The sequence below is a fragment of the Mycoavidus sp. HKI genome (assembly GCF_020023735.2).
Taxonomy (GTDB): Bacteria; Pseudomonadota; Gammaproteobacteria; order Burkholderiales; family Burkholderiaceae; genus Mycoavidus.
On record NZ_CP076444.2, the window covers coordinates 733,527 to 789,512 of the forward strand.

58 protein-coding genes and 4 pseudogenes (2 of these 62 running past the window's edge) are annotated in these 55,986 nt (G+C 49.7%); 49 read left to right on the plus strand and 13 right to left on the minus strand.

The window, feature by feature from the left end; genetic code table 11:
* A protein-coding gene (locus tag KMZ15_RS03005; protein WP_223694046.1) for a TMEM165/GDT1 family protein crosses the window boundary here: on the minus strand, positions 1–164 show its 5' portion. The gene continues 400 nt to the left of window position 1, outside the view; the window shows 164 of its 564 coding nt (coding positions 1–164); its start codon is at positions 162–164; its stop codon lies beyond the left edge, outside the window.
* Positions 165–329: 165 nt separating this feature from the next.
* On the opposite strand from KMZ15_RS03005, the gene KMZ15_RS03010 reads away from it, so the two are divergent.
* From KMZ15_RS03010 to KMZ15_RS03070, 13 genes are all read left to right on the plus strand, one after another.
* On the plus strand, positions 330–1,382 hold the full coding sequence (locus tag KMZ15_RS03010) for a methionine ABC transporter ATP-binding protein (RefSeq protein WP_223694048.1): 1,053 nt from the start codon (positions 330–332) through the stop codon (positions 1,380–1,382).
* 1 nt (position 1,383) lies between these two features.
* Positions 1,384–2,025 (plus strand): methionine ABC transporter permease, encoded by a 642-nt coding sequence (locus KMZ15_RS03015; RefSeq protein ID WP_223694050.1) that lies wholly within the window; start codon positions 1,384–1,386, stop codon positions 2,023–2,025.
* 13 nt (positions 2,026–2,038) lie between these two features.
* Complete coding sequence (locus tag KMZ15_RS03020) at positions 2,039–2,839, plus strand: MetQ/NlpA family ABC transporter substrate-binding protein (RefSeq protein ID WP_308710505.1); 801 nt, start codon at positions 2,039–2,041, stop codon at positions 2,837–2,839.
* Positions 2,840–2,901: 62 nt separating this feature from the next.
* On the plus strand, positions 2,902–3,651 hold the full coding sequence (locus KMZ15_RS03025; RefSeq protein WP_223694052.1) for an electron transfer flavoprotein subunit beta/FixA family protein: 750 nt from the start codon (positions 2,902–2,904) through the stop codon (positions 3,649–3,651).
* 45 nt (positions 3,652–3,696) lie between these two features.
* Complete coding sequence (locus KMZ15_RS03030; protein ID WP_223694054.1) at positions 3,697–4,644, plus strand: electron transfer flavoprotein subunit alpha/FixB family protein; 948 nt, start codon at positions 3,697–3,699, stop codon at positions 4,642–4,644.
* Between the two features lie 337 nt (positions 4,645–4,981).
* Positions 4,982–5,284 (plus strand): helix-turn-helix domain-containing protein, encoded by a 303-nt coding sequence (locus tag KMZ15_RS03035; protein ID WP_223694056.1) that lies wholly within the window; start codon positions 4,982–4,984, stop codon positions 5,282–5,284.
* A complete protein-coding gene (locus tag KMZ15_RS03040) occupies positions 5,281–6,585 on the plus strand; it encodes a type II toxin-antitoxin system HipA family toxin (RefSeq protein ID WP_223694058.1) in 1,305 nt (434 codons plus the stop codon). The genes KMZ15_RS03035 and KMZ15_RS03040 overlap by 4 nt, the downstream gene beginning before the upstream one ends.
* Positions 6,586–6,721: 136 nt before the next feature.
* Entirely contained in the window at positions 6,722–7,843 is a 1,122-nt protein-coding gene (locus KMZ15_RS03045) for a PA0069 family radical SAM protein (RefSeq protein WP_223694060.1), read from the plus strand.
* Between the two features lie 136 nt (positions 7,844–7,979).
* Entirely contained in the window at positions 7,980–8,231 is a 252-nt protein-coding gene (rpsP, locus tag KMZ15_RS03050; protein WP_223694062.1) for a 30S ribosomal protein S16, read from the plus strand.
* Positions 8,232–8,281: 50 nt separating this feature from the next.
* Entirely contained in the window at positions 8,282–8,896 is a 615-nt protein-coding gene (gene rimM, locus KMZ15_RS03055) for a ribosome maturation factor RimM (protein WP_223694065.1), read from the plus strand.
* Positions 8,897–8,951: 55 nt separating this feature from the next.
* Complete coding sequence (trmD, locus tag KMZ15_RS03060) at positions 8,952–9,728, plus strand: tRNA (guanosine(37)-N1)-methyltransferase TrmD (protein WP_223694067.1); 777 nt, start codon at positions 8,952–8,954, stop codon at positions 9,726–9,728.
* A gap of 156 nt (positions 9,729–9,884) precedes the next feature.
* Positions 9,885–10,274, plus strand: coding sequence for a 50S ribosomal protein L19 (gene rplS, locus KMZ15_RS03065; RefSeq protein ID WP_223694071.1), 390 nt, complete (start codon positions 9,885–9,887; stop codon positions 10,272–10,274).
* A 105-nt stretch (positions 10,275–10,379) separates the two neighbouring features.
* The gene (locus KMZ15_RS03070) at positions 10,380–11,324 is read left to right on the plus strand and encodes a CobD/CbiB family protein (protein ID WP_223694073.1); all 945 of its coding nucleotides are present in this window, start codon (positions 10,380–10,382) and stop codon (positions 11,322–11,324) included.
* Positions 11,325–11,329: 5 nt separating this feature from the next.
* Here KMZ15_RS03070 and rsgA read toward each other — a convergent pair whose 3' ends face one another.
* Together rsgA and KMZ15_RS03080 are read right to left on the minus strand one after the other, a co-directional pair.
* The gene (gene rsgA / locus KMZ15_RS03075) at positions 11,330–12,223 is read right to left on the minus strand and encodes a ribosome small subunit-dependent GTPase A (protein ID WP_223694075.1); all 894 of its coding nucleotides are present in this window, start codon (positions 12,221–12,223) and stop codon (positions 11,330–11,332) included.
* Complete coding sequence (locus tag KMZ15_RS03080) at positions 12,220–13,470, minus strand: M48 family metallopeptidase (protein ID WP_223694077.1); 1,251 nt, start codon at positions 13,468–13,470, stop codon at positions 12,220–12,222. The genes rsgA and KMZ15_RS03080 overlap by 4 nt, the downstream gene beginning before the upstream one ends.
* Before the next feature lie 102 nt (positions 13,471–13,572).
* Here KMZ15_RS03080 and orn point away from each other — a divergent pair, with 102 nt between their 5' ends.
* Together orn and pmbA are read left to right on the plus strand one after the other, a co-directional pair.
* Positions 13,573–14,178, plus strand: coding sequence for an oligoribonuclease (orn, locus tag KMZ15_RS03085; protein ID WP_223694079.1), 606 nt, complete (start codon positions 13,573–13,575; stop codon positions 14,176–14,178).
* Positions 14,179–14,242: 64 nt separating this feature from the next.
* The gene (gene pmbA, locus KMZ15_RS03090; protein ID WP_223694081.1) at positions 14,243–15,601 is read left to right on the plus strand and encodes a metalloprotease PmbA; all 1,359 of its coding nucleotides are present in this window, start codon (positions 14,243–14,245) and stop codon (positions 15,599–15,601) included.
* A gap of 59 nt (positions 15,602–15,660) precedes the next feature.
* Here pmbA and KMZ15_RS03095 read toward each other — a convergent pair whose 3' ends face one another.
* The 4 genes from KMZ15_RS03095 to lexA all read right to left on the minus strand — a co-directional run bounded on the left by KMZ15_RS03095 (position 15,661) and on the right by lexA (position 18,902).
* Positions 15,661–16,155: a dihydrofolate reductase gene (locus tag KMZ15_RS03095; protein ID WP_223694084.1), complete on the minus strand. Its 495-nt coding sequence runs from the start codon at positions 16,153–16,155 to the stop codon at positions 15,661–15,663.
* A 5-nt stretch (positions 16,156–16,160) separates the two neighbouring features.
* Complete coding sequence (locus KMZ15_RS03100; RefSeq protein WP_223694086.1) at positions 16,161–16,994, minus strand: thymidylate synthase; 834 nt, start codon at positions 16,992–16,994, stop codon at positions 16,161–16,163.
* A gap of 6 nt (positions 16,995–17,000) precedes the next feature.
* Positions 17,001–17,945 (minus strand): tRNA dihydrouridine(20/20a) synthase DusA, encoded by a 945-nt coding sequence (dusA, locus tag KMZ15_RS03105; RefSeq protein WP_258134772.1) that lies wholly within the window; start codon positions 17,943–17,945, stop codon positions 17,001–17,003.
* Between the two features lie 303 nt (positions 17,946–18,248).
* On the minus strand, positions 18,249–18,902 hold the full coding sequence (lexA, locus tag KMZ15_RS03110) for a transcriptional repressor LexA (RefSeq protein ID WP_223694090.1): 654 nt from the start codon (positions 18,900–18,902) through the stop codon (positions 18,249–18,251).
* Positions 18,903–19,343: 441 nt separating this feature from the next.
* Between lexA and rpsB the strand changes: the two genes are divergently transcribed.
* The 18 genes and pseudogenes from rpsB (at position 19,344) to KMZ15_RS03200 (ending at position 35,470) form a co-directional block, all read left to right on the plus strand.
* Complete coding sequence (rpsB, locus tag KMZ15_RS03115; RefSeq protein ID WP_223694092.1) at positions 19,344–20,102, plus strand: 30S ribosomal protein S2; 759 nt, start codon at positions 19,344–19,346, stop codon at positions 20,100–20,102.
* Positions 20,103–20,249: 147 nt separating this feature from the next.
* A complete protein-coding gene (gene tsf / locus KMZ15_RS03120) occupies positions 20,250–21,137 on the plus strand; it encodes a translation elongation factor Ts (RefSeq protein ID WP_223694095.1) in 888 nt (295 codons plus the stop codon).
* Positions 21,138–21,223: 86 nt separating this feature from the next.
* Complete coding sequence (gene pyrH, locus KMZ15_RS03125) at positions 21,224–21,949, plus strand: UMP kinase (protein ID WP_223694665.1); 726 nt, start codon at positions 21,224–21,226, stop codon at positions 21,947–21,949.
* Positions 21,950–22,019: 70 nt separating this feature from the next.
* Positions 22,020–22,580, plus strand: coding sequence for a ribosome recycling factor (gene frr, locus KMZ15_RS03130; protein ID WP_223694097.1), 561 nt, complete (start codon positions 22,020–22,022; stop codon positions 22,578–22,580).
* A 31-nt stretch (positions 22,581–22,611) separates the two neighbouring features.
* Positions 22,612–23,385 (plus strand): polyprenyl diphosphate synthase, encoded by a 774-nt coding sequence (gene uppS, locus KMZ15_RS03135; RefSeq protein WP_223694099.1) that lies wholly within the window; start codon positions 22,612–22,614, stop codon positions 23,383–23,385.
* Positions 23,379–24,281 (plus strand): phosphatidate cytidylyltransferase, encoded by a 903-nt coding sequence (locus tag KMZ15_RS03140; protein WP_223694101.1) that lies wholly within the window; start codon positions 23,379–23,381, stop codon positions 24,279–24,281. The genes uppS and KMZ15_RS03140 overlap by 7 nt, the downstream gene beginning before the upstream one ends.
* 21 nt (positions 24,282–24,302) lie before the next feature.
* Positions 24,303–25,466 (plus strand): 1-deoxy-D-xylulose-5-phosphate reductoisomerase, encoded by a 1,164-nt coding sequence (locus tag KMZ15_RS03145; RefSeq protein ID WP_223694103.1) that lies wholly within the window; start codon positions 24,303–24,305, stop codon positions 25,464–25,466.
* A 235-nt stretch (positions 25,467–25,701) separates the two neighbouring features.
* Positions 25,702–27,957, plus strand: a pseudogene (bamA, locus tag KMZ15_RS03150) (outer membrane protein assembly factor BamA); the annotation flags it as partial.
* Between the two features lie 76 nt (positions 27,958–28,033).
* On the plus strand, positions 28,034–28,552 hold the full coding sequence (locus tag KMZ15_RS03155) for an OmpH family outer membrane protein (RefSeq protein ID WP_223694668.1): 519 nt from the start codon (positions 28,034–28,036) through the stop codon (positions 28,550–28,552).
* Positions 28,539–29,654, plus strand: a complete 1,116-nt coding sequence (gene lpxD, locus KMZ15_RS03160; RefSeq protein WP_223694108.1) for a UDP-3-O-(3-hydroxymyristoyl)glucosamine N-acyltransferase — start codon at positions 28,539–28,541, stop codon at positions 29,652–29,654. Before KMZ15_RS03155 ends, lpxD begins: the two co-directional genes overlap by 14 nt.
* A gap of 30 nt (positions 29,655–29,684) precedes the next feature.
* On the plus strand, positions 29,685–30,167 hold the full coding sequence (fabZ, locus tag KMZ15_RS03165) for a 3-hydroxyacyl-ACP dehydratase FabZ (protein WP_223694111.1): 483 nt from the start codon (positions 29,685–29,687) through the stop codon (positions 30,165–30,167).
* A 19-nt stretch (positions 30,168–30,186) separates the two neighbouring features.
* A complete protein-coding gene (gene lpxA / locus KMZ15_RS03170) occupies positions 30,187–30,975 on the plus strand; it encodes an acyl-ACP--UDP-N-acetylglucosamine O-acyltransferase (RefSeq protein WP_223694114.1) in 789 nt (262 codons plus the stop codon).
* Positions 30,976–31,032: 57 nt separating this feature from the next.
* A complete protein-coding gene (gene lpxB / locus KMZ15_RS03175; protein WP_258134773.1) occupies positions 31,033–32,193 on the plus strand; it encodes a lipid-A-disaccharide synthase in 1,161 nt (386 codons plus the stop codon).
* Positions 32,194–32,286: 93 nt separating this feature from the next.
* Positions 32,287–32,934, plus strand: coding sequence for a ribonuclease HII (rnhB, locus tag KMZ15_RS03180; RefSeq protein WP_308710518.1), 648 nt, complete (start codon positions 32,287–32,289; stop codon positions 32,932–32,934).
* Positions 32,935–32,952: 18 nt separating this feature from the next.
* Entirely contained in the window at positions 32,953–33,753 is an 801-nt protein-coding gene (locus KMZ15_RS03185) for an RNA methyltransferase (RefSeq protein WP_223694119.1), read from the plus strand.
* A 319-nt stretch (positions 33,754–34,072) separates the two neighbouring features.
* Positions 34,073–34,993, plus strand: coding sequence for an Rpn family recombination-promoting nuclease/putative transposase (locus KMZ15_RS03190; protein ID WP_223694121.1), 921 nt, complete (start codon positions 34,073–34,075; stop codon positions 34,991–34,993).
* Positions 34,994–35,212: a hypothetical protein gene (locus tag KMZ15_RS03195; protein WP_223694123.1), complete on the plus strand. Its 219-nt coding sequence runs from the start codon at positions 34,994–34,996 to the stop codon at positions 35,210–35,212. It abuts the gene before it with no gap.
* A complete protein-coding gene (locus tag KMZ15_RS03200) occupies positions 35,213–35,470 on the plus strand; it encodes a hypothetical protein (protein WP_223694125.1) in 258 nt (85 codons plus the stop codon).
* A gap of 4 nt (positions 35,471–35,474) precedes the next feature.
* On the opposite strand, the gene KMZ15_RS03205 is transcribed toward KMZ15_RS03200, so the two are convergent.
* Positions 35,475–36,290, minus strand: a complete 816-nt coding sequence (locus KMZ15_RS03205) for a pyruvate, water dikinase regulatory protein (protein ID WP_223694128.1) — start codon at positions 36,288–36,290, stop codon at positions 35,475–35,477.
* A 134-nt stretch (positions 36,291–36,424) separates the two neighbouring features.
* On the opposite strand from KMZ15_RS03205, the gene ppsA reads away from it, so the two are divergent.
* From ppsA to KMZ15_RS03230, 5 genes are all read left to right on the plus strand, one after another.
* On the plus strand, positions 36,425–38,812 hold the full coding sequence (ppsA, locus tag KMZ15_RS03210; protein ID WP_223694130.1) for a phosphoenolpyruvate synthase: 2,388 nt from the start codon (positions 36,425–36,427) through the stop codon (positions 38,810–38,812).
* 59 nt (positions 38,813–38,871) lie between these two features.
* Positions 38,872–39,297 carry an NfeD family protein gene (locus KMZ15_RS03215; RefSeq protein WP_223694132.1) on the plus strand — a complete coding sequence of 142 codons (426 nt, stop codon included), beginning with the start codon at positions 38,872–38,874 and terminating at the stop codon, positions 39,295–39,297.
* A 40-nt stretch (positions 39,298–39,337) separates the two neighbouring features.
* On the plus strand, positions 39,338–40,258 hold the full coding sequence (locus tag KMZ15_RS03220; RefSeq protein WP_223694134.1) for an SPFH domain-containing protein: 921 nt from the start codon (positions 39,338–39,340) through the stop codon (positions 40,256–40,258).
* Positions 40,259–40,466: 208 nt separating this feature from the next.
* Positions 40,467–41,633, plus strand: a complete 1,167-nt coding sequence (locus KMZ15_RS03225) for a hypothetical protein (RefSeq protein WP_223694136.1) — start codon at positions 40,467–40,469, stop codon at positions 41,631–41,633.
* Between the two features lie 809 nt (positions 41,634–42,442).
* Complete coding sequence (locus KMZ15_RS03230) at positions 42,443–43,018, plus strand: hypothetical protein (RefSeq protein WP_223694138.1); 576 nt, start codon at positions 42,443–42,445, stop codon at positions 43,016–43,018.
* A gap of 151 nt (positions 43,019–43,169) precedes the next feature.
* On the opposite strand, the gene smpB is transcribed toward KMZ15_RS03230, so the two are convergent.
* A complete protein-coding gene (smpB, locus tag KMZ15_RS03235) occupies positions 43,170–43,616 on the minus strand; it encodes an SsrA-binding protein SmpB (protein ID WP_223694140.1) in 447 nt (148 codons plus the stop codon).
* A 105-nt stretch (positions 43,617–43,721) separates the two neighbouring features.
* Here smpB and KMZ15_RS03240 point away from each other — a divergent pair, with 105 nt between their 5' ends.
* From KMZ15_RS03240 to KMZ15_RS03260, 5 genes and pseudogenes are all read left to right on the plus strand, one after another.
* Positions 43,722–44,156: a type II toxin-antitoxin system RatA family toxin gene (locus tag KMZ15_RS03240; RefSeq protein WP_223694142.1), complete on the plus strand. Its 435-nt coding sequence runs from the start codon at positions 43,722–43,724 to the stop codon at positions 44,154–44,156.
* On the plus strand, positions 44,146–44,463 hold the full coding sequence (locus KMZ15_RS03245; RefSeq protein ID WP_223694144.1) for an RnfH family protein: 318 nt from the start codon (positions 44,146–44,148) through the stop codon (positions 44,461–44,463). The genes KMZ15_RS03240 and KMZ15_RS03245 overlap by 11 nt, the downstream gene beginning before the upstream one ends.
* Positions 44,464–44,553: 90 nt before the next feature.
* Complete coding sequence (guaB, locus tag KMZ15_RS03250; RefSeq protein WP_223694147.1) at positions 44,554–46,014, plus strand: IMP dehydrogenase; 1,461 nt, start codon at positions 44,554–44,556, stop codon at positions 46,012–46,014.
* A 6-nt stretch (positions 46,015–46,020) separates the two neighbouring features.
* Positions 46,021–47,604: a glutamine-hydrolyzing GMP synthase gene (gene guaA / locus KMZ15_RS03255; RefSeq protein WP_223694149.1), complete on the plus strand. Its 1,584-nt coding sequence runs from the start codon at positions 46,021–46,023 to the stop codon at positions 47,602–47,604.
* Between the two features lie 403 nt (positions 47,605–48,007).
* Positions 48,008–49,221 (plus strand): annotated as a pseudogene (locus tag KMZ15_RS03260) (tyrosine-type recombinase/integrase).
* On the opposite strand, the pseudogene KMZ15_RS03265 reads toward KMZ15_RS03260, so the two are convergent.
* Positions 49,177–49,371: pseudogene (locus KMZ15_RS03265) on the minus strand (helix-turn-helix transcriptional regulator). The pseudogenes KMZ15_RS03260 and KMZ15_RS03265 sit on opposite strands and share 45 nt — an antisense overlap.
* Before the next feature lie 280 nt (positions 49,372–49,651).
* On the opposite strand from KMZ15_RS03265, the gene KMZ15_RS03270 reads away from it, so the two are divergent.
* From KMZ15_RS03270 to KMZ15_RS03280, 3 genes are read left to right on the plus strand one after another with little or no spacing between them, the layout of a single operon-like run.
* The gene (locus tag KMZ15_RS03270) at positions 49,652–49,879 is read left to right on the plus strand and encodes a hypothetical protein (RefSeq protein ID WP_223694151.1); all 228 of its coding nucleotides are present in this window, start codon (positions 49,652–49,654) and stop codon (positions 49,877–49,879) included.
* The gene (gene tnpB, locus KMZ15_RS03275; protein ID WP_223691061.1) at positions 49,879–50,235 is read left to right on the plus strand and encodes an IS66 family insertion sequence element accessory protein TnpB; all 357 of its coding nucleotides are present in this window, start codon (positions 49,879–49,881) and stop codon (positions 50,233–50,235) included. The genes KMZ15_RS03270 and tnpB overlap by 1 nt, the downstream gene beginning before the upstream one ends.
* 21 nt (positions 50,236–50,256) lie before the next feature.
* On the plus strand, positions 50,257–51,948 hold the full coding sequence (locus KMZ15_RS03280; RefSeq protein WP_223694154.1) for an IS66 family transposase: 1,692 nt from the start codon (positions 50,257–50,259) through the stop codon (positions 51,946–51,948).
* 180 nt (positions 51,949–52,128) lie between these two features.
* Here KMZ15_RS03280 and KMZ15_RS03285 read toward each other — a convergent pair.
* Positions 52,129–53,064: pseudogene (locus KMZ15_RS03285) on the minus strand (IS481 family transposase); the annotation flags it as partial.
* Between KMZ15_RS03285 and KMZ15_RS03290 the strand changes: the two are divergent.
* From KMZ15_RS03290 to KMZ15_RS03300, 3 genes are read left to right on the plus strand one after another with little or no spacing between them, the layout of a single operon-like run.
* Complete coding sequence (locus tag KMZ15_RS03290) at positions 53,053–53,826, plus strand: hypothetical protein (protein ID WP_223694156.1); 774 nt, start codon at positions 53,053–53,055, stop codon at positions 53,824–53,826. The pseudogene KMZ15_RS03285 and the gene KMZ15_RS03290 sit on opposite strands and share 12 nt — an antisense overlap.
* Positions 53,816–54,562 (plus strand): IS21-like element helper ATPase IstB, encoded by a 747-nt coding sequence (gene istB, locus KMZ15_RS03295; RefSeq protein WP_223694159.1) that lies wholly within the window; start codon positions 53,816–53,818, stop codon positions 54,560–54,562. Before KMZ15_RS03290 ends, istB begins: the two co-directional genes overlap by 11 nt.
* 45 nt (positions 54,563–54,607) lie before the next feature.
* Complete coding sequence (locus KMZ15_RS03300) at positions 54,608–54,916, plus strand: hypothetical protein (protein WP_223694161.1); 309 nt, start codon at positions 54,608–54,610, stop codon at positions 54,914–54,916.
* Here KMZ15_RS03300 and KMZ15_RS03305 read toward each other — a convergent pair.
* Together KMZ15_RS03305 and KMZ15_RS03310 are read right to left on the minus strand one after the other, a co-directional pair.
* Entirely contained in the window at positions 54,890–55,423 is a 534-nt protein-coding gene (locus KMZ15_RS03305; protein WP_223694164.1) for a hypothetical protein, read from the minus strand. The two genes, KMZ15_RS03300 and KMZ15_RS03305, sit on opposite strands and share 27 nt — an antisense overlap.
* Positions 55,424–55,425: 2 nt before the next feature.
* Positions 55,426–55,986: the end of a hemagglutinin repeat-containing protein gene (locus KMZ15_RS03310; RefSeq protein WP_223694166.1), read on the minus strand. The gene runs 7,035 nt beyond the window's last position; the window shows 561 of its 7,596 coding nt (coding positions 7,036–7,596); its start codon lies beyond the right edge, outside the window — the gene reads right to left on this strand; its stop codon occupies positions 55,426–55,428.

Below are 55,986 nucleotides of genomic sequence, written 5' to 3' on the forward strand. Positions count from 1 at the left end.
GCGCCGGCTAGGGTATGATTGACCAGGGTCGCAGCCAGTACGCCGAGAATAATCGGCCACGGTTTACGGTAGCGGGCAGCAAGAACCAGGGAGAGTAATTGCGTCTTATCGCCTATTTCGGCTAGCGCCACGGTGCCAGTCGAAATTAAAAAAGCAGTTATCACAGTGGTTCCTAAGCCTTGTGTTGATTTCAAAAATGATGCGCGGCTTGCCAGCGCCTAGTTATAAAACTTAAACTAGTAGGGTTTTTCATCTTTAGCTTGCTTAAGCTTAAGCAGGCTGCCATTATCGTGTAGATCAAATATGTTAACACTTTCGCCGTTCTGGTTATGATTGAGCTTCACCACATTACACAGCGCTTTGCGGGTCCCAAGGGCCCAATTGAGGCCTTACATGACGTCAACCTAACGATTGCTGCCGGTGAGATATTCGGCATTATCGGGCGTAGCGGTGCGGGTAAGAGCACACTGATTCGGATTCTTAATCTACTCAGTCGCCCCGCAGAAGGGCGCGTTATCGTTGCCGGGCGCGATTTAACGGTGCTTACGCCAGATGCATTGCGCACGGCTCGCCGCGATATTGGGATGATCTTTCAGCATTTCAATTTATTATCCTCGCGCACCGTGTTTGACAATGTTGCGCTGCCGCTTGAACTTGCGGGTATGCGTCGTACCGCAATCGAGGCAACGGTACTGCCTTTGCTCGAATTAGTTGGCTTGAGTGCGCAAAAAGACCGTTACCCGACACAGATTAGCGGTGGACAAAAGCAAAGAGTAGGGATTGCACGCGCACTGGCAAACCGGCCGCGCGTGCTTTTATGCGACGAAGCAACTTCCGCCCTTGACCCTGAAACAACGCGTTCTATTTTAGATTTACTTAAGCAGATTAACGACGAGCTGAAACTGACGATTGTGTTAATTACGCATCAGATGGATGTCATCAAGGCAGTCTGTGACCGCGTAGCGGTGTTGGATGCTGGCCGCATCCTTGAGGTAGGGCCAGTGCGAGAGGTGTTTTTGCAACCACAACACGAAGTCACTCGCTTATTATTGGGTGAAACGATCGGGCATGAATTGCCGCCGGCACTGAAAGCGCGTTTGCGCGCGCAAATGAATGAGCGTAACCAGGGCGAGCAGCGCCATCATCTATTTAGACTGGCCTTTGCGAGCAGCGGTGTCGATCAACCCGTGCTCTCAGAAACGATGCGGCATTATGCGATGGTCGATTTTAATATCTTGCATGGCCGGATTGACGAGGTCCAGGGGCAGCCCTTTGGATCTTTAGCTGTGCTTGCGAGTGGCGCTCCAGTCAAAGTCGCTGAGGCCGTTGCATTTTTACGGCAGCGCGGGGTGCTTGTCGAGGAACTATTGGATCTAGAATAAAATGTTCAGCTTATTGGTTTTATCATTTGAAGAAACGCTACTGATGGTCGGTGTATCGGGTGTGCTGGGCGCGCTGTTGGGGGTCCCGCTCGGCGTTCTCCTTTACCTGAGCGCGCGTGATGGTGTGCTGCCAAACGTTCTGTTAAATCGTATAATTGGGCTGACGGTGAATGCCGTGCGTTCAACGCCGTTTATTATTTTGCTGGTGGCGGTCATCCCTGTCACCCGCTTGCTGGTCGGTTCTTCGATTGGCACCATGGCGGCCATCGTGCCATTAACAATTGCGGCCGCGCCATTTGTGGCGCGCTTGGTCGAAGTGGCGTTACGTGAAGTGGATGCCGGCTTGATTGAAGCTGCGCAGGCAATGGGCGCCAGTACCTGGCAGATTATCTGCAAAGTACTCCTACCCGAAGCATTGCCTGGGATTGTGGCGGGTTTGACGGTAACTTTTGTGAGTCTGGTTGGCTATTCAGCGATGGCTGGCGCAGTAGGCGGCGGCGGGCTGGGTGACGTTGGTATTCGCTACGGTTATCAGCGTTTTCTACCTGAAGTCATGTTGGCTGTCGTATTGATATTGGTGGTTTTTGTGCAGTTGGTGCAGTCGTTTGGAGATTGGCTTGTGCGCAGGTTGAGTCACAAATAAAAGGGAGCAATTAATGATAAAATTTCGTGCTTTATTCCGGTTTTCCGTGGTTCTGGGGGGCCTGTTTCTTTCGCCGCTGTTGGCGTGTGCTGCAGACAAAATTAAAGTAGGCGTAACGACCGGCCCACATGCGCAAATGCTGGCGGTGGTGCAACAAGTTGCGGCCAAAGAACCTAATGGACTGGCCATCCAGATCATCGAATTCTCTGATTTTGTGCAGCCTAATGCCGCACTTGCTGCGGGTGACCTAAATGCAAATAGTTTTCAGCATCTGCCTTATCTGATTGCGCAGAACAAAGATCGCAACTACTCGTTGATCAGTGTGGCAAATACCGTAACGTTCCCGCTGGGGATTTACTCGGCGCGGCTTAAATCCTTATCTGAACTGAAGCCCGGCGCCAAAATTGCGTTGCCGAACGATCCGAGCAATGGCAGCCGCGCGTTATTGCTTTTGCAAAAACAGGGGTTGATTAAACTGCGTGCTGGCGTGGAGTTAGTCACACCGCTTGATATCACGGATAATCCTAAAAAACTGAAATTCATTGAATTGGATGCAGCGCAGATTCCACGGGTATTAAAAGATGTGGATGCAGCGGCGATCAATACAGATTTTGCAATGCAAGCGAAGTTGACTCCGACCCGTGATGCAATTGCCATTGAAGACCCGAAAGGACCGTATGCAAACATCATTGCCGTGCGTGCGAGCGACCAAAACAAGCCTTGGGTCGCCAAGCTGATAAGTGCGTATCACTCGCCCGAAGTGAAGCAATATATTGAAAGCCACTTTAAAGGGGAAGCGCTGGTTGCCTGGTGACAGGTAGGCTCGTGACGCTCGCTATAATATCGCTCAATTAATAGTTAGAAGGGAGTAGGTGGATGAAGGTCCTGGTAGCAGTCAAGCGGGTGGTCGACTACAACGTAAAGGTGCGTATCAAGCCTGATCATACCGGTGTTGATACTGCGCACGTGAAAATGTCGATGAACCCGTTCGATGAAATCGCCGTTGAGGAAGCCGTGCGGTTGAAAGAAGCGGGGCTAGTGACGGAAATTATTGCCGTCTCATGCGGTGTGGCGCTGTGTCAAGAAACGTTGCGCAGCGCGTTAGCAATCGGCGCGGACCGTGCAATTTTGGTTGAAACGAATGCAGAGTTGCAACCGTTAGCAGTCGCTAAAATCTTACAAGCGCTGGTCACTAAAGAAGCGCCGCAATTAATTATCCTGGGTAAGCAAGCGATTGACGATGACGCGAATCAAACGGGTCAGATGCTGGCTGCCTTAGCCGATTTACCACAAGCCACCTTTGTTTCAAAAGTGAATATTGTCGATGGCCGCGCGCAGATTACGCGTGAAATCGACGGTGGGATAGAAATGCTTTCCTTAACGCTGCCAGCAGTGATTACAACTGACTTGCGTTTAAACGAGCCGCGTTATGTGACGCTGCCAAGCATCATGAAGGCGAAGAAAAAGCCGCTTGAGATTATTTCTCCAGATGCGCTTGGCGTGGATGTAACGCCACGGCTAAAAACACTCAAAGTGGCTGAACCAGCGCCGCGCTCGGCCGGCATTAAAGTACCGGATGTAAAAACTTTAGTCGACAAACTAAAAAACGAAGCAAAGGTTCTGTAGCCGTTTAGAGCCAGGCAGTTTTTTAGATCGCGAAAAAGAGGTGACATGACAATTTTATTCATTGCAGAACACGATAATCATAAATTGAAGGCAGGCATGCTCAATGCAGTGAGTGTGGCCTCCAAGCTAGCCAACCTCACAGGGCAAGAACTCCATCTGTTGGTCGCTGGCCACCAGGCGCAAAGTGTAGCAAACGAGGCGGCGCAGATTGCTGGCGTTGCAAAAGTGCTGCTAGCGGATGCTGTGCAACTTGCTGATGGCTTAGCTGAAAATGTAAGCACGACGGCACTTAAGATCGCCGCGTCTTATTCGCACATTGTGCTATTAGCGAGCGCGTATGGTAAAAATATTGCGCCACGTATCGCCGCCAAGCTGGATGTTGCCCAGATTTCCGAGGTGATTGCCGTACTGGACGCAGATACTTTCGAGCGACCTATTTATGCCGGCAATGCCATTGCCACGGTGCACTCTAATGACTCGATAAAGGTTCTCACTGTGCGTGGCACAGCCTTTGACGCCGTGGCAGTGCAGAGCCAAAACGCCCCGATTGAAACGCTCGAGGCGGCCCCTGATCAAGGCCTCTCTCAATTTATTGGCCGCGAACTCACTGAGCTTGAGCGCCCGGAACTGACGGCTGCAAAAGTCGTGGTCGCGGGCGGGCGTGGGCTGGGTTCTGCAGAAAATTACACCAAACTGCTAGAGCCGCTGGCCAATAAATTGGGCGCTGCCTTGGGCGCCTCGCGTGCAGCCGTTGATGCGGGCTTTGTTCCTAATGACTATCAAGTTGGGCAGACCGGTAAAATTGTTGCTCCGCAGCTGTATTTGGCGGTAGGCATTTCGGGGGCGATCCAGCATTTGGCTGGGATGAAAGACGCTAAGGTGATTGTTGCGATTAATCAAGACCCTGACGCGCCAATCTTTGATGTCGCAGATTATGGTCTAGTGGGCGATCTTTTTGAGCTTGTGCCGGAGTTGGTGGCTGAATTACCCTAATAGATGACTCGCGCTCTGCTCGTCGCACAAGAGTAGCATGCGCTAGTTGAATAAAAGTTGCGTTAAACTAATACCTAAATGGGTTGGGACTACCCCGGCCGGCGTTGGGCTCTTAGGACTTTCTAAGGGCCTTTCGCTTTTCTACACTCTGGAAATATCTTCCTGCCCCTGTTTAAAATGCCTTTATAGTACTTTTCTTTAATTATTTCGTACGCTCTGTTTGCTAGATAAACTAGATAAAACCCGTTAGTGGTGGGTACACCATAAAGATTTGTTGATATAGATCATTAAATGTATTTATAATTAAGTGTCAAATTATTAAATGACACAATATTATATGTCTTATAAAGAGCTTTTTCAGCATCTGCGAACCATGCGTAAGCAAGCGGGCATCAAGACAGCGCAGATCATCGCTAACACAGGATGGTCTCGCCAGCGCTTGTCACAGCTTGAGCGCGGTGAAGTGGACGCGCAATTGTCCACCTTGATTGCGTTAGCTAATGCAGTAGGGGCAGAAGTGATGCTGGTACCTAAAGCTTTGGCGCCGTTGACTCGGGATTTCATCGCTAGCGAGGGAGCGTTATCACCGCGTACAACCAAAACGGGCATTGAGTTCTTGCTTGAGAAACCTCGCTCATGAAATTCCTGGCCATCTACCTTAACGAAACTCGAGTTGGCTTTTTGTCGCAATTTGGGGATATTTATCAATTTTTGGCAGACGATAGCTATTTAGCGGAACCGAATCGGCCCACTTTATCGCTGGCTTACACGGTTCTTGGCAACGATCAACTTACGCGTCAATTACTCACCGAACCTGCAACGATTTTAACCCGCGGTTTTGGCCGTTTGCCCCCTTTTTTTGATAATTTATTGCCGGAAGGGGTATTGCGAGAGTGGCTGGCCGCCGAGCGTCATATCGCCCTCAATGACGGTCTAGAATTATTGGCTGCAGCTGGCAATAATTTACCTGGCGCGGTCATTGTACGCCCTGAATTGCCAGCGGAAAGTGTCAAACTAAAACACTATACAAATAAAAAAAATGCCTTGCAATCTCAGGGCGTCGAAGCGCCGCTTGTAGATGCTTTTTCGCTCGCTGGCGTGCAATTCAAGCTCGCCTTATCCGCGCTTGACGGGAATCAGCGTTATACGATGCATTTCGAAGAGGGGATTGACGGTGAGCCGATTATCGGTAAATTTCCCGCGGCACAACGTAGCGATATGGTCTATACTGAGTTTTCTGGAATGGAGCTGACTCGTGTGGCTGGGATCGAAACGGCGGATTGCTGGCTAGCTCCGATCACCGCGCTAGATAAAAGGTCGCAAGTTAAAACACAGTCATCACTAGGAAAAGAGTTTTTGGCTGTCAGGCGCTTTGACCGAAAAGCGGGCGGAGGCCGTGTTCATATCGAAGATTTCTGTCAGGTGTTGAGTATGGCGCCTGAACGTAAATACGGTAAACCGGCTGATTATGAAACACTGGCCGCTATACTGCTACGTGCCGCCGCAGATGGAGAGCAACAAGTTGAAGCTTATATACGTCGGCAGGTCGTCAATACACTGCTAGGCAATACGGATGCACATTTAAAAAATTTTTCACTCATCTACCGTAATGGCTGCAGTCCGGAATTGGCGCCAGCCTATGATCAAGTTCCTGTGTTTCTGTATTTTGATGAGACTCCAACTCTCGCCATCAACAAAAAAATCGATGCAATACTCACCGCACAGACTCTGAAGACTTACCGTGAACTCTTCAAGCAACTGGGTTTAAGTCCGGCTTTAGCGGCGCAGATTGTCAAAGATACGGTTGAGCGGTGCCTAGCATTATGGCCAGAGGCAATGCGCCATTTGCCGCTGACTGTTAAGCAACGCCATAAAATTGAACATCGGATAAACCATTTGCCGTTAGTGCTAGAGATTCTCAGGCGTCGCTCATTTAAATAACGCAGAATTGAAAGATCTTCTGCCCAAATGCGGCACCCATCCTGCCACCTCCCAGAATGGCAATGTGCATAGATAGCCTTCTAGAAAAATATACTGTATATTTATACAGTATGTAATGACTAGGAACAGAGCTGCCATGAATTCTGTTAAACCGCTTATCTCGCCGCTTGCTTGGTATAAGGGGCGTGGCGCAATCACCCATCTGCCCGGGCGCTTTGAAGTAGATCAGCGCGAACCATTTGACGATGGTTGGCCATCTAATGATGCGCCAGCCCCGCTCTTACATACCAAAGTGTTCAGCGAGCAAGCAAAAAGTATCTTAACGCATAATACTTCGCCCGATCTCCCATTCAATGTCTCGCTCAATCCTTATCGCGGCTGTGAGCACGGTTGTATTTATTGTTTTGCTCGGCCTACGCATAGTTATCTAGGATTATCGCCTGGGCTTGACTTCGAGAGCCGCCTATACGCAAAAGTTAATGCACCGCAATTGCTTGAGCGCGAGCTTGCCCGGCCAGCGTATCTACCGCAACCGATTGCCCTTGGGGTCAATACGGATGCCTATCAACCCATCGAGCGTGAGCTACGCATTACGCGCCGCATACTTGAAGTGCTGCACGCTTGCGCCCACCCAGTTGGGCTGATTACTAAATCATCATTAATCGAGCGCGATATTGACTTGCTGGCGCCTATGGCGGAACGCCAGCAAGCCATGGTGGCGATCACCATTACCACACTTGATGCGGCGCTGGCGCGCATCTTAGAGCCGCGTGCCGCGGCGCCAGAGCGGCGGCTGCGCACGGTGCGTACGCTGGCGGCAGCCGGCATCCCGGTTGCGGTATCGATTGCGCCAGTGATTCCATTTGTGACCGAGCCGGAGCTTGAGCGTGTCTTAGAAGCGTGTGCAAGCGCAGGTGCTACAAGTGCGCACTATATTGCGCTGCGTTTGCCATGGGAGGTGGCTCCGTTGTTTCGGCAGTGGCTTGAAGCTCATTTTCCAGACCGTAGCCAGCGCGTCATGAACCGGGTGCAAGAGATGCATGGGGGTAAAGAATATAACGCGGAGTTTGGGCAGCGCATGAAAGGTCAGGGGCTGTGGGCAAATCTGCTGCGACAGCGTTTTGCAAAAGCAACCCGCCGGCTTGGACTGAATGGCCGCCAATATGAACAGTTAGACAGTTCGCGTTTCATCCGGCCGGTCATCAAACCTATCGCGCACGGTGATAGTTCGCAGCTATCTTTATTCGATCATGAATAGCAGATGATTTGCGATTATGGGATCCACATGGACCTAGCTCATATAAAGCTGGGTGCAAATAACCAATCTTTTTGAAACTTCGGCTATAATTACGCCCTTTGCCATTCGCGCACATCTGGTTTTTAAGGATTCTAATATGGTTATTATTCGCTTGGCACGCGGTGGCGCAAAGAAGCGCCCATTTTATAACATCGTTGTTACCGATTCGCGTAACCGCCGCGATGGCCGTTTCATTGAGCGTATTGGTTTCTACAATCCGCTCCAAACTAAAGGCGAAAGCCTGCGCTTGTCGCAAGAGCGTCTAGCGTACTGGCAGGGGACTGGCGCCCAGTTGTCGGCAGCCGTGGCACGCCTTGCAGTGCAGGCCGCTAAGCAAGTTGTTGCTTAAAAATTGTTTAGCTTGAACTGCGGCTTATACGCTCGCTGTAAAGTTTCATAATGGCGGATGCACCTGTACCGGTAAGCGCTATACCTGATGACTGTGTTGAAGTAGGCATAGTCGGAGGGGCTTATGGCGTGGGCGGCTGGATCAAAATTTATCCGCATGCACAGCGTAATCAAGGCGGCGAAGCACTTTGCAGCGCACAGCGCTGGTGGTTGGCTGAGCCTCCCGCCGGTGCCAATGGTAGCAAACCCAATCGTCAAGCAGATCGCCAGCAGGGTGTCACGGTGCTGGCGGCCAAGGTGCACAGCGGCGCAGTCGTTGCACAGCTTGCCGGCTGTAATGAGCGTGAGGCGGCGCAAGCCCTAAAAGGGCTGCGGGTATGGATTAGTCGCGCCGATTTTCCAGCGCTGACTAACGATGAATATTATTGGGTAGATTTAATTGGGCTTGAGGTTGTTAATCAGGCGGGGGTGATGCTGGGTACGGTTAGCGATCTGATCGATAACAGTGCTCATGCGATCCTGCGTATCGCTGACTTAACTTCGGACCAAGCGGGTGAGCCGGTTAACCATGAACTACTTATCCCGTTCGTTGGAGCCTATATTCATCAGGTCGATCTGGCTGGTGGCAAGATTTTTGTCAATTGGGACTTGGATTACTTAAACTAGAAATTCTAGGTTGCAGTAGCTGGTGGCACAAAGGCTGTGTGGATTAGAGGGTGCAATGCAATTTGATGCGATTACGCTTTTTCCTGAGATGTTTCGCGCCCTTACTGATTGGGGCATTACAGGGCGGGCGGCAAAGCAACAGCGTTATGTGTTGCGTACCTGGAATCCGCGTGATTTCACCACCGATCGTCATCGGACCGTTGATGATCGTCCATACGGTGGCGGCCCTGGCATGGTGATGTTGGCGCGGCCACTGTCGGCGGCGATTGCCGCGGCAAAAGCGCAGCAGGCTAAAATAGGCGTGACCCCTCGCGTGATCCTGCTGTCGCCGCAAGGAACACCGTTAACGCATGTCGGCGTAATGCGGCTGGCGGCTGAAGCGGGTTTGGTGTTTTTATGCGGGCGCTACGAAGGCATTGACCAAAGATTAATCGACACTGAAGTCGATGAAGAAATTAGCGTCGGTGATTTTGTACTGTCTGGTGGCGAATTGCCTGCGATGGCGCTGATGGATGCTGTGATCCGTCAGTTGCCCGGTGTTTTGAGCGATGCGCAGTCTGCGATCCAAGATAGTTTTGTGGATGGTTTGCTCGATTGTCCGCATTACACGCGTCCAGAAGAATATAATGGCATGCATGTACCTGAGGTATTATTAGGGGGCGATCATGCGGCCATTGAAAAGTGGCGGCATAAGCAAGCCTTAGCGAGCACGCTCACAAAACGGCCTGATTTAATTGAGGCTGCGCGTTTGCAACAAACGCTCACTGAAACGGATCAAACCTGGCTGGCCGATGCGCATTTTCATCTGCGTGTGCCTGAGTCTTTAGGGTAACAAATAACGTATCTCTAATGCTTGATTCAGCATTAGAGAAGCGATAGGCGGTGTCACATTTGATGTGGCGCCATTTTTTAGCGTCATCCTCTGCCAAGGCCATACTTAATTTTAAGGTGTGCATACAACGTTGGTACGATGATTTTGGAGTGAGTAATGCATTTAATTGAACAGCTCGAGAAAGAAGAAATCGAGCGTGTGATGGTCGGTAAGACGATCCCGGATTTTGCCCCGGGTGACACTATTATTGTCAATGTCAATGTGGTTGAAGGTAGCCGCAAGCGTGTCCAAGCTTACGAGGGCGTGGTGATTGCCAAGCGTAATCGTGGCCTGAATTCATCGTTTATTGTCCGCAAAGTTTCATCGGGCGAAGGCGTTGAGCGGACTTTTCAGACTTACTCGCCTTTGTTGGCAAGCATCGTTGTTAAGCGCCGTGGTGCGGTGCGTCGCGCGAAGCTATACTATCTGCGCGAGCGTTCTGGCAAATCTGCTCGGATTAAAGAAAAGCTCACCTTCAGAAATCGTTCGGCGGCACCTGCAGCCTAGAGCGAAGTTTCGGCTTATCGGAAAAAGCACCCATAGCTCAACACTCTGGGTGCTTTTTCTATTTCATGGCATTTGTAGAATTTAACTCGAGGCGTGGTTTTTGGCATGACTTTTTTCTCCATATTGCTCGCTCTTATGCTTGAACAGGCACGCGCATTGTCGCTGCAAAACCCTGTTTCTAGGTTGCTGCGTTACCATGCAACTACCATTAAACACAGCTTTGATGCAGAAGGTGCAACCAAGCGGAGTGCGCTCGCCTGGCTCGCGGTTGTGTTACCGTGGACGCTCGCTGTTGGCTTGGTGTATTACGTGTTGTATAACATCCACTTTGTGTTTGCCTTTGCCTGGAATATCGCGGTTGTCTATTTCACCCTCGGCTTTAGGCAATTTAGCCATTACTTTACAGACATCCAGCTGGCCTTAAATAACCATGACATCGTGCGGGCCCGTGAGATCCTCAATCAATGGACAGGTATTGACACGACCGCTATGCCGGCGAGTGAAATTGCTCGCCATACGTTGAGTCATGCAGTGATTGCGTCTCATCGACATGTATTTGGCGTTTTCTTTTGGTTTTTGATCCCGTTTGGACCTGCCGGCGCCGTTTTATATCGAGTGAGTGAATACCTAGCACGGCTATGGGCCGAATCCTCTACGGTAGATCAGCACCATGCGCCACTTGCCCGCTTTGCGCAGCAAGCTTTCTTTATTATTGATTGGATTCCAGCTAGGCTGACTGCACTTGGTTTTGCGATTGTCGGTAATTTTGAGGATGCGCTTTATGCCTGGCGCAACGAGGTGCGGCGGCCTGCTGAGACCAACGATGCTGTTTTGTTAGCGGCCGGTAGTGGTGCACTAGGCGCTTGCCTAAGAGGACCCAGTGCTGAACCGTCGAGCATAGATGTACTCTCTACCGATGAGCCGCCAATCTCCGTGGGTGAGGAGTGTACGCCGGCGATGTTGCAATCGGCGATTGGGCTTGGCTGGCGGGCAATGGTACTGTGGATGTTACTGCTGCTGATGCTCACGATTGCGGTTTGGTTGGGGTGATTTCCTCACCGCTCTTTTTCAGCCAGCAATTGCATATAAAGCGAATGCCGTGCAGGCGCAATTTCCCCTCTTTTTAGCGCAGCCAACACTGCACAACCCGGTTCATGCAAGTGGCGGCAGTTATAAAAACGGCAGCCCGCAAGAAACGGTTGGAACTCTCCAAATGCGCGCTCAAGCATCCCTTCGGATAAATGATGCAAGCCAAATTCTTGAAAACCTGGCGAATCAATCAAAGCGCCGCCGTCAGGCAATCGATAGAGCCGGGTAAGCGTTGTCGTGTGCTTGCCAGTCTTTAACGCAGTCGAAATCTCACGCGTTGCGGCTTGGGCTTCAGGCACCAATAAATTCACCAATGATGATTTACCCATGCCTGATTGGCCTAACAAGAGTGTTGCTCGGCCTGCAAGCCGGCCCGCAAGGTGTTCATGGGTGGCTTGTGGTTGCGCATGAACGGAAACTTCAAGCACCTCGAACCCCAACTTTTGATACAAGTGTAGTCGCGCGCGTGCGCTGGCTAGCATAGTGGTTAAGTCGGTTTTATTTAATACAATAAGCGTAGTCAGTTCGTGCGTTTGTGCGGCCAGCAATGCGCGACCGAGCATTTCTTCACTAAAGTACGGCTCGGTGGCTAGCACAATCAGCAACTGATCAAGATTAGCCGCTAAATATTTTGATTTAAATGCATCCGAGCGATACAGTAAATTACGACGCGGCAGGATTTCAAGAATCACGCCTTGATTATTTGAGCGGCGTTCGCAGATGACCTTATCGCCGACTGCCGCGTCATTTTTTTTGCCGCGCGGAAACCCTTGTAATAGGCCACCATTATTTTCTAACTCAATTAAATAATGGCGGCCATAGGCCGCAGTAATTACGCCACTTTCGAGGGGAGCGCTCATGTCGTTGCCAAGAGCCGTTCGATACGCTGTGCTGCTGGCGGGTGTGAGTAATAGAAAGTGCTATAGATCGGGTCTGGAGTTAACGTCGATGCATTATCCTCATAGAGCTTAACCAGTGCGCTCACCAGTTCATGAGGATTGGTTTGTTGGGCTGCAAACGCATCTGCCTCAAATTCATGCCGGCGAGAAAGCAGGCTGTTCAGTGGACCTAAGAAAAAAAGAAAAACTGGCATCATCAAAAAGAACAAAATAAGCGCTGCGCCATGATTGTTGCCAGTAGTGAGCACGGGCGTCACGCCCAGGCTGCTATAAAACCAGCTGTGCTGCACCAGCCAGCCAAATAATGCCAGTAATCCAAAGCTGATGGCAAAGGTGATGACAAGTCGTTGTGTCACATGGCGCCGTTTAAAATGCCCTAATTCATGCGCTAGCACTGCCTCCACTTCATTGCCCGATAAGCGGGCCAGCAGAGTATCGAAAAAAACAATCCGTTTAGCTCTACCAAAGCCGGTGAAATACGCATTGCCGTGAGCTGAACGGCGGCTGCCATCCATCACAAATAAGCCTCGTGCGGCAAAGCCACAGCGTTTGAGCAGCGCCTCAATCCGGCGGCGCATGGTTTCGTCGCGCAAGGGCTCGAATTTATTAAACAGGGGCGCGATCAGCGTCGGGTAAATAATCAGCGCTAGCAGGCTAAATGTAGCCCAAACTCCCCAGGCCCACAGCCACCAAAAACGACCTGCTTGCTCCATCAGCCACAGCACAATAAAAAGCAGCGGCAAGCCAAAAACAGCGCTCAGTACGAAGCCTTTGAGCGAATCGACAACAAACAGTGTTTTTGTCATCCGATTAAAACCAAAGCGTTGCTCAATCGAAAAATGACGAATATAGTCAAAAGGCAAGTCAATTAAGCTAAGGAGTACGATCACGCTGGCTACCAGGGCAATTTGTCCGGCGTAACCATGGCCAAGCAAGCCGGCAAGGGTTGTGCTTAATGCTTGCAGCCCGCCGAGTAGGGTGAGCGCAATGAGAACGATTGCACCGGTCACGGCTTCAGCGCTGGCAAGATGGGTGCGTGCCACGGTATAGTCAGCCGCGCGCTGATGGGCAGTCAGTGAAATAGTCGGCTCGAACTGCCTAGGAACTGCGCTGCGATGGAATGCGACATAACGAATTTGGCGCGCAGCAAGCCATAATTTCGTACTGACCATCGCAATTAACGCTAGCATAAAAAATATAGTCAGCATATAGGGGCTATCCGTTAGATTGAGTGTGCGAAAATGGTAAGTTGAGATTTTCGCCGATTTGGCGCTGCTCTGCCTAAAAACTTTAAGAGAACGATACCGATCATGCTTAACCCCAATGTCTCTAAGAATACTCAGGCTGATACGACAGGCCTTGCGCGTAGTGAGTTTAACCTTATCTGGCTTGATATGGAAATGACGGGTTTGCAACCTTCAACCGATCATATTCTTGAGATCGCGGTGGTGGTTACCGATTCAAATCTAACGACGGCGATAGATGGACCGGTGCTGGCGATTCATCAAACGGATCTGATCTTAAGCGCGATGAATCAATGGAATCAAAAGACTCATGGCGGTTCAGGTCTAATCGAGCGTGTGCGTGCTTCCACCATCGACGAGTCTGAAGCGGCTAGACAGATCAGTGAGTTTATAAATAATTATGTGCCGCCAGGCAAATCGCCGATGTGTGGTAATTCGATCTGCCAAGATCGTCGCTTTATGGCGCAATGGATGCCTGAGCTTGAGGCGCTTTTTCATTACCGTAATCTTGATGTGAGCACCGTGAAGGAACTCTGCCGCCGTTGGCAGCCGGCAATTTATAAGGGTTTTCATAAACGTGGGCTGCATACGGCACTGGCTGATATTCATGAATCAATTGATGAACTGAAATATTACCGGGAGCATTTTATCCGGTTGTCAGCCGCAAATTAAAAAATGTAAAATCGCAGAATAGTATTCCATTTCATTCTTCACCCCGAGCTGAGTTGTATTCAATATGGTCGCCAAAACACATTTTTTCCCGCGTACGCAAGAACAATTAAAAGAAATCGCTTCGGATATTTTGCACTACGCTAAACAGCTGGGGGCGTCTGATGCGGTTGCAAGCGTTTCCGAAGGCGACGGTTTATCCGTGACGGTACGCTGTGGCGAAGTCGAAACAATTGAGCATAACCGTGACAAAGGTGTGGCTGTTTCTGTGTTTATCGGTAAAAAATCTGGCCAGGCGAGTACCTCGGATTTTATGCCGCAGGCGCTGCGTGACACCGTAGCTGCAGCCTATAATATTGCGCGCTTTACGGCTGAGGATGAATGCGCTGGGCTGGCAGAGCAGGAGCTACTTGAGCATTCACCGCTGGCGCTTGATCTATATCACCCATGGCAACTCGGCGCAGATGAAGCGGCGGCAATCGCGCGGCGGGCCGAGCAAGCAGCCTTTGCTACGGATGCTCGGATTAGCAACTCGGAAGGGGCCAGCGTATCTGCGCAACACGAGCATTCTGTGTTGGCGACCAGCCAGGGTTTTTTAGCGGGCTATCCGACTTCCCGCCATTTTATTTCATGTGCGCCGATTGCCGACCGCGCTCAGCATATGCAGCGGGATAGTTGGTATACCTCAAAGCGTAGCGCGAGCGATCTGGCGGCTCCTGAAGAGGTCGGCCAATATGCGGCTCAGCGTGCGCTGTCAAGGCTTAGAGCGCGCTCCCTTAGCACGCGTCAATGCCCGGTGTTGTTTGATGCGCCGCTGGCAGCAGGCCTGATCGGCGCCTTTGTGCAGGCGGTGAGTGGTGGTGCACTGTATCGTAAGATGACATTTCTAGTCGATAGTCTCGGCCGTCAGGTTTTTGCGCCACATATTCGCTTGCTGGAAGACCCCCATCTGCCGCGGGCAATCGGGAGCAGTCCATTTGATGCGGATGGAGTGCGTACGCACCGGCGTGAAATAGTGCAAAACGGTATTGTGCAAGGCTATTTTTTATCGACGTATTCGGCGCGTAAATTAGGGATGCAGACTACGGGCAATGCGGGCGGCTCGCATAATCTTGCGCTCCAAAGTACGCTGACCCAGCCAGCAGATAATTTGCCGGCGATGTTAAAAAAACTGGATACAGGGCTTTTTCTCACCGAATTGATGGGACAAGGCGTGAATTATGTGACGGGCGATTATTCGCGAGGTGCGGCTGGATTTTGGGTTGAAGGTGGGGAGATTCAATATCCGGTTGAGGAAATTACCGTGGCGAGTACCTTGCAACAGATGTTTCAGCAGATCGTGGCGATTGGTGCGGATACCTTTATATATGGCGCTAAGGAGACAGGCTCAGTGTTGCTTGAGCAGATGACGGTTGCTGGGCATTGAGGGGTAGCAAAGGTTTTACAGGGTGCGCTGCGGCACTCTGAGTTGGCCTTTTATTGCATCTATATGCGCTCATAAATAACAAACGCATACGCAAAATCGTTCGGCGGTAAGCTGTGATGCTGACTCTGGGTGATTTGTTTCCAGACCAGAGGGTCGGGTTTAGGAAAGAAGGCATCCCCGTCAAAATCCTTGTCGATTTCGGTAATGATCAGCTGATCGGCATAGTTTAGTCCTTCCGCATAAAGCTGCGCTCCGCCAATTAAAAATGCTTGCGGCACCGATGCGCTGGCGCAAAGCTCAAGGGCATGAGCTAAGTTGCTGACTGTTTCGCAGCCAGCGAAGACTCGCTTAGGATCACGTGTGACAACAAGATTACGCCGCCCAGGCAGGGGGCGTCCGATTGATTCATGCGTTTTGCGGCCCATAATGATGGGCGCGCCCAAGGTGGTGCGCTTAAAAAAAGCCAGATCCTCGGGTAGATGCCAGGGCAGTTGATTATGACGGCCAATGACGCCATTGCGGGCGCGAGCGACAATAATTGAAAGCGAAGTCATATATTTTAGATAGCAATGGGCGCTTTGATGGCGGGGTGGCATTGATAATCGGCCAGAATAAAATCTTCAAAGCGGTAGCTGAATATATCGTTGGGCTTACTGGCAAGCTTTAATTGTGGCAATGGATAGGGGGCGCGAGCGAGGAGTTGCTTAACTTGCTCTAAATGATTGGTATAAAGATGACAATCGCCTCCGGTCCAAATCAACTCGCCCACGGTTAGCCCGCATTGCTGAGCAAGCATATGGGTCAGTAGCGCGTAACTAGCAAGGTTAAAGGGCGTTCCTAAAAAGACGTCTTGGCTGCGGCAGTAAAGTAAACAGCTGAGTTTGTTATCGTTGACGTAAAATTGAGTTAAACAGTGGCATGGCGCGAGCGCCATGCGGCCCGCCTGGACATTTTCGATGGGGGTTTGCGATTCGTCTGGAAAATCCGCGATATTTAATGCCGTCAGCAATAAGCGACGTGAGTGAGGCCGTTCTTTGAGTTGCTTGACGAGCTGAGCAATCTGATCGACTGTGCTGCCATCCGGCTTAGGCCAGAAGCGCCATTGATGGCCGTAGACAGGACCCAAGTCGCCGTTTTCATCCGCCCATTCATCCCAGATGCTTACGCCATGATCGTTTAAATATTTGATATTGGTGTCACCGTTTAAAAACCAAAGTAATTCGTGAATCACGCTTTTAAGATGAATTTTCTTGGTGGTGAGAAGCGGAAAGCCAGCGGCAAGATCAAAACGCAGTTGGCGGCCGAATACGCTGATGGTGCCTGTGCCTGTGCGGTCTGCTTTTGGCGTGCCGTGGCTAAGAATATCTTGTAGCAGTTCGTGATAGAGTTGCATGCTGTGTCAAATGATTGGGGAAAGTCCATGATTGCGCGCTTCATCGAAGATGCGTAAATCACCTGTGGCAAGTTTGTGGTGATCGGATAGTACGCGTCGCCAGCTGCGAGCGCCAGGCACCTCATGATACAAACCCAGTATATGACGTGTCATTGCGCCTAAATATGTCCCGCGCTCAAGTTCTTGCGCAGCATAGGCGATAAATGCCGTTTCAATTTCCGCGCGCTGCAGTATCGGTGTTGCAGCTTGGTAAAAGTGCTGATCAACACTGGCTAACAGCCAAGGCTGATGATAGGCCTGGCGACCTAGCATCACGCCATCTACATGAGCGAGTTGCTCTTCCATTTGTTCAATGGTTTGAATCCCGCCGTTCAGGATGATTTCAAGCTCAGGAAAATCGCACTTTAAACGATGAACATAATCGTATCGAAGGGGTGGAATAGTCCGGTTTTCTTTTGGGCTGAGCCCGCCAAGGATGGCATTGCGCGCATGTACAATGAAAGTGCGACAGCCCGCATTGGCTACCGTGCCAATAAAATCGCGCACAAACGCATAGTCAGTCCGGTCGTTAATGCCAATGCGATGTTTAACCGTGACTGGGATCGAGACGGCATCGCACATCGCGCGCACGCAATCGGCGACCAATTCTGGCTCAGCCATTAAACATGCGCCAAATGCACCGCGTTGCACACGCTCAGATGGACAGCCGCAGTTCAGATTGATCTCATCATAATTGGCTGCCGCAGCGAGCTTAGCGCAACGTGCAAGCTCAGCGGGGTCACTGCCGCCAAGTTGTAGCGCAAGCGGGTGCTCCTCTTCATTAAATGCGAGGTGCTGAGCGGCGTTGCCATGTAATAGGGCGCCGGTGGTGACCATTTCGGTATAGAGCCAGGTATGGCGCGTCAAGAGCCGATGAAAATAGCGGCAGTGACGATCAGTCCAATCCATCATAGGCGCCACGCAAACGCGCCGGCTACCTTTTACCGCAAGCGGGTAGGGTTCACTTAAAACTTCGTCCGGATGGCCTGGAGGTATCGTATTTTGGGACATGCCACGGTTTTTCATCACAACCACAATCTTTATTCAAATCCTGAAATCACAGTAAATAGAGCGCTCACTTAAAGCCAACTTTGTACTAAGTTGTGGCGAAAGCGCAGTGCCGCTCATTATAGCGCCAAGCGTCTAATCTAGAGATAGAGGTTAGGTCTAACTTGGCTGATATTAGGATAATGGATGAGGCGGGCTCATTTTTAATTAAAATGCACCGGGTCGAATGAGACCTACGACGATCCCTTCAAGGGCAAAATCCACCTGCTCGGGCTCAATGGTCAAATTAGGATAATCTGGGTTCTCAGCAATTAATTCTACTTTTTTGCCACGCTGTCTGAAGCGTTTAACGGTTACTTCATGATCGAGTCGTGCGATGATAATCTGACCGTTTTGGGCTTGGTCCTGACGCCGTACAGCGAGTAAATCGCCATCTAGGATCCCTGCATCGCGCATCGATAGGCCGCGCACATGCAATAAATAGTCAGGCCGGCTGGCAAACAGGGATGGATCGCAATGATAATGTTGAACAATATGTTCTTGCGCGAGGATTGGGCTGCCGGCTGCGACGCGGCCAACCAGCGGCAGCGATAATTGCATGAGGCGAGCGTCAGGCAGCGTGAGTTGGCGAGGCCTGCTCTGGGTTGCGGCCATTTTAAGTTTAATGCCACGCGAGGTCCCCGCCGTGAGCTCAATCGCGCCTTTGCGGGCTAGCGCCCGTAAATGTTCTTCAGCGGAATTTGCTGAGCTAAAACCAAGCTGGGCGGCAATTTCTGCCCGAGTTGGGGGAAAGCCGCTGTGTTCAATCGCGTGGCGGATCAAATTGAAAACTTGCTGTTGCCGTGTGGTCAGTTTGAGCATAGTGTCGTTGTGTGTTTGATCAAATACCCCTGTTTTTTTATACAGTATAAAGTGTTTTGCTAGTGAATGAAAGCAGGATTTTCTGCCATCTAATGCAAGCCAGCCATGCTTTTTTTTATCTGGCAGGACCTGGCGTTTGGCCCAATCGTAGAGTGCGCCCTGTTTGCTGATATCAAGTGGGCATATTAGATAGTGCTAGCCTGCTGACAGCGTTGCCGGTGGGCTGGCTACAAAGTATCTCCGATACTTATTAAATCAGTGTTAAAATCCTAATTGGTTCTGCTTTACTCTTGTCATTTGGCTCAAAAATTGGGCGCGATGCGCAAGGGGTCAGCGTAAACCAAATTATCAAACCAGCGCACCCAGGGTGCTTTTAGTTTTATTTAATACGCTAAATAGTATCGCGACTGGTTTTAGACCTAACCCTTACGGAGAATTCTCATGTCTATTACGATGCGGCAAATGTTAGAAGCGGGTGTCCACTTTGGTCACCAAACGCGTTTTTGGCACCCTAAAATGGCCCCTTATATCTTTGGCCACCGCAACAAAATCCATATTATCAACCTCGAAAAAACCTTGCCTATGTTTCAAGACGCGCTGAAATATACGCGTCAAGTAGCGGCTAATCGGGGCACCATCCTATTTGTCGGAACTAAGCGCCAGTCGCGCGATATTATTGCTGAAGAAGCGACCCGCGCTGGCATGCCTTATGTCAATAGTCGTTGGCTGGGCGGCATGTTGACCAATTTCAAAACGTTGAAATCATCGATCAAAAAGCTTAAAGAAATGGAAGCGATGGTCGAGGCGGGTGAACTTGAGCGCATGAGCAAAAAAGAAGCGTTGATGTTTGAACGGAATATGGCGAAGCTGGACAAATCGCTCGGCGGTGTCAAGGATATGAACGGCATGCCAGAGGCAATTTTCGTGGTCGATGTGGGATACCACAAAATTGCGCTGACTGAAGCGAAAAAACTCGGCGTACCCGTCATCGCGGTAGTGGATACCAATCATTCGCCAGAAGGCATTGAGCACGTGATTCCAGGTAATGACGATTCTAGTAAAGCAGTCGCACTTTATGTGCGCGGTATGGCTGACGCTATTCTTGAGGGCCGGGAAAAAGCCCTGCAGGGTTTGGTTGAGGCAGTCCGTAGCAGCGATACCCCTGAAGATGAATTTGTTGAAGTTGACGAAGAAGCGTAAGCCGTTTTTTGTCATTTGAAAAAGCTGGTTTGCACATTTTGTGTGTGCTAACCAGAGCTATTGTGTGGCCTGCCGCCTTACCCAACTGAATACTATGTGGGTGAGCCGTGGAGCAGGCCCAATCAACCCGTTTGACAGGAGTGAAGAATGGCGGAAATTACCGCAAGTATGGTAGCTAAATTGCGCGCCAAAACAGATGCGCCAATGATGGAATGTAAAAAAGCATTGACCGAAGCTAACGGCGATTTGACGCGCGCTGAAGAGTTGTTACGCATAAAATTGGGCACTAAAGCGGACAAGGTTGCTGCGCGTGTAACGGCGGAAGGCATCGTGGCTACATATATTGATGCCGCGACCCAGGTCGGAGCGCTGGTTGAGCTCAATTGCGAAACAGATTTTGTGGCAAAAAATGATGATTTTCTAGCCTTTGCAAAAACCGTGGCTGAGTTGGTGGCAGCTCAAAAACCTGCCGATGTGGCGGCTCTATTAGCTTTGCCTTTGATGGACAAGACTGTAGATGAAGTGAGACGGACTTTGATTGGCAAGCTTGGCGAAAGTTTAACCATCCGCCGTTTTGTCTGCTACCCAAGCACACATAAGCTGGCTGCCTATTTGCACGGTACTCGGATTGGCGTGCTGGTTGAATACGAGGGCGCTAATGAGCAGGTGGGTAAAGACCTTGCGATGCATATTGCCGCAATGAAACCGATCACGCTTTCGGCCGATGCAGTCCCTGCTGAGTTGATTGAAACAGAACGTAAAATCGCCGCACAAAAAGCGAGTGAATCTGGTAAACCAGCCGAGATTGTTGCCAGAATGGTTGAAGGCAGCGTGCAAAAATATCTGAAAGAAGTGTCGCTGCTCGATCAGCCATTTGTCAAAGACGATAAGCAAACTATCGGGCAGATGCTGAAAGCGGCTCAGGCTTCGGTTAAGCGCTTTACAATTTACGTTGCAGGCGAGGGTATTGAGAAGCACCAAGGCGATTTTGCAGCTGAAGTGGCGGCGCAAGTTGCTGCTGCCCAGTCGGTATAAAAAGCCATTACACAACTTTGTGCAGCTCGCTAGATTAAGCTGCGCAAAGTTGCCCGGTAAGTTCAAGAATTTTGATGTCAACTTCTATGCCAGTTTCTACCCCCAGTCGCTATAAGCGAGTATTGTTAAAGTTATCTGGCGAAGCCTTAATGGGCGAAGATGCTTTTGGTATCAATCGGACAACGATTGAGCGTATGGTGGCCGATATTGCAGAAGCTGTTCAGCTTGGCACGCAACTCGCGATTGTGATTGGCGGCGGCAATATTTTTCGTGGCGTCGCTGGCGGCGCTGCCGGGATGGATCGGGCGACAGCTGACTATATGGGGATGCTTGCCACGATGATGAATGCGCTGGCCCTGCAAGATGCGATGCGTCATGCTGGGATTGAGGGTCGGGTGCAATCGGCATTGCGCATGGATCAAGTGGTCGAGCCTTATATTCGACCCCGCGCCATTCGTCAACTTGAAGAAGGTAAGGTCGTCATCTTCGCCGCAGGTACGGGCAATCCCTTTTTTACCACTGATACTGCAGCTGCATTGCGCGGCGCTGAGATTGGGGCTGAAGTGGTGCTTAAGGCAACCAAGGTAGATGGCGTTTATTCAGCCGATCCACGTAAAGAGCCGACCGCAACCCGTTACACGACAATCAGCTTTGATGAAGCGATCAGTCGTAACCTACAGGTGATGGATGCCACTGCATTTGCGCTTTGCCGTGACCAAAAATTGCCTATTCGCGTATTTTCGATTGTCAAGCCGGGCGCCTTAAAGCGTGTTGTGCTTGGTGAGAACGAGGGAACGCTAGTCCATGTGTAGGCGTTCCGTGTGTGTAGATTCGTGGCCCTTGTGTCAGATATTGCCGCACAGCGGCGATTTGGAGTTTTAAATGAGTGTAGCTGAGGTTAAAAAAAACGTTGAGCAAAGGATGCAACGCTCGATTGACGCGTTTAAGAATGATCTTGCAAAAATCCGTACTGGCCGCGCGCATACGGGATTCCTTGAGCATATTCAGGTGGATTACTATGGTTCTCATGTGCCGCTTTCGCAGGTGGCCAATTTGACTCTTATCGATGCGCGCACAATCGGCGTTCAGCCATGGGAAAAAAAGATGGTGTCGGTGGTTGAAAAAGCCATTCGTGAATCTGACCTAGGTTTGAATCCAGCTACGCATGGTGAATTATTGCGAGTGCCGATGCCGGCTTTGACCGAAGAGCGCCGCCGTGACCTTACGAAAGTGGTTAAAAGCGAAGGCGAAACTGCCAAAATCGCGGTCCGAGGATTGCGCCGGGATGCAAAAGAACAATTGGATAAATTGGTTAAAGACGAAGGTGTGCCAGAAGACAGCGGACGTCGCGCGCAGGACGACGTGCAAAAATTAACCGATAAATTTGTTGCTGAAATCGACGAATTGGTGCAAACCAAATCGAGCGAAATTATGAAGGTTTAAAGCGTAGCACCTGCAGGTCTGCGAAACAGCTATGGCCTATACGAGCTCTACTATGGGTGTGCCTGTTGCGGTTGAGATGCCGCGGCATATTGCCGTTATTATGGATGGCAATGGCCGTTGGGCGACACAACGGCGACTGCCACGCGTCGCGGGCCATACTAAAGGCGTTGAAGCCGTGCGCGCAATGGTTGAAGCCTGCGCGCGGCGGAATATTTCATATTTGACTCTGTTTGCTTTTAGCTCTGAAAACTGGCGCCGACCTACGGATGAAATTTCATTTTTGATGCGCCTTTTTGTGAGTGTGCTTGAGCGTGAAATTGGCAAGATGCATAGTAATGGCATTCGGCTGCGCGTGATTGGCGATTTGACTAAGTTTGAGCCGCGTATTCAAGAACTGGTGCGCGGCGCTGAGGCAAAAACAGCCAATAATCAACGGATGACGCTGACCATTGCCGCTAATTACGGCGGCCGTTGGGATCTCACGCAAGCGGCTTATAAGCTGGCTGAGCAAGCCGTCGCTGAAAAAGGCATGCAATCTATAGGCGAGGCGGATTTCTCAAAATATCTTGCCATGGCGTATGCACCAGAACCCGATCTGTTTATTCGTACCGGCGGTGAGCAGCGTTTAAGCAATTTCCTGTTATGGCAATGTGCCTATACTGAACTCTATTTCACCGATATTTTTTGGCCTGATTTTGATGCGTCGGCGCTTGATCTTGCGCTTGATTGGTATTGTCAGCGCGAGCGCCGGTTTGGTCGAATTAGCGCGCAACTTGAATCCGAAGAAAAGCAGATCTCATGTTAAAAACCCGCATTCTGACGGCTGTAATATTGTTGGCAGTGTTACTGCCGGTGATTTTTTGTACCGCCTGCACATTCAATCTATTCAATGCGCTGGTGGTTGGCATACTGACGCTCGCGGCCTGGGAGTGGGCGCGTTTATTGAAGCTCACGCCGAAGAAGTGTATCAGCTATGCAGTGCTAGTGGGTTTGATGTTATGCCTGCTTGCGCTCTGGCAATGGCAGCTTAACGGTACGTTGCAGAGCGCGTCGCAGGTGCTTTTCGGGGATGGATTATTTTGGCCGATTCTATATTGGATTGCCGCTTTTTTCTGGGTCGCGGTGGTGCCATTTATCTTAATGCGGCAACCTACTTTAGCGGTTGGCCTATGGCGTGTGCTTTTGCTGGTCGCGGGTTTAGTTATTTTTGCAGTGTGTTGGGATGCGTTGATTGCAGCGCATAGAGTAGGGCCGGCTTTTCTCTTATCTGTTTTGCTTGTTGTATGGCTAGCCGATAGTGGTGCTTATTTTGCCGGAAAACGATTTGGTCGGCATAAATTGGCGCCCCTAATTAGCCCCGGCAAGACGTGGGAAGGTGTGTTGGGCGGCTGGTTGCTGGTGCTTGCAATAACCGCCGTTGTAGCAGGTACAATCCGGCTTTTCGGCGTCTCACCATTGGCGGTTGAGGTTGACTCAGTCAGTGGCTGGTTGGGTATGTTAGCGGTACTGACCTTACTGGTTGGCGTCGGCGTTGTGGGTGATTTGTTTGAATCATTGATGAAGCGGCAAGCAGGATTTAAAGATTCGAGTATGCTCTTGCCCGGCCATGGTGGCGTATTAGATCGTTTAGATGCGTTGTTACCAATGCTTACGCTGGCGGTTGGCCTGTACGGGAGCCTTTTGCGTTTTATCCCTATCTAAGAGCGTGAAACCCGCAGCGATATGCAACAACGTCTAACTATACTTGGTTCAACCGGCTCAATCGGCGATAGTACGCTTGATATTGTTGCGCGCCACCCAGAGCGTTTTTCTGTGTTTGGGCTGAGCGCGCACCGCAATATCGATAAATTGCTTAAGCAGTGCTTACGCTTTACCCCTAGGTTTGCGGTTGTAAGAGATGCGACATTAGCCGCTCAGCTGCAAACTCGGTTAAAGGCTGCTGGCAGCCGTACCGAAGTGGCGTATGGCGAGGCGGCGCTGATTGCCTTGGCGAATGCCGCGGAGTGCGACACGGTGGTGGCGGCGATTGTAGGCGCGGCAGGGCTTGCGCCAACGCTCGCTGCAGCCTGTGCTAGCAAGCGTATCTTATTAGCCAATAAAGAAGCGTTGGTAATGTCGGGCCGATTGTTTATGGAGGCAGTTTGCCAGCATAATGCACAGCTCTTTCCTGTGGACAGTGAGCACAATGCGATCTATCAATGCTTATCTGCCCGTGCTGGCGTCGAGAAAATTATTCTGACTGCGTCGGGCGGTCCATTTCGTACGCGCGAGCTTGCTTCACTGGCGCATGTTACCCCTGATGAAGCGTGTGCTCATCCAAACTGGCGGATGGGCCGAAAAATCTCGGTCGATTCCGCCACGATGATGAACAAGGGGCTTGAGGTGATTGAGGCACACTGGTTATTCGATGTGCCGATTAACCAGATTGAAGTGCTGATTCATCCACAAAGCGTGATTCACTCGATGGTCAGTTATGTCGATGGCTCTGTGCTGGCACAACTTGGCAATCCAGATATGCGGACCCCAATTGCCCATGCACTGGCCTTTCCAGATCGTATTGCAGCTGGGGTCGCACCGTTAGATTTAGCTTTAATTGCCACCTTGAGTTTTGAGCGACCTGAGCTTGAGCGTTTCCCCTGTTTAACGCTTGCCATCGAAGCTTTACGGCAGGGCGGCGTAGCGAGCGCTGTACTGAACGCTGCCAATGAAGTGGCGGTTGAGGCCTTTTTGCAGGGTGCTACATGTTTTACCTCGATTGCCGCTATTGTCGCGAATGTGCTTGAACGTATTGAGCCGAGCGCAGTCCATACGCTAGATGACGTGCTCGCAGCAGATGCACAGGCGCGCCGGCTGGCCTTTGAAGAAATTTCGGCGCTAGCTGTATAAATTGGATGGCGCCTAAGTGCTCCGTTATAAATAATCTGGGCCGTGAGCAGAGTGATGCTGGGTGAGGTTGTGTTAATGGACAGATGCTTATGAGATCATCGCTGTAAGGAAGAAGCAGCATGTCTCTGTTATGATTATTAGCTAAATTCTTTATTAAGGATAGAAGTTGTTGCCATTTCGTTTTGCATTTAGGATGGGTATTGTCGCTCTTTTCTCAGCGTATGCTACGCTGACGCACGCGGTCGCACCCTTCGTGGTAAAAGACATTCGCATTGAAGGTCTGCGCCAGCTTGACGCGGGTACGGTGTTTGCGTATTTGCCTCTTAAGTCAGGCCAATCATTTACCGATGATAAAGGTTCGCAAGCGATTCGCGCGCTTTACGCAACTGGGTTTTTTAGTGATGTGCGCGTGTTATCACAAGGTAACGTGGTGGTGGTTCAGGTGCAAGAACGGCCGCTTGTCTCGTCGATTGATTTTGTCGGACTGCGTGAGTTTGATAAAGAAAATCTATACAAATTGCTGCGTGGCGCAATTGCTTTGTCGCCGGGTCGCTATTACGATAAAAATTTGATTGACAAAGCTGAGCAAGAACTTAAGCGCCGTTATCTAACGCGTGGTTACTACGCGGCTGAAGTCACTACTACAGTCACTCCGTTTGAGCGCAACCGAGTCAATATTTTATTCTCCGTCACAGAGGGTCCAGTTGCGCGTATCCGGCAAGTCAATTTCATTGGCAATAAGGCGTTTAAGACCAGCACCTTGCAAGACGAAATGCAACTCTCAACGCCTAACTGGTTCTCCTGGTACAGCAAAAATGATTTGTATGCGCGTGAAAAACTGGCCAATGATCTTGATAATGTCCGTTCCTACTATCTTGATCGGGGTTATCTGGAATTTAATTTTGAATCGACGCAAGTCTCAATTTCACCTGACAAAAAAGACATCTATCTGACGTTTAGCTTGCATGAAGGTGAGCCGTACACCATCGCTAATTTTGAACTGAGCGGGGAGTTGCTCGATAAAAAAGAAGAGTTACTTAAGTTGGTCAAAATCCGCTCCGGCGAGCGTTTTTCAGCAGCTAAGCTACAAGCTGCGAGCAAAGCGATCACTGACAAACTGGGTGAATACGGCTATGCTTTCGCGACGGTTGCCCCGCAGCAGGCGCTTGACCAGCAGCGGCATACGGCAGCGATTAGCTTGCAAGTCACGCTGGGCCGGCGTGTATATGTGCGGCGCGTGAATGTGATCGGTAATAATCGTACGCGCGATGAAGTGATTCGCCGTGAAATGCGCCAATTTGAGAGCGCTTGGTTCGACGGACAACGGCTAAAGCTGTCGCAAGACCGGATTAACCGCCTGGGCTATTTTACGGATGTTAATGTCGCCATGGCGCCGGTCGAAGGAACCAACGACCAAGTTGATGTTGACGTGAAAGTAGCGGAAAAGCCGACTGGTGCCGTGACCGTGGGCGCAGGATTTTCATCGACAGATAAGGTGGTGCTGTCAGCAGGGGTGTCGCAAGACAATGTATTTGGTTCTGGCACTAGCCTTGCGGTCAATATAAATACGGCCAAAACGTATCGCACACTTTCTGTCACGCAGGTCGATCCTTATTTTACGATCGATGGTATCAAACGGATTACTGAAGCCTATTATCGGACCTATCAGCCGCTTTTATATGGTGGCTCAAGCTTTATGCCGGGCTCAAATTCAAGTAATTTCACAATCGTCAGTATGGGCGGCAATTTGAAATTTGGTATCCCGTTTTCTGAGTTTGATACAGTTTATCTAGGCGCCGGTTTTGAGCAGGACCGGATGAAAGCGGATGAAACAGCGCCGAAAGCTTACCGGAACTACATTGATCAATTTGGCCGGGTGGTGAATAATGTGCCGCTGACCATTGGCTGGTCCCGTGATAGTCGTGATAGCGCCTTGGTGCCAAGTCGTGGTTATTACACGCAGGCAAATGGCGAGCTAGGTACGCCTGCCGGTGACACCCAATATTACAAAATCGATTTACAGCAACAATATTATTATTCGTTTGCGCGTGGCTTTGTGCTTGGTTTGAATGGGCAGTTCGGTTATGGGCGGGGGCTTGCTGGCAAACCGTATCCGATTTTTAAAAACTACTACGCGGGCGGAATTGGATCAGTACGCAGCTATGAACCTAGTTCGTTGGGTCCTAAAGATGCAGAGAGCGCTGATGCAATCGGGGGTTCTAAGCTTTTGATTGGCAATATTGAACTGACTTTTCCGTTGCCCAAAACGGGTTACGATCGTACGCTACGTTTATTTACTTTCATTGACGGAGGTAATGTGTGGGGTCCGGATCAGAAGATCGCTCTGGGCAGCTTGCGTTATGGCTATGGGCTGGGGATCGCATGGATTTCGCCAGTCGGTCCGTTAAAATTTAGTTTGGGTTTCCCGCTGACCAAAAAGCTAGGCGATACTTACCAAAAATTTCAATTTCAGCTTGGCACAGCCTTCTGAAGATTCATCTATCAAAATATGCAGACACCCAATATAGAGGCGTATCGTGTTAAATAATCTATCCAAACAGCGTTATATGTGCTGGTTTGCATGCGCCTTGTTCGCTAGCTCGGCGAATGTATGCGCTAGCCCAGCGAATGCGTCTACCCATGAAGTGCATATTGCCGCTGTCAATTCAGATCGCATTCTGCGTGAATCGACACTGGCTAAGGCGGCACAAGACAAGCTCAAGCAAGAATTTTTAAAGCGCGATCAGGAACTACAGGCCATCGCCAAGGATTTAAAAACGAAATCTAATAAGCTTGATAAGAATGCAGCCACTATGTCCGATCTTGAGCGTAAGAAAGCGCAAGCGGAGCTGACGCAACTGGATGCCGACTTTCAGCGTAAGCAACGTGAATTTAGTGAAGATCTCAATCAACGCCGTAATGAAGAGTTGGCGGCTGTGCTTGAACGTGCGAATAAAGCGATTAAGCAGATCGCAGAGGCAAAAAATTACGACTTGATTGTGCAAGAAGCCGTCTACGTGAATCCGCGCATTGATATTACCGATGAGGTGTTAAAAGCGCTGGCTAAACCCAATGGCAGCTTCTGAGTTGAACATGCAATTGGCTTGCGACAAGCATAAAGGATTTACCCTCGAGCAACTCGCGCAACGGTTTGGTGGCGAAGTTGTGGGCGATGGCGCTTGCTCTATTCACGGTTTAGCGCCACTTGATCGTGCACAGCCGCAGCAGTTGAGCTTTTTGGCTAACCCCAAATATCTCGCTCAGCTTGAAGCGACGCGGGCAGGAGCCGTATTGATCACCTGCGCTGACTTATTGAAAGTTAAAAACCGTAGCGCCTGCTCGTTTCTTGTCACACCTAATCCTTATGCCTATTTTGCGCGTGTTGCGCAATGCTTTGCGGCCGCGAGCATACCGCAGGTGTTGCCCGGCATCCATGCCAGCGCAGTGATTGACCCTAGCGCGCGAGTGGCGGCTACAGCATCGATCGGACCGCAGGTTGTGATTGAGGCCAATGCGGTGATTGGTGAGCGCGCGCGTCTTGATGCTCATGCGTATATTGGGCGAGGTGTTACGATCGGCGACGATGTACATTTATTTGCACAGGTTACCGTTTATCATGGCTGTACCTTAGGCCCGCGCGTGTTGGTGCATGCCGGCGCTGTCATTGGCGCGGATGGTTTTGGTTTTGCTCCCGATTTTAACGGCGATGCTGGAGAGTGGGTCAAAATTCCACAAACCGGCGCTGTCATGATTGGCGAAGATGTTGAGATTGGTGCCAATACCACGATTGACCGTGGCACAATGACTGACACCCTAATTGAGGACGGCGTAAAAATTGATAATCTGGTTCAAATTGCCCATAATTGCCGAATTGGCGCTTACACGGTGATTGCTGCTTGTGCGGGCATTGCAGGCAGTACGGTGATTGGCCGTCATTGTATGATAGGAGGCGCCGTGGGTATCGCCGGCCATTTGACGTTAGCTGATCGAGTGATCGTTACCGCCAAATCCGGTGTTTCAAAATCTTTATCTAAACCTGGCGTTTATACTAGCTCATTTCCTGCCATTGAAAATACTCACTGGAACCGCAATGCTGCTTTGATGCGCAATCTCGATAAAATGAATGCGCGCCTCAAGCAGCTTGAAGCTGTTATATTAGCTAGTCAAAATAAGCAGTCATCATTGTGACTGAAGCAAATCATTCTACGTAGAAAATCGATGAGTACACAAGACATTAAACTCGATATCCATCGGATCCTTACTTTACTGCCGCATCGCTATCCGATTTTGCTGGTTGATCGAGTACTGGAGCTTGAACCGCATAAGCGGATTAAAGCGCTGAAAAATGTATCCATTAATGAGCCTTATTTCACGGGTCATTTTCCGGCTTGTCCGGTCATGCCTGGGGTATTAATACTTGAGGCATTAGCGCAGACCGCAGGGCTTTTAACCTTTGCTGAAGAAGAGTATGACCCCGCTAAGTCGCTTTACTATTTTGTGGGAATTGATAACGCGCGCTTTAAACGGCCGGTTGAACCGGGCGATCAGCTGATTTTGAATGTGAGTTTTGAGCGCTATTTGCGTGGGATTTGGAAATTTAGCGCATTTGCTGAGGTAGATGGCGTTGTGGCGGCTGAAGCGAATTTGATGTGTACGGTTAGACCGGCGCGTCAGAGTGATGCGCAAACATCAAACGTTTAATAAGACAACAACTCAGAGCATGACAAAAATTCATAGCAGTGCAGTGATTGAGCCGGGCGCCGAGCTCGATGAGACAGTCGAGATTGGCCCCTATGCGGTGATTGGCGCGCACGTAAAAATTGGCGCAGGCACAAAGATCGGTTCCCATAGCGTGCTTGAAGGCCATACTACGCTGGGCAAAGATAACCGGATTGGCCATTATGCCGCGCTGGGCGGTGCCCCCCAAGATATGAAATACAGAGGTGAGCCAACCCAGCTAGAGATTGGTGACCGCAATACCATTCGTGAATTCGCCACGATTCATACCGGTACGGTACAAGATACGGGCCTGACTCGCATCGGTGATGACAACTGGATCATGGCTTATGTGCATATCGCACATGACTGTATCGTAGGTAGCCATACTATTTTCGCTAGCAATGCGCAAATCGCTGGGCATGTGCAGGTTGGCGATTGGGCTATCCTGGGCGGTATGGCGGGGGTGCACCAATTCGTGCGCATTGGCGCACACTCAATGTTAGGCGGCGCTACCGTTTTAATCCAGGATATCCCGCCGTTTATCATGGCCGCGGGCGACAAGGCTAAGCCGCATGGTATCAATCTTGAAGGCTTGCGCCGGCGAGGCTTTACATCGGCTGCGATTACGACGCTGCGCGCTGCTTATCGGACGCTGTATAAAGCAGGCCTTTCGCTTGAGCAAGCCAAAATCCAACTGGCTGAGTTGGCGGCTCAAGCGGACGATGGCAACGCGCATGTGCAGGAACTGCTTAGCTTTATCGCCGACACGCAGCGCGGCATTATCCGCTAGGCAGCAAAGGTGCTAAGTACACATCCAACTGGTGATACTGCGCCGGCCAGTTTGGCAATGGTGGCGGGCGAAGCGTCCGGGGATTTACTCGCCGCAGCCCTTATCCAGCAGCTTACAATCCGTTTACCGGCGGCGAGCATGTACTTCGGCATTGGCGGGCCAAAGATGACTGCGCTCGGCTTTAATGCGCGCTGGCCGAGTGAAAAATTAGCCGTGCGTGGCTATGTTGAAGCCTTGCGCAATATTCCCGAAATCTTACGTATCCGTAGCGCGTTAAAGCGCCAACTGTTAGCTGCGCCCCCAACCGTCTTTGTGGGTATCGATGCGCCTGATTTTAATCTCGGCCTTGAAGCACAACTGCGTCGCGCTGGCATTCCCACCGTTCATTTCATTAGCCCATCGATTTGGGCGTGGCGCGGCGCCCGCATTAAAAAAATCCAACGGGCCACAGATCTCATGTTGTGCCTATTTCCCTTTGAGCCGGAAATTTACGCGCGCGCCGGAGTTGCCGCACGCTATGTTGGCCACCCATTAGCGGATGTGATCCCGCTGGTACCTAATCCAGTGGCTGCCCGGTGTCGTCTGGAGTTACCCGTACAGGGTCCGATCATCGCTGTCTTGCCGGGTAGCCGGCGCTCGGAAATCGCCTTGATTGCGCCCACTTTTTTAGCTGCGATGGCGCTGATGCAAGCCTCTGAACCTGGGCTACGGTTTATCTTGCCAGCGGCGTCGGCAGCAATTAGGGCGCAGTTGCAGCCGTTGATTGCCAAGTATCCACAGCTTTCTCTGACGGTGCTTGAGGGCGACTCGCATAGTGCACTAGAAGCTGCTGATGCCGTGCTGATTGCCAGCGGCACCGCAACCTTAGAAGCCGCCCTATATAAAAAGCCGATGGTGATTTCGTATCAAGTCCCTTGGCTGACGGCCCAAATTATGAAAAGGCAAGGTTATTTACCTTATGTTGGGCTGCCTAATATTCTCGCTGGCCGATTTGTGGTACCCGAATTGCTGCAGCATCTTGCCACGCCTGATGCACTCGCGCGCGCGATGATGGATCAATTGAATGATCATGCAAATCGCGATAAGCTCAATCAAATTTTTACGCAAATGCACCACACCTTAAAGTGTGATTCAGCCGCTGTTGCAGCGGATGCGATTGCCGAGTTAATTGAAACTTCACAGCGCCAGGCATCGAAGTTCGTTTCACCTTTAAAGTAGTTTATATCAATCTATTCGGATGTCGCAGCTCAAGTCTTCAATAGCATTAATGAGTGCCAAGCGACACGCCTAAAATTTCGCGTGACTGACTTCATGGATCCATCCTTTTCTACCCCTTATAACGTGCTATTAGACGATCCAAGCAGGCTAACCTGCGGCGTTGACGAAGCGGGCCGAGGCCCGTTAGCTGGCCCAGTGGTCGCGGCGGCGGTGATGCTTGATGCAACACGACCGATTGAGGGCCTCGCTGATTCAAAGACGTTGAGTGCCAAAAAGCGCGCGCTACTCTTTGATCTGATCTGTGAACGTGCGCTCGCTTTTAGTATTGCGTCGGCCTCAGTGGATGAAATTGATCGCTTAAATATCTTGCACGCAACGATGCTGGCGATGCAGCGTGCGGTTGAAACACTGCCGGTTACTCCAAGCTTGGCAAAGATTGATGGTAACCGTTGTCCATCCTTAAAGATGCAAGCGCTAGCCATTGTGCGTGGCGATGCATTGCTACCAGAAATTTCAGCCGCCTCGATTCTCGCTAAAGTGACACGCGATCGAATGCTGCTTGAATTACATGTCGCTCATCCCGAATATGGTTTTGATGCACACGCAGGTTATGGCACACCACAACATCTTGCTGCGCTTAAGCAGCATGGTCCCTGTATTCACCATCGCCGCTCATTTGCCCCGGTGCGCCAAGCACTAGGTGGCGACTCTAGATTGCTTCGTTCGATTCATTCACTATGATGCGCGTAGACCTACATAATGAAAACCATTACTGCGCGCGATAACCCTTTTTTTAAGAGGCTCAAGCAACTCGCCGGCACCCTCACTCGTGAACGCCGGGCCGGCCAAGCTCTTGCTGAAGGGCTGCATTTAGCCAGTACCTATCTCGATACGCTAGGACAACCACGTTTCTGTATTATTGCCGAGAGCACGCTGTCTGATCATAAAATGCAGCAAAGCCTGCAGCCAATCATGTCACGCATTGAGCCAGCGCGTATGGTGGTGTTATCAGATACGCTCTTTGCACAATTGTCGACGTTAGCGCGAGCAGCGCAGGGTGGCAACGTGATATTTTTGGTTGATATCCCGGCCCCTGAATTGCCGCAGAAAATTACCCGTGATTGCATCATTCTTGACGGTGTGCAAGATGCAGGTAACGCCGGCTCTATCTTGCGTAGCGCCGCTGCCGCCGGCATTCAATATGTATTTTGCGCACCCGGTACGGCGTGTGCCTGGTCTCCTAAAGTACTAAGGGCGGGGATGGGGGCGCATTTTCTACTGCATATTTTTGAAGGAATTGAGGTAGACCAACTCTTGCCACACCTTGCCGTGCCATTGCTCGTTACAGATTCGCACAACGCCACTTCGATCTACCAGCAGGATTTGACCAAACCTTTTGCCTGGATCTGGGGCAACGAAGGTGCTGGCGTCTCTGCGACATGGCGCGAACACGCCGCACACGCGGTCACCATCCCCCAGCCTGGTGGGATGGAATCCATTAATGTCGCAGCTGCCGCGGCTGTTTGTTTATTCGAGCAATGTCGCCAGCGCAACACTTAGTTGCTTGCACGATTTTCAAAAGATTGTGCACCCAAATTGTTGCGTAGTAAAAAAATATCAGGGAGAATAGAAGAGGCCATTTCACTATATTATTTTGTTGAATAGGTCTTTCTCTAGCGTGCGCGCTCATGAGCCGATAATAAGCTCAATACGACTGTAGCCAATGAGCAACATTTCTATGTTTTAAGCCCATTATGGGTGAAAAACTTTGCCCATATTGCTGCAGGCAAACCGGTGCTCAATATAAGCATTTCGGGAACAATCAAGGTTCGTTCATAACCATGACGGCAACCGCCGTTTTTTATTAAAGATCGATCCGATGAAAAGTTCCTTGTCTATTCCTCATGATGCATTGTTTAAAAAATTTTTATCCAATGTAACCCTTGCTAAAGCTTTTTTAGAAGTTTATTTGCCAACTTCTGTAAAACAATATTGCGATTTAAACACGCTGCAGATTGCCAATGGCTCGTTTGTAGACGCCCATCTGAGACAACATTTTTCAGATATTGTCTATTCATTGAAGATTGCTGGCGCCCCTGGATATATTTATGCTGTTATTGAGCACGAGAGCGTTGTAGGTCAATTAATGCCTTTTAAGCTTTTGCGTTATCAAACTGCAATCATGCAGCAGCACCTTGAGCAAGGTAATGAATTATTACCTGTAGTAGTGCCTATGCTTTTTTATCGAGGGCGGCGCAGCCCTTATCCGGGGCCGCTAGATCTACTGAGTTGTTTTGAAAACCAGGAGCTTGCGGAGAAAATTTTCCTAAAGCCGATTAAGCTCATCGATCTTTCTGTCATTCCAGACGAAGAAATTCAAACGCATAAAAGCATTGCTGCGTTTGAACTCCTACAAAAGCACATCCGAACCAGAGATTTGCTACAGTTGGCGCAACCTGTTTTAAAAATACTCAGCACTGATCCGCCCCCCGGGGAACTCCTGCATAGCGCGCTAAAATATCTTGTGGAAGGGGGGAAATGTACCAATTACCAGCAGTTCATCCAGTTGGTGACTGAAACTGCGCCGAACTATCGTGAGGAAATTATGACTCTTGCTCAACAGTTAGAACTCGCAGGTTGGAAAAAAGGCCACCAAGAAGGTGAGCAGGAAGGCGAACGCAAAAAAACTCTTGAAATTGTGAACAATATGTTAGCTACGGGAATGCAACTCGATAAGATTAAAGAGCTCACAAAGCTTTCTGATCAAGATCTCGCAGCGCTAACTGAAGTAGCTCAATAGATGATTGAAACCGCGATGAACTTAAGTGAGGAAATTATGACTCTTGCGCAACAGTTAGAACTCGCAGGTTGGAAAAAAGGCCATCAAGAAGGTGAGCGCAAAAGAACTCTTGAAATTGTGAACAATATGTCAGCTACGGGAATGCAGCTCGATAAGATTAAAGAGCTCACAAAGCTTTCTGATCAAGATTTCGCAGAGCTAGCTGAAGTAGCTCAATAGATGATTGAAACCGCAATGAACTTAAGTGAGGAAATTATGACTCTTGCTCAACACTTAGAACTCGAAGGTTGGAAAAAAGGCTGGGAAGAGGGTTGGGATAAAGGCTGGCAGAAGGGCTGGCAAAAAGCTAAACGAGAAACAATTGTTGAAACGGCTAACAATATGTTAGCCGCGGGCATCTTGCAGCCCGGTAAGATTAAAGAGATTATGAAGCTCTCTGATCGAGATTCTGCAGAGTTAATCGGAATGCCTAGGTAAGCGCTTAATACGATGGCTTATCAAGCCTGATTTCTTGCAAAATAGTGGCGGCGATCTCTTCTATTGATTTATGCGTGGAGGACAGCCACTTAATATTTTCGCGTCGCATCAGAGCTTGAGCCTCATTGACCTCATAGCGGCAATTTTCAAGGGAAGCGTATTTACTACCAGGGCGCCGTTCATTGCGGATTTCCGCAAGCCGGCTGGGGTCGATCGACAAACCAAAAATTTTCGACTTATGAGTGAGCAGCGGTGTAGGCAGTTTGCCCCGCTCAAAATCTTCTGGAATTAGCGGATAATTGGCAGCCTTTACGCCATACTGCATTGCTAAATAGAGCGTGGTCGGTGTTTTGCCGCTGCGTGAGACCCCTACTAAGATAACATCGGCTTCTTTAAGGTTAAGATGAGACTGGCCATCGTCATGTGTCAGTGAAAAATTGATCGCTTCAATCCGGTTCTTATAAGCCTCGGTATCTGCTGCTTGATGCCCCCGTCCCATGGCATGACTGGACTTCATCTTAAGTTCTTGCTCAAGGGGCTCGATGAAGGTCTGGAACATATCCAACACAAGGGCATTCGAACGCTTCACAATCTCGTTTGACTCACTATTGACAAGCGTTGTAAAGACAATCGGCCGGCTGTCACCTAGTTCTGCGGCATGATTGATATCATTGAGCGTGGTATAAGCTTTGTCGAGCGAATCAACAAAAGGCACGCGAATCAAGCGGAATTTCAGATCAAATTGTGAAAGAATTGAATGAGCGAAAGTTTCGGCAGTAATGCCGGTTCCATCAGAAACAATAAAGGCAATAGGTTGCATGGTGTTGTATCGGTGTCAATATAAAGCACATATAGAGTAGCGGCGCCATAGGCCCCGTTGGGTGATAGCCCAGAGCACGGTAGAATAGCGGTTTTTAAGCGTCAATACAGATTTTTTACACTTTAGGGACTGTGATGAATAGGGCAGTGGACAGCAACGCTTACGTAGTGCCGTTTGAGCAACTGCGAATGACGGACGTTGAGATCGTCGGCGGTAAAAATGCATCGCTTGGTGAAATGATTAGCCAGCTTACCCGCGCTAGCGTGAGTGTGCCGGCTGGCTTTGCGACAACGGCACAGGCATTTCGTGATTTTCTGCAACTCAATCATTTGAGCGCGCGAATCGCGCAGCGGTTGCAAGATTTAGACATTGAAGATGTCAAGGCGTTAGCCGTTGCTGGCAGCGAAATTCGCCAATGGATTATTGACGCGCCGTTGCCGCCAAGGTTAGTCGCTGAGATTCGAGCGCATTTTGAGCTCTTGCAAAAAGACGCAGCTGAACTATCGTTTGCCGTGCGCTCATCAGCAACCGCTGAAGATTTGCCTGATGCCTCATTTGCCGGCCAGCAGGAAAGCTACCTTAATGTGGTTGGCATTGACCAAATCCTAGACCGCGTCAAACACGTCTTTGCTTCGCTCTACAATGACCGCGCGATTTCATACCGGGTTCATAAGGGCTTTACGCACGCAGAGGTTGCATTATCGGTAGGGGTGCAGCGCATGGTGCGCTCAGATGTGGGCGCGGCTGGCGTGATGTTTACGCTAGATACGGAATCCGGCTTTAAGGGCGTGGTATTTATTACCTCGAGCTATGGCTTAGGAGAAACCGTCGTACAAGGTGCGGTCAACCCTGACGAATTTTATGTTTTTAAGCCAACGCTGGCAAGCGGTCATTACCCGATCATCCGCCGTTCGCTGGGCTCAAAATTAGTCAAAATGGAATTTGCTCCACCAGATGATGTGGAGCGAGTCAAAACGGTTGACGTGGAAAGCGCGCAACGCAACTGCTATTCGATTACCGATGAAGATGTGATCCAGCTCGCCAAATACGCCGTGATCATCGAGCAGCACTATGGCCGCCCAATGGATATTGAATGGGGTAAGGATGGTCGCGATGGCAAGCTTTATATCTTGCAAGCGCGGCCTGAAACGGTCAAAAGTCAAGCCAGCGGCAAACTTGAGCAGCGCTTTAAGCTTAAAAATATTGCCCCGGTACTGGCCACGGGCCGAGCCATTGGCCAAAAAATTGGCGCGGGTCCAGTCCGCGTGATTCGTGATGTGAGCGAGATTGAGCGCGTGCAGCCTGGCGATGTGCTGGTCGCTGATATGACGGACCCGAATTGGGAGCCAGTCATGAAGCGTGCTGCTGCCATCGTCACTAACCGGGGTGGCCGCACTTGCCATGCGGCCATCATCGCGCGCGAGTTGGGTGTACCTGCCGTTGTCGGTTGTGGTGAAGTGACCGACCTATTACGAGAAGGCGCACTTGTTACCGTTTCATGTGCGGAAGGTGACGAAGGCAAAATCTATGATGGCTTGCTTGAAATGGAAGTGACCGAGATTGAACGCGGTGATTTGCCTGCCTTGCCAGTTAAGATCATGATGAACGTCGGCAGCCCACAGCTGGCCTTTGATTTTTGTCAGCTGCCTAATGCTGGCGTGGGTTTGGCGCGGCTCGAATTCATTATTAATAATAATATTGGGGTGCATCCTAAAGCCGTGCTTGACTATCCAGAGGTTGGCCCGGATCTCAAAAAAGCGGTTGAGAGCATTGCCCGCGGCCATGCCTCGCCACGCGCATTTTATGTCGATAAATTGACCGAAGGGATTGCCACGATTGCCGCTGCATTTTATCCAAAGCCCGTGATCGTGCGGCTGTCTGACTTTAAGTCAAATGAATATAAAAAGTTGATCGGCGGTTCGCGCTATGAGCCCGATGAAGAAAACCCAATGTTAGGGTTTCGTGGCGCGGCGCGCTATATTTCCGAGGATTTTGCGCCTGCGTTTGAGATGGAATGCATTGCGCTCAAACGGGTGCGTGAAGAGATGGGGCTGACCAATGTTGAGGTCATGGTGCCATTTGTGCGTACGCTGGCGCAAGCCGAGCGAGTGGTGGCGCTATTGGAGAAATTTGGTTTAAAACGCGGCGAGCATGGTCTGCGCTTGATTATGATGTGTGAAGTCCCATCCAATGCGATTCTTGCCGCTGAATTTTTGCAGTATTTTGATGGTTTTTCAATTGGCTCAAACGACTTGACCCAACTCACGCTTGGACTTGATCGAGATTCTGGCATGCCCTTGCTAGCGCAAGATTTCGATGAGCGCGACTTGGCGCTACGTTTCTTGTTAAGCCGCGTGATTGACGAGTGCAAACGCCAAAACAAATATGTGGGTATTTGCGGGCAAGGACCCTCCGATCATTTGGACTTTGCGCAGTGGCTCACAGAAGCCGGAATTATGTCAATGTCGCTCAATCCGGACACAATCATTGATACTTGGCGCACGCTTGCAAAAATGAGTTAAAGTGTTCTAGTCGAGGCACTTTCGTGGCCTCAACTGACACCTAATATTCAGGAGTATTTATGATAGAAACAGGCCTCTTCTGGTGGGTTCTGGCCGGAGGGCTCGTGATTGCCGAGTTGCTAAGCGGCACCTTTTATTTATTAATGATCGCACTGGGCTGCGTGGCCGGCGGAGTGGTTACGCTTTTTGGGCTCTCCGTGAGCTTACAGTTGGTCGTTGCCGCCGCAATTGCACTCAGTGCGTTGATACTGTTGCGCCGTTCACGTGTTGACTTAGCTAAGGGGCGCCATGCTAATCCGAATAACAACCTTGATTTAGGTGCATTATTGCAGATTGATGCTTGGCAAGGACGCCGCGCGCGTGCCCTTTATCGCGGCGCGCAGTGGGATGTTGAACTGCTTGCTGGCGAAGATATAGATGGCCAATGGTATGAAATTAAAGAGATGCGCGGCAATCTTTTGGTTGTTGCAGCCAAGCGCAGTTAATCAATGACGGGCTAAAAACGGCTCACTCATAAGGAAAATTATGTTAGTAGATACAAGTCTTATTGCGTTGATTATATTTATCGTCGCCGTTGTCATTGCGGCGCAAGCCGTGAAGATTGTGCCTCAGCAACATGCTTGGGTGCTTGAGCGGCTTGGCCGTTATCATGCAACGCTGACGCCGGGCGCGAATATTGTGTTGCCCTTTATCGACCGCGTTGCATATCGGCATATTTTGAAAGAAATCCCGCTCGATGTGCCTAGCCAAATTTGCATCACGCGCGACAACACGCAATTGCAAGTGGATGGCGTTCTATACTTTCAAGTGACTGACCCGATGAAAGCCTCCTATGGCTCAAGCAACTATATCGTTGCTATCACTCAGCTCGCGCAAACCACCTTGCGCTCGGTCATCGGCAGGCTTGAGCTCGACAAAACCTTTGAAGAGCGTGCCTTGATCAACCACGGCATTGTTGAGGCGCTAGATGAGGCAGCAGCAAACTGGGGCGTTAAAGTACTGCGTTATGAAATCAAAGATCTCACCCCTCCTAAAGAGATCTTACATGCAATGCAATCACAAATTACCGCCGAGCGTGAAAAGCGTGCATTGATTGCAGCTTCCGAGGGTAAGCGGCAAGAGCAAATTAACTTAGCCACGGGTGCACGCGAAGCGGCAATTCAAAAATCAGAAGGTGAAAGACAAGCGGCGATTAACCAGTCACAAGGGCAAGCATCAGCCATTCTTGCCGTAGCCGAAGCCAATGCGCAAGCGATTGCAAAAATTGGACAATCGATTCAATCGTCTGGCGGTATGGAGGCGGTTAATCTTAAAGTGGCGGAGCAATATGTGAATGCGTTTAGTAATCTTGCTAAGTCGGGTAACACACTCATCGTGCCAGCTAATTTAAGTGAAGTGAGCTCGATGATTGGGACGGCGTTATCGATTATTAAGCAGGGCAAGTAATCTCAGATTTATAGTAGATATTTAGTAAAAACTAAATAGATGTTAGATCATTGTAAGTCTGACATAGACACACTATCCTAGCGTAAAAGTGCTAGATGGAGTGCCTATAAATTTGTTTGCTTACACTATGGTATTTGCTTTTATAGCAGTTTTTTAGAATAATTACTCCTGTTCAAACGGAGTAAAAATTAAGACTGACGGGGAAAACATGAAGAAATTAGTTTTGATAAGCCTACTGGCGATGGGAAGCGGGGTTGCGGGTTGCTGTGGCGATGGTAGTGGCGATCATGCTGGGCACTCTAATGCGTTGAATACTGCAGGCGTTGCGTCTACTGGTAGTGGAGTTCATGCTGGACATTCTAGTGCATTGAGCACTGCAGGCGTTCCTTCTATTGCTAGTGAGGATGAAGGAAGGTGGGTTTGGAAGGAGCAACATCATACAGAGCAGCAGATGCTTCGCTCCAAAGGTGGCTTTGCTGTGTTAAGTTTTAAATTGCCTAAATCAGAAAATCTCCCATATTTCGAGATCTCTTTGATTCAGTCTGGAGCTAATGAATATAAAATTAGCACAACGGATAAGGATAGCTATGGAAAACTGCGCTCCCTTAAGTTGAAAGTCGCGGCTCCGACAGAAGAACTGCGAGCAAGCTTACCTCGATTGGAAGGACTTCGCGTAGGGCAAAAAAAAGAGTTAGAAGAAATTCGAAAAATTCTAAAGAGCAGCATAGAATATGTTTGGACTGGTGAAGAGGGGCAAGAGTGTAAGTCTGACGATCAAGAGGTGAAGGAGAAGCTTTTAAATAAGCATGGCCCAGGAGATGAGTTTTTACAGCATTATCAAGGAGGTGACAGACCACATTGGATTGTTATTAGAAAAGCAGAATTTGTAGGTAAATATGGCTGGCAGATAACGGAGCAGATAGAACATAGTGATGCTCATCACTCCTCTGAGTCTGTCGATGAGGATCGTAGAGATGAGGTCGCGGATACTTATTATTCCACTCTACCTGCAAGCAGTACTACGGGGTCACCAGCTTCGTTATCATCATCCTGGGATATGGCAGGGAACAGCGACGCTCTCGATCAACACCATACGGATGAAGCCAAGGGTGCATTATCAAGTGGGTATGAGCAAATACAAACACAAACAGATTCAGTCGTGAGTGAGACGGGCTCGACTAAAGGGCAAATCAGCACTACTACCCATACAACGACGACTAGTACGGTTCGAAGCCAACACGGGGCACATATGACGCGTACCGTCGCGAGCGGAGTTCACAGTGAACAACGAGAAGTGTCTGGCGAACAGGCATCACCTTCTCAAGTGCGCTCGATCAAGAACAAGAGCAAACAAACTGATAAAAATAAGTCATAAAACATAAAAGCTAAGAATAAAGCAAAAATAAAGGCTAAAAAGCAATATAGAGTAAAAGGCGGGAAGAGCAATATTGCCACCGCTTAATTGTAGCTGTATCTACTTGAGATTGCCGAGAAAACGGCAATCTCAAGCTTTATTTTGGGATCCACCGCAAGCCGGCTGAGGCCCATAACACCTTGTCCACAAACGCCCTGCCTTATAAGATTGACTAGCCTTAATTGGTTCCGGTCTAATTTAATTTCCCCGAAGGAAATTGGCCTTATATCTTTGACCCCACAACATACTTAATTTAGAGCCAGTGTTTCTCAGATTAAATTTTCACTAGGGCAAGTAATGCCATACCTGCTCAGCAAGCGCGTATTCATAGAATCTAAACCCTGGGCATCTTGAATAGACATGTTGGTTAAGGTCAGTTCATTCTGATATGAGTTCCAATATAAACTCACCTTCCAGCCGTTGCTTCCTAAGCTCGTCGAGTTGATCTTGCAACTGCCATCCTTGCAGTGCCCGAAGCTGGTTACAAAGATTGGAGAGACGATTCAATTGTGAGTACGATGATTTGACGGCGTGATCACTCGTTAATCAAGGGGAGTGGTGTCAGTTTATAGATAATTATTTGGAACAACTTAAGACGACAAAGCTATTAAATGATTGTAAATCTGGTGTGGATGCCAGGCTAAATTCTAGAAAAAATGAAGGAAAAATATTTTTTTCCAATTTATTAGAAATATGATATTTTTCTTTTTTAAAAAGATTTTTTGAGTAATTGTCTCTGGCCAAAATAGGCCTAATTTTACGGGGGAAATATGAAGAAAATGGTACTAATAAGTTTGCTGGTTACGGGAGGTTGGATCGCGGGCTGTGGTTGTGATGACTCTATCCGCTTGAACTCTGCGTCAGAGGCAGAATTGGGTTGTCCTGAAGGTTATGAATTTTGGACTAAGGCAGAGGGTTCTGAGCAAGAGCTTTTTTCTGACGATGGCGCGGCTCGGTTGACTTTTAAATTGCCTAACTCAGACGTATCAAATCTCCAAATCTGTTTGGGTCGACCGCAAGACTACCAATATGAACTTAGGACAATGGGTGATTACGATAAAGTAATCGAGCCTCAATTGGCCTTTTATTTTCCCATGACCGATTTGGAAGTAGTTATACCTAAATTGAAGGAGCTTGGGCCGCAGTTCGTCGAGGCTGATGTGAAGAAAGTTCTGAACGCTAGTGCAAAATATTTTTTTGCTAATGCAGTTCCTGGGAGTAAACGGAAATATAGTGATATAAAATGGTTGAAACAGGCAGAAAATGAGCTTGACTCATATTGGGGCGTAACCAGAAGAGCAAAACAAGTCGGTATATATGGCTTCGAGATAGGTCACTATGAGTAAGAATTTTAGCTAGTTTTTAATCACAACGACTATCTACTTTAAGGTTGCCATCAATTCCATATTGGCAACCTTAAAGTTTTCGCAACGCAGTCAAATAAATTTTTGATGAAGGGGGTATGCGTAGTCTAGTATTTATTTTTCCTTAGGAAAGTCATACACCACTACGCATCAACCGAGCCTTCTCCCGCTCCCAATCCCGCTGCTTCTCAGTCTCCCGCTTATCATGCTCCTTCTTACCTTTAGCCAAACCAATTTCACATTTAACCCGTCCCTTCGTATAATGCAAATCTAACGGCACAAGCGTATAGCCACGCTGCTCAACTTTACCGATGAGGCGTTTGATTTGTGTGGCATGCATCAGCAGTTTACGGGTGCGCACCGGATCTGGCCGGATATGGGTCGAGGCGCTTAAGAGTGGGCTAATATGCGCGCCGATTAGAAATAACTCAGCATTGCGGATGACGACATAGCCTTCTCTAATCTGTGAGCGGCCAGCGCGAATAGCCTTAACCTCCCACCCTTCGAGTACGAGGCCGGCTTCGTAGCGATCTTCAATAAAGTAATCGAAGAGTGCTTTTTTATTGTTACTAATACTCATGATGAGAGAGAACGTATACTTCGGCTAAAATAATCATTCTAACAAAGCCGCTTGCCTTATGCTGTCGATTTTGCGCAAACTGCGCATCCTTTTTACCTAAACCTTATGCCGGATGTTCAAAAAACCGTTTTGGTCCGCTACGCGGCCGAACAAATGTTCGATCTTGTCAACGATGTTGCCGATTATCCAAATTTCCTACCATGGTGTGGAGGGGTTGAGATTTTTGAACAAAACCCCACCGAGATGAAAGCCAAGATTGATATTACATTCAAAGGGATCAAGCTACATTTTACAACCCGTAATACCCAACAGCGGCCAAACCGCATCGATATGGTATTTGCGGATGGTCCGTTTAAAAAATTCACTGGCTACTGGTGCTTTACGCCGTTACGTGCTGACGCGTGTAAGGTCGAATTTTCATTGCACTATGAATTTGCAAGTATGATCTTAGGTAAACTCATAGGACCCGTGTTCCATCATATTGCGAACACTTTTGTTGAATCTTTTGTGAAGCGCGCACAAACCAAATATGCTTGCTAAGATTGAAATCGAAGTTTGTTATGCTTTGCCGGAGCGGCAAACAGTGCTGAAAATGACACTGCCAGCAGACGCGACAGTGCATCAAGCCATTATTGCATCGGGTATTTTGCAACTCTATCCAGAGCTTGATTTAGCAACGCAGGCGGTGGGGATATGGGGCAAACTTAAATCATTAGAGACCGCCTTAGCGGCAGATGATCGAGTTGAAATTTACCGGCCTTTAAAAGTAGACCCCAAGCTTGCGCGGCAACGGCGTGTGGAAAAAGGGCGCATGGGACGGCCTGAGGGTCGTAGATGGCACGCATAAATCAGAAAAATATTAAGTCAATGCCTGGCAGGCGCTAGGTTAGCACTGAAGAATCGCGTATAATCCGTTTTTGCGCCTCCAGGATATCTTATGCGCCTCCTCCAAAAAGCACTGACCTTTGACGACGTATTACTCGTGCCCGCATTTTCCAATGTACTGCCACGAGAAACCTCCCTTAAAACCAAATTCACCCGCCGCATCACGCTAAATATGCCGCTTGTGTCCGCGGCCATGGACACCGTGACCGAAGGCAGGCTTGCCATTGCTATGGCTCAGCTAGGCGGGATTGGTATCATTCACAAAAATTTGCTAGCGGCTGAACAAGCCCGTGAAGTGGCCAAGGTTAAGCGCTTCGAGTCTGGCATTGTGCGTGATCCGATCACGGTGCCGCCTCATCTCAAAGTGCGCGATGCCATTGCGTTGTCGCAGCAGCATGGTATTTCCGGCTTCCCTGTCGTTGAAGGCAAGCAACTCATTGGCATTGTAACTAATCGTGATTTGCGTTTTGAAACTCGGTTGGATGAACCTGTGCGCGCCATCATGACCCCTCGAGAGCGTTTGATCACGGTGCCGGAAGGAACGCCGCTTGCTAAAGCTAAGGAGTTGATGCATTGCCATCGGCTTGAGCGGGTATTGGTGGTGAATGATACGTTTGAATTGCGCGGCTTAATGACCGTTAAAGACATTTTAAAAGCGACTGAACATCCAGATGCATGCAAGGATGAGCAGGGCAAGCTCCGGGTTGGCGCCGCCGTTGGGGTTGGCCCAGAAAACGACGAGCGCATTGAGTTGCTGGTGCAAGCCGGCGTGGATGTGATTGTGGTGGATACGGCTCATGGCCATAGCCTAGGCGTGCTTGAACGCGTGCAGTGGGTTAAAAAGCATTTTCCGCAAATTGAAGTGGTTGGTGGCAATATTGCCACGGCCGATGCGGCGCGTGCTTTGGTTGAATATGGCGCCGACGGAGTCAAAGTGGGCATCGGCCCAGGCTCAATTTGCACGACCCGGATTATTGCCGGGGTTGGGGTGCCGCAGATTTCTGCGATTGCGAATGTGTCTGCAGCGCTGGCGGGTACCGGCGTGCCGGTGATTGCCGATGGCGGAGTACGTTATTCGGGAGATGTTTCCAAGGCGTTAGCAGCGGGGGCGCACAGTGTCATGATGGGAAGTATGTTCGCCGGTACTGAAGAAGCGCCAGGCGAAGAGTTTCTATATCAGGGCCGTTCCTATAAATCGTATCGCGGCATGGGTTCGGTGGGAGCCATGAAAGATGGCGCCGCTGATCGTTATTTTCAGGACAATTCGGTCAATATCGATAAACTTGTGCCGGAAGGCATTGAGGGCCGCGTTGCATATAAAGGGAGCGTGAGCGCCATTTTATATCAGCTCGTGGGTGGCGTACGCGCAAGTATGGGCTATTGTGGTTGCCGCACTATTGAAGAAATGCACGAACAGGCTGGTTTTGTTGAAATTACTTCGGCTGGCATTCGTGAGTCGCATGTGCATGATGTACAGATTATGAAAGAAGCTCCGAACTATCACGTGGAATAAATGCAGATGCATGACAAAATTTTAATCCTTGACTTTGGTTCACAGTTTACTCAGCTGATCGCCCGCCGTGTGCGTGAGGCCCATGTATGTGCTGAGATTTACCCTTCTGATGTGGATGAGGCTTTCATTCGTGATTTTGCCCCGAAGGGCATTATTTTATCGGGTGGTCCAAATTCAGTGACGGGTGCTGATACGCCACGCGCACCACAAGTTGTGTTTGAGCTTGGCGTACCCGTGCTGGGGATTTGCTATGGTATGCAGACCATGGCCGAGCAACTGGGTGGCAAGGTTGAGCATGGTCATGTGGGTGAATTTGGTTACGCCGAAATCTTAGCGCATGGTCATGCAAAATTCCTGCACGGAATTGAAGATTTTCATACGGATGCAGGCCAGAGCGTGCTCAAAGTCTGGATGAGCCATGGCGATAAAGTGAGTGCAGTGCCGCCTGGCTTTACGCTGATTGCGTCGACGGATGCGTGTCCAGTGGCAGCTATGGCGGATGACGCAAGGCGCTTTTACGGCGTTCAGTTTCATCCAGAAGTCACCCATACACTACAGGGTAAGGCTCTTCTGACACGTTTTGTGCATGAGGTATGTGGCGCGCGCGCAGATTGGATTATGGGCGACTATGTTGATGAAGCCGTCAAATCGATTCGTCAGCAGGTCGGCAACGAGCGGGTGATTTTAGCCATTTCAGGTGGCGTAGATTCCTCGGTGGCGGCAGCTTTGCTGCATAAGGCAATTGGTCCGCAGCTGACTTGCGTGTTTGTGGATCATGGGTTACTGCGACTTAATGAAGCAGAGCAGGTCATGGAAACTTTCGCTAATCATCTAGGGGTGAATGTTATCCATGTCGATGCAAGCGGCCCCTTCCTTGAGAAGCTTGCCGGCGTGGCCGACCCAGAGCAAAAGCGAAAAATTATTGGCGCGGAGTTTGTTGAGGTATTCCAGCACGAAGCACGTAAGTTGGTCGATGCGAAATGGCTTGCGCAAGGTACAATCTATCCAGATGTCATCGAATCAGCAGGCAGCAATAAGCCAGGTGCCGCTAAAATTAAAAGTCATCACAATGTAGGTGGCTTACCAGAAACCTTGCATTTAAAGTTGCTTGAACCTTTGCGCGAACTGTTCAAAGATGAAGTGCGCGAATTAGGCATCGAACTAGGTTTGCCGGCTGCGATGGTGTATCGTCATCCGTTCCCAGGCCCAGGCTTAGGGGTGCGGATTCTAGGCGAAGTTAAGCGCGAATATGCTGCTTTGCTGGCCCGTGCCGATGCGATCTTTATCGATGCGTTACGCAATACGATCGATCCGCACACAGGCAAGTCGTGGTATGAGCTTACCAGCCAGGCGTTTGCGGTTTTTCTGCCGGTTAAAAGTGTTGGCGTTATGGGCGATGCGCGCACCTATGAGTATGTGGTTGCGCTGCGCGCGGTGCAAACACAAGACTTTATGACCGCACATTGGGCTCATCTGCCGCATGAGTTGTTAGGCCAGATCTCGAACCGGATCATCAATGAAGTGCGTGGCATTAATCGTGTGGTCTACGATATTTCAGGAAAGCCGCCTGCGACTATTGAATGGGAATGATTTGATGTCCGGCAAAGGCTGGCACTGAGCAGCATGAAATACCCCGCAAACCCGCATCACTGCGGGTTTTTTTACGTCTGCGTCTAGCATTTTCTGGCATAACGTAGCAGCTTCAAGCATGATTTTTTCATGGTATTAAACATGGTATTAATTGGGACGGTGCCATGACCAATGCTTGATACCATGCCACGATTTTTCAGTGGATCATGGTATCAAAATCAATAAAACCCTTTATTTATAAGGGTTTGAAGGGTGAAAAAGCAGATATTTGAATTATGGTATTTTTAACCAGAATAAGCATGAAAATCATGCTTAACGTACCATATTGAAATCAATCAAAGCCTTTATTCATAAGGATTTGAGCGGCGATCATGGTATCGTGAATTCTAATATGATAGATACTATGTTGACTGATACCAAGCTGCGTAATCTCAAACCAAAGGACAAGCTCTACAAGGTGAACGACCGCGATGGCCTTTATGTGGCTGTCATCTCTACCGGTTCGATTTCATTCCGGTACAACTATTTGATCAACGGCAGACAGGAGACTATTACTTTTGGGTGCTACGGCGTCGGCGGCCTCACCCTAGCGGAGGCCAGAGAGCAATTGAGTGAGGCCAAGAAGATGGTCAATGCCGGGAAGTCACCGGCCAAGGAAAAGGCACGGAACAAAGCCCGAATCAAGGGTGTCGAGACGTTCGGTGCCTGGGCTGAAAAGTGGCTGCGTGGCTGCCAGATGGCTGACTCCACTCGTGATATGCGCCGAGCAACCTATGAACGCGAGTTGAAGCCCAAGTTTGGTAACCTGAAGCTGGTTGAAATTACTGACGAGAATTTACGAGCGCAGACTGATGCCATTGTGGCGCGCGGCGCGCCGGCCACAGCAGTACATGTCCGCGAGGTGGTGTTGATGGTTTATCGATGGGCCATTGAGCGAGGCCAGAAGGTCGAAAATCCGGCGGAAAAGGTATCTCCGGCCACCATTGCCAGGTTCGAGCCACGCGACCGGGCACTGACGCCAGAAGAGATAGAGTTGATGTATCAGTACATCGAACGTATTGGCACGACGCCATCAATACGGGCGGCTGCTGCTGACAATGGTTCGTAAGAGCGAACTGACTAACGCCACGTGGAGCGAAATTAATTTCAGTGGGGCGATTTGGACAATACCTAAAGAGCGCATGAAGCGGCGCAACCCGCACCTAGTATTCCTGTCCAGGCAGGTGTTGGACATTTTGATCGCACTAAAAACTTTCGCGGGTGGGTCTGACTATGTGTTGCCGTCACGGTACGATTCAAGCCAACCGATGAGTAGTGCGACGCTGAATCAGGTGCTGACGCTGACGTACAAGCTAGCGCAGAAAGAGGGGAGGTGCCTCGCCAAGTTCGGGCCGCACGATCTGCGCAGAACTGCTAGTACGTTGCTGCACGAGGCTGGGTACAACAGCGATTGGATCGAAAAGAGCCTCGCGCATGAGCAAAAAGGCGTGAGAGCTGTTTACAATAAGGCAGAGTACCGAGAGCAGCGTGCAAGATTGGGCTGATATGATTGACGAGTGGACGCTCAAGCGGTCACGGCCATCGGAATGCGGCCGGACGCATGGGCTTGCCGCCTGACGACTTTCGTGTTTTGATCCATTCATCGATCTCGGCTAAGTCTCAGGCGACCTTTCGGGGTGAAAGTACGATTCGGCGCGGGAATTCCCCGTGCTGCTCCATATCGAAGATCGTGCGCTCTGACAACGGGACTTTCTTCAACTGTACGATTTACATACATCGTTTCACTTTTCTGAAAACCATTTTTAATGTTTTTTAGGGTAAAAATGAGTGAGATGATTAGTTCAGTAGGGTTATTGCAAAGTAAGAACGCCATGAACCCCAGACTTGTGGCTTGAAGTTGGAGTCCTCATACTTTCTCACATCTAAATTCAGATGGAGCAATAGAACAAAGATGAGATTGGGAGAAAAATTTTGGTCAGCCCATTTGGAGGCAGCCAAACACAAAGGTAGCTCATTGAGTAGCTATGCGAAGCGGCATGGTGTATCTGTGAAAGGCCTATATTATTGGCAGAACAAATTAAAGGCGACAGATGAAAGTATCGAATCGAGGCAGGCAAGCAAATTTGTAGCGCTGCGGGTGAGGGAGGCGGTTGACGAGCCACGCGCTTGCGGTTGCAGCTTAGTATTGCCCTCAGGAATGCGGCTAGAGCTATCTGACCTGCCGTCGCCAGAATGGCTGGTGGCCCTTGGTCGTGCGGCGCAAGGAGAGCACTGATGCATCCGGGCTGTGAGATTGAGCAGGTTTACTTGTGCCAGGAGCCAGTTGATTTTAGGAAAGCGATCAACGGCTTGAGTGCGCTGGTCGAGCAAGAATTGGGACTAAACCCGTTCGGCAGTGCACTGTATGTTTTTATCAATCGCCAGCGCAATAAGCTCAAGGTATTGTACTGGCATCGCAATGGTTTTTGCCTGTGGCTCAAGCGCCTTGAATCGGAGAAATTTGCCTGGCCTAAGGGTGCCCAAGAGGCCACGCAGACGTTGAGCTTACAGGAATTTGAATGGCTTCTGGAAGGGTTTGATTTATGGAGAAACAAACCGCATAAAACACTGTATTTTAATACTGTTTCATAGAGAGATTTGATAAAATATGGCATGTTTGAAAGTGCCGAAAAAGAATTCATTTTACCCATAGACTTCGCTCTGCCAGAGGTCACGCTACCGGCCGTTTTGTCAACCGATGTGGCTGCGCTCACAGCGCTGTTGCATACGCAACAGCAAGCGTATGAGGCGTCCCAGATGGCAGCACGCAATGTGATCAGTCAGGCACGCGACGAGATCAGTCAGGCACACAACGAGATTAGCCAAGCACACAATGAGATCAGCCAAGCACGCGATGAGATTAGGCGCCTGATCGAACAAATTATACTGGCGCGGCGGCGCCAGTTTGGCCCGAGTTCAGAGCAGATGAGTGGCCAGGGCCGTTTGTTCGATGAAGCGGAAGTATTGGCCGAAGCCACAACCGAGGTAGAGGATATCGCACCACTGGCCCCCAAGTCGGAAGGCCAAGAGAAACCTGCGCGCGGCAAGCGGAGCCCATTACCAGCAGAGTTGAAACGAGTTGAGATCGTGTACGATGTTCCCGAAGCCGAACGCACCTGTGCCTGTGGGACACCGATGGTGGTCATCGGACAGGATGTGAGCGAGCAACTCGACATCGTGCCCATGCAGATACGTGTACTACGCCACATTCGTATGCGCTATGGCTGCCCCAGCAGTGTTCATGCTCCAGTCACAGCACCATTGCCGCCGCAGCCTCTGCCTAAGAGTAACGCGAGCGCCAACTTCCTGGCCATGCTGTTGACGGTTAAGTTCGTCGATGGCTTGCCTCTCACCCGTTTCGCCAAGGTACTGGATCGCCACGGCATGTCCGTGCCCACCCAGACATTGGCGCGCTGGGTAATCAGCTGTGGTTCTGTGTTGCAGCCCTTGCACAATCTGATACGCGACACCTTGCTTGAGAGCTCTGTGCTGCATATCGATGAAACGGTGGTGCAAGTGCTTAAAGAGCCGAACAAAACGCCTACCTCCAATTCGTATATGTGGGTACAAACCGGCGGACCGCCAGGCAAACCGGTTGTCATTTACGACTATGATCCTAGCCGTGGCAGGGAGGTGCCCGTGCGCTTATTGCACGACTATCGCGGTTATCTGATGACCGACGGATATGATGCATATAACAAATTAACTGAGATCGAGGGCATCGAGCATCTCATGTGCTGGGCACACGTGAGACGGCGCTACATCGAGGCGGTCAATGTTCAGCCCAAAGGCAAGAGTGGGCATGCCGACGAGGCTATCAAGATGATAAGACAGTTATACCGCATCGAACGTGATCATAAAGACGCCGACGACGAAGCACGCCTGAAGGCGCGCAAGAAGCTGAGCATACCGATCCTGGATAAACTGTACGCTTGGATGGAAAAGTTGCGGCCTGGCGTTACGCCGAAAAGCGCTCTTGGTGGAGCACTGAAGTATATGCACGATAACTGGAGCATGCTCAAGCGCTATACCGAGCGCGGCGATCTGCCGATCGATAACAACCGCTGTGAGAATGCGATCCGCCCGTTTGTGATCGGCCGCAAGGCGTGGCTATTCAGTAATACGACAGCCGGCGCTCATGCTAGCGCCGTCATTTACTCGCTGGTCGAAACAGCTAAGGCCAATGGCCTGGAGCCCTACACCTGGTTGCGTTGTGCTCTGCGTGACTTGCCAGCAGCAAAGACCGTCGAGGAGGTTGAGGCGCTGTTGCCTTGGAATTTTAATACCGTGCCCAATATCAATTAGCTCGCGTTTATTCCCATAGAATTTGGCTACCCCTACATGGGACGGCTGGAATTCTGTTTCCATCTCTATGTTCGCTCCATCAATATTTAGATCAGGGCAAGTATGAGTATTACTGCTTAAAGCCACAAGTCTGGGGTTCATGGAGTTCTTACATTGCAAATCCATAGCAGCGATAGCTAAATCGACTTTCCAATTGCTATAACGGATGCGTTCTTTGCGTAAGTCATAAGCAGAAGTAATGTCTTCAGAAAGCGGGATCTGTGCGCCTACTTCTGCAAGCTTGCCAACGGGAGTCTTTCCAGAAAGAGAGCCGTGTGGGCGTCGCCAATTGTATTCAAACTGCCATTCTTCAATACGCTGATCAATGCCTTGTTCTTTATGTGAATAGCGTGACCAAAACTCAATTTTATCGGTGAGTTGAGAACGCTCGACTTTGCCATTGAGATGGGGTGAACGAGGTGGAATTGGACGAAATTTAATGCAATTGCTCATCAAATATCTTTGTACGCTTTCAGCGAAAAATTCGGTTCCACGATCCGTTTGAATCCGTTGAATCGGAAAGGGCATTTCTTCTATCACGCGATCAAGGAAAAGCAAGGTGTGGCGGGCATCGCGGCGTGGATGAACTGCCAACACGCGAAATCGCGAACAGTCATCCACCGCCGTATATTGATACACCCCTGGTGCGACTTTCATGGTGTCTATTTGTACGCGTTCACCTGGAATGAGAAGACTATATCGCTTAGACGGAATTGACCGTTTGGGTTTGACCAGCGGATTGACTTTTGCCGCGACCAAAACTTTATGAATGGTCCGCAGTGACAATTCTTTTTGTTCATATAGACGAAGTTCATTTTGTATGCGGCGTGCGCCCTTATTCTCACCACGCATACGCAAAATATTGTCCTGGTCAGTCTGCGTGACCTTGCGATTAGGGCTGTGGTGTGGACGGCGGCTCATTGAATCCAGGCCCACTTCGCCCTCTTGTTGATAGCGTTTAACCCACTTGCGTAATGTCGGCCGGGAGATGCCACAACGTCGACATACCACGCCTGCATCTCCCAGCTCTTCGTATAGTTTGACCCATTTAAGTCGACAGCGTATTTGTGCGTTCATCCGCCTATTTTAATTGAAACGATATATGTAAATCGCACAGCTAATCTGGTCGAGCTCAATGACTGGCTGGCTATACGCTGCCGAGAACTCGCTCAACGCAAACACCCCTGCCATGCTGAGCGCACCATCAGCGAATGTTTCCAAGAAGAGCAACGATTGTTACGCCCAATCGTCGCACCGTTTGATGGTTACGTTGAACAGATGATGCGAGTCTCAAACACCAGCTTAGTGCGCGTGGATAGAAATCGTTATAGTGTGCCGGCCCGCTTTGCGGGACAAGCCGTGTCCGTACGTATGAGCGCTAACCAAATCCAGGTGGTGGCCCAGGCTCAGGTCGTTGCGGCTCACCGGCGAGTCTTTGGGCGTGACCAACTTATCTGCGATCCTTGGCATTATCTGCCTGTATTAGAGAGGAAACCCGGTGCTTTACGCAATGGTGCACCTTTTGTTGAGTGGGATTTACCGCTTCCCATTCAAGCGGTACGGAAATGCCTTCTGAAGCGCCCTCAGGGGGATCGTGCCTTTGTAGAACTGCTCCTGTTGGCTGAGAAAGTTGACCTGGATGCCTTAACCGTGGCGTGTGAATGTGCTTTGGAAGCGGGTACAGTGACGGCCCCCGTGATTATGAACGAAATGCGCAGACTGACCGACCCAAGCCCACCCACTCCGCTTGAATGGCCCGATGGTATCGCCTTAACGCTAGAACCCCTAGCAGATTGCCATCGCTATGACCACCTGCTCGGAGAAACCCATGCCCACTGACATCCACGCCACTCTTACGGCATTGCAACTGCATGGAATGGCCACGGCCTGGAGCGAATTACAAGCCGAAAAGCCAAAGCTCGTTAACCGCCCTGAAATTTGGATAGAACGCCTGATCGCCGCTGAGCAAACAGATCGAGCATTACGCCGTTTACGCTATCAGCTTAAAGCCGCGCGCTTTCCTATCCATCGAGATTTACTCAGCTTCAATTGGCAAGAAACGCCTCTGTCACAAGTTGTCATCGAGCAACTCGCCAGTGCCGACTTCACCGATACCGCACATAACTTGATTCTCGTGGGCGGCTGTGGAACCGGCAAAACTCATCTTGCCACTGCTCTGGGCGTGGCCACCATTCATGCCGGAAAACGTGTCCGTTTCTTCAATGGCGTCGAATTGGTCAACGCTCTCGAACACGAAAAGCAATTCGGTAAAACAGGCAACCTAGCCAAACGCCTTACACAGATTGACGCCCTCATCATTGACGAACTCGGCTATTTGCCTTTCCCTGCCTCCAGTGGCGCACTGCTATTCCAGCTCATCGGACAGCTTTATGAGAAAACCTCTTTAATTATCACTACCAATCTCTCATTTAGCGAATGGGTACAGGTCTTCGGAGACGCAAAAATGACCACCGCTTTGTTGGACCGGATTACACATCATTGCCATATCCTTGAAACTGGCAATCAATCTTACCGTTTCAAACATCGAAATATCTCCTCTCATTTAGTGCCTTAACTGGAAACTTTTCGGCGCTGTTTACTGGCAAATTTTGGACGCTGTTTGACAGCCGTCTATGTTACGCAAGCTGATGCTGCCAATTTTGGCGTTAACGTTGGTTTCGTGCGCCACTACAACGCCGCTTTTACCGGCGAGCCTGCCGGACCTTCCGCCAAGTCTGACCGAGAACCCGCCAACATTTCGCTTGCTGAAATTGCGAAAACCCATGCCCACAACATTAGCGCCTGCTTGCAGTGGCGCGAACAGACGCTTGGATTAAGGGCATTCTATCAACAGTTGCAGCAAACGCAGCAATCCACTATAGCAGAGGATCAGCGCTCCACTTCAAGCTGGCAAAATAGCACCCGTTGAAATTGAGATATTTATAACTTTCCCTGTAAACATTTCGGTCAGTGAAAGTATCCCCTGTTCATCATTAATAACCCAATCTGTAACAATGCCTGTGGAAACATCCCATACCTCTGTCAATTCTCTCGTAACAACTTGCGCACCTATTTCATGAATAATGCAAAGATTTCCATTTTTCAATAGGAGCAGGTCAAAAAAGACTCCATTTAGTCGAAATAGTCGGTTTTCGATAGTTGAAGATGGTTGGATAATGGAGACCGCTGCTATGTAAGAATCAAATCCTACATACACAGTTTGATAACTTTCGACGAGTAGCGCTTTAGGTGTAACCCCTCTGCTTGCAACTGCTATACCCAGCCCAAAATCAAGCTCATTTGAGTCAGATTCAAGTGAACGGCATTCATAAATTGCTTCGTGATTGGAACCGAGGATTAGCCACTTTTTATATTTATCCTGGAACCAATATTTCATTTCTCTTACAGAATCATAGCTCTCAGTAAACGTGATCATTATTACTCCCAGTGTTTTGGTTTATGGGTGAACCGACCGGTAGGCCCGAATGCTTCTCCTGATTCTAGGAGATTACCATTCCAATATGTTTCTAGCTTTATGCCACCTCTAGGCCCCATTAGCAAAGAGTGACGTACTACAATGCCCTTTTTTCCAATACCAACAAAACTTGCGGGATTAGCATAAATTTCTGAAAAATGCCGAGAAAGATACTGCCGGGCAGCAGGGGTATCATATAGCCCAATCTGTTCGAGTTGGCGGAGCATTCCTATAGAGCGATCAGTGCTGTGCTTTCTTCCCGTTGCTTTCCCAAAGAAATACTGTAACTTTTCCTCGATTTTTGAGACATTTGCTGGCTGGCTAACCGTCGTCAGCAGCTTACCATCAGCGGCAGAAGCGCCACTCGCTTTCGCCAAGTGTTCAAACTTCGAGAGGCTAGAAAATTCTTCCAGTGTTTTCTTACCCACATGAATTCCAGCCTTGCCCAGCGATGCAGTGAACTGGGTTACCCCAACTGCCGCTATCGTTATCAAGCCTACTTGCCAAATTAAATTGCCTAAATC

What these genes read in the sequence shown, in the direction of transcription:
- lpxB (WP_258134773.1), top strand. Translation starts at nt 31,033, where the DNA reads ATGGTGGCGGGCGAAGCGTCCGGGGATTTACTCGCCGCAGCCCTTATC.
- KMZ15_RS03185 (WP_223694119.1), top strand. Translation starts at nt 32,953, where the DNA reads ATGAAAACCATTACTGCGCGCGATAACCCTTTTTTTAAGAGGCTCAAG.
- lpxD (WP_223694108.1), top strand. Translation starts at nt 28,539, where the DNA reads ATGGCAGCTTCTGAGTTGAACATGCAATTGGCTTGCGACAAGCATAAA.
- KMZ15_RS03080 (WP_223694077.1), bottom strand. Translation starts at nt 13,470, where the DNA reads ATGCTGACTATATTTTTTATGCTAGCGTTAATTGCGATGGTCAGTACG.
- istB (WP_223694159.1), top strand. Translation starts at nt 53,816, where the DNA reads ATGCCCACTGACATCCACGCCACTCTTACGGCATTGCAACTGCATGGA.
- dusA (WP_258134772.1), bottom strand. Translation starts at nt 17,945, where the DNA reads ATGATGGATTGGACTGATCGTCACTGCCGCTATTTTCATCGGCTCTTG.
- KMZ15_RS03305 (WP_223694164.1), bottom strand. Translation starts at nt 55,423, where the DNA reads ATGATCACGTTTACTGAGAGCTATGATTCTGTAAGAGAAATGAAATAT.
- rpsB (WP_223694092.1), top strand. Translation starts at nt 19,344, where the DNA reads ATGTCTATTACGATGCGGCAAATGTTAGAAGCGGGTGTCCACTTTGGT.
- KMZ15_RS03200 (WP_223694125.1), top strand. Translation starts at nt 35,213, where the DNA reads ATGATTGAAACCGCAATGAACTTAAGTGAGGAAATTATGACTCTTGCT.
- KMZ15_RS03280 (WP_223694154.1), top strand. Translation starts at nt 50,257, where the DNA reads ATGTTTGAAAGTGCCGAAAAAGAATTCATTTTACCCATAGACTTCGCT.
- KMZ15_RS03020 (WP_308710505.1), top strand. Translation starts at nt 2,039, where the DNA reads ATGATAAAATTTCGTGCTTTATTCCGGTTTTCCGTGGTTCTGGGGGGC.
- KMZ15_RS03155 (WP_223694668.1), top strand. Translation starts at nt 28,034, where the DNA reads ATGTGCTGGTTTGCATGCGCCTTGTTCGCTAGCTCGGCGAATGTATGC.
- KMZ15_RS03070 (WP_223694073.1), top strand. Translation starts at nt 10,380, where the DNA reads ATGACTTTTTTCTCCATATTGCTCGCTCTTATGCTTGAACAGGCACGC.
- KMZ15_RS03240 (WP_223694142.1), top strand. Translation starts at nt 43,722, where the DNA reads ATGCCGGATGTTCAAAAAACCGTTTTGGTCCGCTACGCGGCCGAACAA.
- ppsA (WP_223694130.1), top strand. Translation starts at nt 36,425, where the DNA reads ATGAATAGGGCAGTGGACAGCAACGCTTACGTAGTGCCGTTTGAGCAA.
- rimM (WP_223694065.1), top strand. Translation starts at nt 8,282, where the DNA reads ATGGCGGATGCACCTGTACCGGTAAGCGCTATACCTGATGACTGTGTT.
- rpsP (WP_223694062.1), top strand. Translation starts at nt 7,980, where the DNA reads ATGGTTATTATTCGCTTGGCACGCGGTGGCGCAAAGAAGCGCCCATTT.
- KMZ15_RS03140 (WP_223694101.1), top strand. Translation starts at nt 23,379, where the DNA reads ATGTTAAAAACCCGCATTCTGACGGCTGTAATATTGTTGGCAGTGTTA.
- rplS (WP_223694071.1), top strand. Translation starts at nt 9,885, where the DNA reads ATGCATTTAATTGAACAGCTCGAGAAAGAAGAAATCGAGCGTGTGATG.
- KMZ15_RS03230 (WP_223694138.1), top strand. Translation starts at nt 42,443, where the DNA reads ATGAAGAAAATGGTACTAATAAGTTTGCTGGTTACGGGAGGTTGGATC.
- KMZ15_RS03225 (WP_223694136.1), top strand. Translation starts at nt 40,467, where the DNA reads ATGAAGAAATTAGTTTTGATAAGCCTACTGGCGATGGGAAGCGGGGTT.
- pyrH (WP_223694665.1), top strand. Translation starts at nt 21,224, where the DNA reads ATGCCAGTTTCTACCCCCAGTCGCTATAAGCGAGTATTGTTAAAGTTA.
- KMZ15_RS03015 (WP_223694050.1), top strand. Translation starts at nt 1,384, where the DNA reads ATGTTCAGCTTATTGGTTTTATCATTTGAAGAAACGCTACTGATGGTC.
- tnpB (WP_223691061.1), top strand. Translation starts at nt 49,879, where the DNA reads ATGCATCCGGGCTGTGAGATTGAGCAGGTTTACTTGTGCCAGGAGCCA.
- KMZ15_RS03195 (WP_223694123.1), top strand. Translation starts at nt 34,994, where the DNA reads ATGATTGAAACCGCGATGAACTTAAGTGAGGAAATTATGACTCTTGCG.
- guaA (WP_223694149.1), top strand. Translation starts at nt 46,021, where the DNA reads ATGCATGACAAAATTTTAATCCTTGACTTTGGTTCACAGTTTACTCAG.
- KMZ15_RS03040 (WP_223694058.1), top strand. Translation starts at nt 5,281, where the DNA reads ATGAAATTCCTGGCCATCTACCTTAACGAAACTCGAGTTGGCTTTTTG.
- rsgA (WP_223694075.1), bottom strand. Translation starts at nt 12,223, where the DNA reads ATGAGCGCTCCCCTCGAAAGTGGCGTAATTACTGCGGCCTATGGCCGC.
- KMZ15_RS03220 (WP_223694134.1), top strand. Translation starts at nt 39,338, where the DNA reads ATGTTAGTAGATACAAGTCTTATTGCGTTGATTATATTTATCGTCGCC.
- fabZ (WP_223694111.1), top strand. Translation starts at nt 29,685, where the DNA reads ATGAGTACACAAGACATTAAACTCGATATCCATCGGATCCTTACTTTA.
- KMZ15_RS03245 (WP_223694144.1), top strand. Translation starts at nt 44,146, where the DNA reads ATGCTTGCTAAGATTGAAATCGAAGTTTGTTATGCTTTGCCGGAGCGG.
- tsf (WP_223694095.1), top strand. Translation starts at nt 20,250, where the DNA reads ATGGCGGAAATTACCGCAAGTATGGTAGCTAAATTGCGCGCCAAAACA.
- pmbA (WP_223694081.1), top strand. Translation starts at nt 14,243, where the DNA reads ATGGTCGCCAAAACACATTTTTTCCCGCGTACGCAAGAACAATTAAAA.
- trmD (WP_223694067.1), top strand. Translation starts at nt 8,952, where the DNA reads ATGCAATTTGATGCGATTACGCTTTTTCCTGAGATGTTTCGCGCCCTT.
- KMZ15_RS03145 (WP_223694103.1), top strand. Translation starts at nt 24,303, where the DNA reads ATGCAACAACGTCTAACTATACTTGGTTCAACCGGCTCAATCGGCGAT.
- KMZ15_RS03025 (WP_223694052.1), top strand. Translation starts at nt 2,902, where the DNA reads ATGAAGGTCCTGGTAGCAGTCAAGCGGGTGGTCGACTACAACGTAAAG.
- KMZ15_RS03205 (WP_223694128.1), bottom strand. Translation starts at nt 36,290, where the DNA reads ATGCAACCTATTGCCTTTATTGTTTCTGATGGAACCGGCATTACTGCC.
- orn (WP_223694079.1), top strand. Translation starts at nt 13,573, where the DNA reads ATGCTTAACCCCAATGTCTCTAAGAATACTCAGGCTGATACGACAGGC.
- smpB (WP_223694140.1), bottom strand. Translation starts at nt 43,616, where the DNA reads ATGAGTATTAGTAACAATAAAAAAGCACTCTTCGATTACTTTATTGAA.
- rnhB (WP_308710518.1), top strand. Translation starts at nt 32,287, where the DNA reads ATGGATCCATCCTTTTCTACCCCTTATAACGTGCTATTAGACGATCCA.
- KMZ15_RS03045 (WP_223694060.1), top strand. Translation starts at nt 6,722, where the DNA reads ATGAATTCTGTTAAACCGCTTATCTCGCCGCTTGCTTGGTATAAGGGG.
- KMZ15_RS03215 (WP_223694132.1), top strand. Translation starts at nt 38,872, where the DNA reads ATGATAGAAACAGGCCTCTTCTGGTGGGTTCTGGCCGGAGGGCTCGTG.
- lpxA (WP_223694114.1), top strand. Translation starts at nt 30,187, where the DNA reads ATGACAAAAATTCATAGCAGTGCAGTGATTGAGCCGGGCGCCGAGCTC.
- KMZ15_RS03100 (WP_223694086.1), bottom strand. Translation starts at nt 16,994, where the DNA reads ATGCAACTCTATCACGAACTGCTACAAGATATTCTTAGCCACGGCACG.
- KMZ15_RS03010 (WP_223694048.1), top strand. Translation starts at nt 330, where the DNA reads ATGATTGAGCTTCACCACATTACACAGCGCTTTGCGGGTCCCAAGGGC.
- KMZ15_RS03035 (WP_223694056.1), top strand. Translation starts at nt 4,982, where the DNA reads ATGTCTTATAAAGAGCTTTTTCAGCATCTGCGAACCATGCGTAAGCAA.
- KMZ15_RS03190 (WP_223694121.1), top strand. Translation starts at nt 34,073, where the DNA reads ATGAAAAGTTCCTTGTCTATTCCTCATGATGCATTGTTTAAAAAATTT.
- frr (WP_223694097.1), top strand. Translation starts at nt 22,020, where the DNA reads ATGAGTGTAGCTGAGGTTAAAAAAAACGTTGAGCAAAGGATGCAACGC.
- KMZ15_RS03030 (WP_223694054.1), top strand. Translation starts at nt 3,697, where the DNA reads ATGACAATTTTATTCATTGCAGAACACGATAATCATAAATTGAAGGCA.
- uppS (WP_223694099.1), top strand. Translation starts at nt 22,612, where the DNA reads ATGGCCTATACGAGCTCTACTATGGGTGTGCCTGTTGCGGTTGAGATG.
- guaB (WP_223694147.1), top strand. Translation starts at nt 44,554, where the DNA reads ATGCGCCTCCTCCAAAAAGCACTGACCTTTGACGACGTATTACTCGTG.
- lexA (WP_223694090.1), bottom strand. Translation starts at nt 18,902, where the DNA reads ATGCTCAAACTGACCACACGGCAACAGCAAGTTTTCAATTTGATCCGC.
- KMZ15_RS03095 (WP_223694084.1), bottom strand. Translation starts at nt 16,155, where the DNA reads ATGACTTCGCTTTCAATTATTGTCGCTCGCGCCCGCAATGGCGTCATT.